This window comes from Paenibacillus swuensis, from assembly GCF_001644605.1.
In the GTDB taxonomy this organism is placed as follows: domain Bacteria; phylum Bacillota; class Bacilli; order Paenibacillales; family DY6; genus Paenibacillus_N; species Paenibacillus_N swuensis.
Map to the genome: position 1 here is coordinate 4,118,185 of NZ_CP011388.1, position 55,460 is coordinate 4,173,644.

Genomic DNA, 55,460 nt, shown 5'->3' on the forward strand with positions numbered 1-55,460 from the left:
GAGCCCACGGTTGGTACTCCGCAAGCCATCGCTTCCAGGGCAACCAGACCAAAGCTCTCCTTTTCCGAAGGCAGCAATAGAATATCTGCAAGGGAAATGACCTGCGCAACGTCATCCTGTTTCCCCAGAAAATGGACCCGGTCTTCTAGGCCGAGTTCACGGATTTTGCACTGAACCTTAGGCAAGTCGGGGCCTTCCCCTACGAGAAGAAGCTTTGCGGGCATGGCCGCGCTGACTTTAGCGAATACTTCCACGACATCACTCACCCTTTTGACAGGACGGAAGTTGGAAATGTGCATCAGTATTTTTTCGTTTGAGGAAGCAAAATCATGCCTCATCCCGGTGACATCGCGGGGATAGTACACTCTTTTGTCCACAAAGTTATAAGTTAGATCTATGGGCTTATCAATTGCTAACAAGGACCGCGTCTCGCGAATTAAATCCTCCGACACCGCCGTAACCGCGTCACTCTGATTAATGCCTAACCGAATGATGTCGCTCAACGACTCATCTTGCGCCAGTACAGTAATGTCCGTGCCGTGCAGGGTTGTAACCACCTTCAGTTGATCTCCGATCATTTGCTTCGCCAGGAAAGCGCAAATCGCGTGCGGCACGGCGTAGTGAACATGCAGAATATCTAACTGCTGCATCTTGGCTACCTGCGCCATCTTGCTCGCAAGGGACAGATCATAAGGAGGATAACGGAAAACATAATAATCATTCACTTCAACTTCGTGATAATAAATATTTTTTTGAAATTTACCCAATCGGAACGGCATGCTGTGTGTTATGAAATGTACCTGGTGGCCTTTCTCGGCCAGAAGCTTCCCGAGCTCCGTCGCCACAACACCGGAACCGCCTAAGGATGGATAACAAGTTATCCCGATTTTCAACCTGTCCGCCATCTGCTCCCATCCTTCACTCAGTATTTAATACTATATATATTCTCCAAGGACTTAAAATAGATGAACGAGATAAGGAAGCTTGCTCGCAAAACCTTCCGCATAAGCTACATTTCGCTGTTGACCGAGTAATCGGTCCCGCGCAGCGACACGCTCCAAGTAGGATTGATTGAGTGGAGTACTCACAACATCTTTTCCCTCTCCCGGCGCTTCAAACTGCGAACGGTAAGCTTCCAGCGCTGCGGTTTTGCGGTCATATACGTCACTGATATCCACCATCAGATCTATATCGTGCACATCATTAATATAATAGAAATACAATTGCCCCACGGTCCAAGGCGTCAACTCAGGCATCATTTTGCGTAACTTGGCATTGAATACAGCTTGTTCCACCAAGTGGCTGCAATGAACGTGATCGGGATGTCTGTCTTGAAAATAAGGCGCGAACACCTTCTTTGGCTTGTACGTTCGAATAACAGATGTAACGGCATCCATATGCTCCTGTGTCAAGAAAAGCCCACGATCCTTCAGACCCAGATTCATCCGCACGGTTAACCCCAATATATCTGAAGCACGCTCCGCTTCTTTCTGTCGAAGCTCGACCGTTCCGTTGGAGGACATCTCGGCATAGGTCAGATCGCAAACACCTACACGGTACCCCTGTGCCGTGTGTTTAACTATCGTCCCGCCCATTCCAATTTCCGCATCGTCCGCATGTGCGCCGAAAACAAGAATATCCAGTGCTGGTTGTTCTCCGTTCATTCTATACCTCTTCCGGCTTGTACTTATCCACAAGCTCTCGCCAAGCAAAATCACCGCGATCGAGTGCGCGTACCAACATCTCAGCTGTTGCCACATTCGTTGCAACGGGAATACCTTGCACATCGCATAACCGAAGCAAGGCGATAATATCCGGCTCATGCGGTTGGGCCATGAGCGGGTCTCTAAGGAAAATAATTAAATCCATCTCATTTTGAGCCACCAGCGCTCCGATCTGCTGATCTCCTCCGAGCGGGCCGGACATGAAACGATGAATCTTTAACTTCGTCGCTTCCATGATCCGTTTTCCAGTTGTCCCGGTAGAAAATAGGTTATGTCCCTGAAACACATGCTCATAGGCAATGACGAAATTGACAATTTCATCTTTCTTTCGGTCATGCGCGATAAATGCGATATCTAACATAGCTGTACCCCTTTTCATTAATCCATCAGATGCTCAAAGCCATAAACCATTCCTGTATAGTTCATTACTTTTTTTATTGATACGTTCACGCCCGGCATGTAACCTGCGCGGTCATAGGAATCATGACGTATTTTCAATGATTGGCCGAATGCGCCGAACACCACTTCCTGTTGTGCGAACACACCTGGTAATCTCACACTATGTATACGGAATCCGTTATAATACCCCCCGCGGGAGCCTTCAATGGTTTCTGTTTCATTGGGATTGCCCTGACGCAGTTCTTGTCTTGCTTCAGAAATCCATTCGGCTGTTTTTACCGCCGTTCCCGAAGGCGCGTCGAGTTTCTGATCCCCATGGTATTCTATAATCTCTAAATGCGGCATGTATTTAGAAGCTTCCGCCGCAAATTTCATCATTAATATGGCTCCTATAGAGAAATTAGGTGCGATTAAGCCGCCAATGCCTTGATCATTACACAGCTTGTCCAGTCTTACAATGTCCTCAGGCGTAAACCCCGTTGTGCCTATGATAGGGCGTACCTTATGCTTCAGAGCTAACTCGGTATGACTAAGGACCGTGTGAGGGGTGGTGAAATCAACGACTACATCCGGCTTTCCATTGATAAGCGCTGTTTCAAAGTCTTCCTCCACCAACACCCCCGCTGGTTCCATACCTACCAACCGTCCCGCGTCAATTCCTTTCACGGAAGGACTAACCGCCGCGACAAGCCTAAGTTCCGGATCGGACAGCACCATTCTCACAACTTCTTGGCCCATACGTCCTCTGGCCCCTGCTACGGCTACTTTAATGATTTGCGACATTCGTGTTTCTCCTCTTCATCTATGATCTGCAAGGATATCAACCGTTTTCAGTGATGATTTGAATCGTGATTCACGTTGATCCATAGTTCATATTGCAATAGCAACGCTGATGCCAATTCATTCGCCGGATCTGTCTTTAATGCTTCCTTCGCGTAATGAATGGCGGAACGTACATCGTGTTGCGCATATTTCACTTCAGCCAACAACACATAGGCTTCGACGGACAACGGATCTAGCTTAATCGCTTGCTTTAACAACCGGGCCGCCTCAGCTAAATCCGGAGTCTCCGATTGGACCAGTCTTTCGGCCAGATGAACATTGTCTTTGGCTTGCAGAAGCTGTATTTGCAGCAAATATTCATCGTGTTGTGAATCAAGCTCAATAGCTTTCATAGCATGTTCCCGGGCCTTGGCCAATTTACCGCTGCGCGAATACGTAATGGAGAGCTTATAATGATAGCTGGCATTCATAGGTTCTAGTGTAACAGCTTTCTCGAAGGCTTCTATAGCACCTTCAAAATCATGATGAAATATACGCTCATAGGCCTTACGGACATAGTCTTCCCCATTCATGCGCCCATCCTCCTCTCCTGATCCAAGTAAAGGTGATGGTACAGCATATGTTTATCCTTCGGGTTCGGTGTTGACTTTTGTCCAACGATTGGCATCACGGGTGTTAAATTTATGCATAACTTTATTGTGCGCTTCGGTCAAATCAATTCCTAACGAATTGGCAAAACATACCGTAATGAACAGAATATCGCCAAGCTCCAACTCTATGGAATTATCGGGTTCGTTCTGCTTCTTGGGTTTTTCCCCAAATTCGTGATTCACTTCTCTTGCAAGCTCGCCTACTTCCTCAGACATTCGGGCCAGCATCGCCAGCGGGCTGAAATAACCTTCTTTGAATTGCGATATGTATAGATCTACTTCCTGTTGAATTTCCTTCAATGACTTCTCCGCCATGCGCTCACATCCTGATCCTCTTGTGCTAACCCCTATGTTATCGCAAAGCAGAGTTGAAAACAAATCCTTTTTGGCTTCTAAAATGAAAACGGGTATAATAAAATTCGTAGCTTCACAACACAACCATTATACCCGAAGAGGACTGTGAAACCATGCGTCATAGCTTAGCGGACAACATCTTTAAAACTTTACTCCCGATCATGCTAGGTACCGCCCTTTATGCTTTCGGGCTCCATTACTTTATTATTCCCAATCAACTTATGGAAGGCGGAGTTACAGGGATCTCCATCCTTCTTAGTTATGCCTTTGATGTGCCAACCTCTGTATCTACACTACTATTCAATATACCCTTGTTTATCCTAGGTTGGCGCGTCTTAGGACGGAAGTCCATGATGTTTACCATCTTCGGAACGTTGTCCTTTACGTTCTTCCTGTGGCTGATGGAAACAATTATTGACAAACAATATATTCAGCCTTTCTATACAGAACATGACTATATCCTTGCATCTTTATATGCAGGGGTTTCGGTTGGCGGCGGATTGGGTATTGTATTTCGTGCAGGCGGAACCACCGGCGGTTCGGATATTATTGCTCGCATATTGCAGAAGAAACGCGGATTCAGCATGGGACAAGTCATCCTCTTCTTCGATGCTTTAATCATCGGGTTATCCTTGTTGTATATTCCGTTGGAAAGAGTGTTATATACGCTCGTCACGGTATTTATTGGATCCAAAATTATCGATTTTATTCAGGAAGGCGCTTATGCCGCCAAAGCTTTTACTATCATCACCAATCACGGCGAGAAGATTGCGGATACCATTACGAAGGATATGGATCGCGGCGTTACGATTATTCCCGCCACGGGCGCATATTCCAAACAAGCGAAGGAAGTGCTGTACTGTGTTGTAAGCCGGCAGGAAATCCGCAGAGTGAAAGAAATCGTTCATGAGATTGACCACTCTGCTTTTGTCATCATCAATGACGTTCATGATGTGCTTGGAGAAGGATTTAAAGGAAATTCAGGGCACTAAAAGAGAGGCAGGTCTTTAATAGACCTTGCCTCTCTTTTCCTTCTGAACCGGGACGTAATTTTGTTCATGTCTGTAACGTAAATAAGCGACATAAACCAGAACCGTCAAAATCGACGCTCCCAGCACCGATGACCAAATCCATGGATTCGGCGGAGCCAACGCGGGACCATATGCAGCGGCATCCTTCTTCGCGAAAAGGTCCGACAACATTAAACGAAAGTTTTCGATTCCAATCTGGACTTGCCTCTTCGAAATTTGCGGTCTTGATAATTCTTCCTCTATAAATCGCAGAGTACCTAAAACCCGTTCTTCTTCTTCCGGTGGTCTTTGAATAAGCATAGCGGGCCGGATAAACAGATAATGGGTTTTCAGTATATTGAAACTTGACAGCGCATCTGCCCACTTGGCATCTTTCACGGTTGTCTCCAGGACGTTAACTTCTTCATGGATAGTACGATAATACTGTAGCCACATAGGTTGGCTGGGATGGGTTAAGGCATCTGTTACCAATCGCACGCGCGCAATCGCCTCAGATGCTTCCTCCTGCGAATATTGGACCGCGTTGAACTCCTTCTGAGCTTCAAGTACCGTATCGTAAAAGGCCCTCGCCCCTTCCGGAGAAGTAATCCCAGTGTACTTTATTTGTGTCATGGTTTTGCTGAATTTCTGCAGCTGCTGCCGAATGGCCAGTACATCTTCAAAGCTTTCCGCCGCGTATACATTTTTGTACATTTGATCTGCTGTTGCGTTTAAGGAAGTAATTTTCTGAAATTCATCACTCTGCTCTACGGCAGCGTGTGTCATATATACGGCAGGCGCGTTGACACTGCATGCCGCGCATCCGACCAAAGCGCTAATCCCCAACATTAGCATACCGGATCTGCGCAAGACTCTCGTCCATAACATAGGACATCCCCCCTACATTGAATGTATGGGGGGATGTCCTATGTTATGCCTGGATTATTGACGTCCTTTCGAACGGTAAATAACCGCGTACCATGCAATTGCAACACTGACCAGAGTCAATGTTACCGTATAGCCCGCGATAACATTGAGATTGTCTTCCAGTTCGGCAGACAGCCAAGGATACAGTCCCTGACCGTAATCCATATAATCATTAACCAGTGTCCACAAGCCCACAAGCAGCAAACTGCCCCAGCCATACCTGTAGAACCTGGCAAAAAGCAATACTTCAGCAGCCATTCCCAGATGGGATACGGTCAGCATCCAATCCTGCCAATGCAAGGGATCGCCCTGTGCGGAACCGGCAAATATCATGGTTACGGCCCAGATCCCGTATTTAAACGAAGTAACAAGCGCAAAAGCTTCAATAAAACCTCTGAGCGGTGTGCGTATGGATTGATTAGCATATACATCCGCTACCAGATAAACTAAGGTCAAAGTGAAAAAGAGGCTGGCTGTGGGACTATCCGGAACAAATAATAGTTGCCACTCCGGCCGCATCATATTCGATACTGTATACTCCAATTGGCCGGCATACCACATATAGCCATAGATGGTGCCTGCCAGATTCGTAAGCAGTAAACTCCATAACATCAACCGGCTTTTCAAAAAAGCGGTACTCCATAAATAGGGTAAATTCAACAAAAGGAACTCCTTTACGTTCAAAAAAACCTGACCTTCTTCCGGAAGCAATTGCCTTCTAAAAGTGGGTCAGGTATTTTTTTGATTATGTTATTCTGCAGCAGGCGCTTTTTGTTTAGACAACCATTCCGCAAGAGCGTCAATATCTTGATCCGAGAAACCGGCAGCTGTCAAAGCATCTTTCTGCGCGGGCATCTTGTTATATCCGTTCGCGATGATGTCTACAATAGCGTCTTTGTCGTGAAGATCGCCTACACCGCGTAATGCTGGAATCTTGGCGTTAGGCATACCTTTCAAATCCGCACCGTGGCAGGATACGCAAGAAGCTTTCGCATAGAGTTGAGCACCCGGGTCGTCTTCTGCAACGATCGGGACTACGGCCGGCTTCTTCGTTTCTCCGCCTCCGCCGCCTTTCTTCGCTTCTTCTTCCGCCAACATTTCGCGTTCGATATGCTCAGGAACGACACCGGAAGCTTTCAGCTCATGCTGGTAGTGCGTCCAGGATACGTTCGTCAAGTAAATCGTTGCGAGAATGGAAAGAAACATGAGTGAAGAGGCAATCGGACGACGGTAGAATCTTCTTTCTTTACCCGTGTCCAGGAAAGGAGCAAGAGTTAATCCGCCGAACAGAATACCAGGCACGACGAGCGTTCCCAGCACTACATAATCTTCTGAAGTATAAGGATACTTAAGTAGTTGATACATGAATAAGAAGTACCAGTCCGGCATCGGAATGAACGATCCGTTCAGCGGATTGGCCGGATAACCTAACGGTGCAGGCTCAGCGATGGTTAAGACCAGAAAGCCTACCAACACTACCGCACCTACCATCCATTCTTTCAACAGGAAGTTAGGAATAAATGCCTCGGATTTGCCCGGGAAGGACGTGTAATCCGGAGGGATATACGTGTTCGGATTCTTCTTAACGCGGGAATCCCCGACGTAAATGACTTTCTCATTGTTGTTTCCTTGGCCGTGTGCCATGAAGGGTTATCCTCCTTTCAACTTATAGTGGACCGGCAATTCCTTGTCTGCGGATCATGAAGAAGTGACCGCCGAGCAGGGCAAGCAGAACACCCGGCAAGAAGAAGACATGCAGCGCGAAGAAACGGGTTAGTGTTTGTGCGCCTACAATTGTTCCGCCTTGCAGAAATTCTTTAATATAAGGGCCGGCAACCGGAACCGATGCCGCAATTTCAATACCGACCTTCGTTGCGAAGTATGCTTTGTTATCCCATGGCAGCAAGTACCCTGTGAAACCAAGACCCAGCATGACGAAGAAAATCAACATCCCGACAACCCAGTTCATCTCGCGAGGCGCTTTATAAGAACCTGTGAAGAACACACGCAGGGTATGTAGAAACATCATTACAATAACCAAACTTGCTCCCCAGTGGTGCATACCGCGAACGATGACGCCGAAGGCGACTTTGTGTTGAAGGTAATCGACACTGGCATAAGCATTGATAATATCCGGAACATAATACATTGTCAGGAACATTCCGGAAAGAATTTGAATGATTGTGATAAAGAACGTTAATCCGCCGAAACAATATACGAATGCAGAAAAGTGATGAGCGGGGTTAACATGCTCGGGAACTTCATGGTCCGCAACGTCTCTCCATATCGGCGTGATATCAAGACGTTCATCTATCCAATTATAGACGTTTTTAAACATCTGATGTAACGCCTCCTATCCTCTTGTATTCGGTTTCAGACCGCCCAGATAAACATATCCGTCTTTAACTTCCACTTCATATTCATCAAGTGGGGCCGGTGCAACCATTAAGTTCTTACCGTTCTTGTCATAATGCGCATTGTGGCAAGGGCACATAAACTGATTCGGCGTGGAAGGATCGTTATTCCAACCGATTGTGCAGCCTAAGTGCTTACAAATCGGAGACATGGCGTATACACTGCCCTGCTCGTCTTTGAGTATCCATGCTTCAAATTCCGGATCGCTCTCAAACCATCCGTCTACTTGATGTGCCTGAAATTTGAACGACTTCGGTTCCGTCGTAATTTTGCTCTCCTCAACAACTTTCACCATAGCCGCTTCGTCTTTCTTGCGCAACAGCGGATCCACCGCGAATCTTACCATCGGAATGGTAGGACCGGCTGCCAGAAAGGCTGTCGTGCCTCCAAGCGTGTAAGCCAGAAACTGACGTCGCGACATTTCGCGGCGTTTAGGCTTTTCGTTTACTCCAGGCAGACTCTGCTTGTTCTCGTTACTCATACGTATTCTACCCCCTTTGCTGACAACTCTCACATCTTCATTGTTCTTCTGTACTAGGACATAATAATAATAGCTTAGTGCCTATATACCGTCAAGAATTTGACACGAAAAATGAAAGGGCATTCCTTGCCCTCCCTATCAATTGTTTACGAATTTGTCACATTTCCCGAAACGTGTGTCCCGCTTGCTTTAATTGTGTCCGGATCAACTCGTTGTACACGCCAGAGCTCCTGTATTTGTTCATTAATCACGGCCTTGTGTGTCATGTCTTTGAACGAATCAAACAATAAAGGATGCACAATTAAATCGGCTTCATAGGCGTTTTCATTTTCAAGCGCGATCGAACTCACCATCACTATGTATGTAAACCCCGAACTTCTCAACTTGTTACATATCCTATTTATGTATTCCGCATAAGACGGGTGGTCCCCTTGATAATGAAGGGCCGGATAGGTAACTGTTCTACCCTTGTAGGGAATCTCTACTAACTCAAGCACATCTCTCAGTTGTTCCAGCGCTCTCGATGCTTCCCAAGGTTGTTCATCTCCGCGTAAACCGGTGACCGGCAACAGACATGTATCCAGAAAGGGTTGGAGACTCGTCCATTCCGACTCTCTGATTTCACTAAATTTCATCTTTCCACTCCTTCGGCCCAAAAGTTGCAGCCTTCATCATACCAATTTACAGAGGCAAAGTCATTTTTTATACAAAAAAGACAAACGAAGAATGTTAAGCAGATTCACTCCACATTCCCTGATTGTCTCTGGCGATCTCTATGAAAGCAAACATCTTTGTCTAAGACCTTAATTCTTTAAGCTCGCTTGTCAGTTGCAAAAATTTATGTTCGTCGCCGATAGCCAGCGCGTTATCAATCTCTAGGTACAGATGCTCTTCCTTATATTTACGAATAGCTTCATCCAACACGAATTCTGCGTAAAGCCCCAGCATCACTTCATAGTTGACCTTCATTTTATCCATGGGTGCGACCTCCAATAGCTAATTAATGGGCCATGGTGCGAAATCTGGATAGTAACGTGTAAAGTTCCTACTAAATTATATTCATCAACTTGCCTTGCCGACGTATGCCTTAGCCTCTATGACTAAGAATATACCCTTGCCTAAAGCTAGTCTCCCCGATTCCGCTTCTTTCAAACAAGTTCTGGAGCTGAGCCGGCAGGAAGTACGATCGTGTCGTCCAGCGCAACATAAACGCCCGCGATGACACTGCTGCCTAGCTTTGTTACTTGCAATACCGTCCCTGTCGCTCCGTCTTCGCCGATCCGAATCAGTCCCAGGTGCAGAAGCATCAGAAGAATTCTCTGTTCCAAAATGGATTCCGGTGTATCGTAATAATATGGTTGGATGAAACGCAACAGTACAGTGCTTATGCTTTGTACCGTTACCCAATCCTTCGCCAGAATATCAATCCAATGCACCAGAGAGAGTAAGTTATGTACCGGGCCTTTGTAGAGTCTTAACCAGAACTTGTACACATGAAGCAAGTTTTCACGCTTGTCCTGAGAAACACTCTCACGACCCTTATCCGTTAAAGCCAGACGCTGATCCTGCTCTTCAATCAGTTGTTGATAATAGCAGTAATCGTAGATGAGGGAAAGCCGGTTTGGGTATTCCTTAAACCTGCGTCCATAGCCGAAACGCCAGCCTCCCTTCCCGACAAGTTCTTCATGAACAGAGAACCTGTCTATAATCTGTTGTTGGTTCTTCTTATACATGATGCCGTCGGAGGTGAGCTGAATGTCGTTCTGATGCACATAATGCAAGAATTGATAGATATCCCGCAGGATCAGCTCTTGTTCATCCCGGTAAGCTGCCGGCTCGCCGGAGAGTACAAGCTCCGATTTAAACTGCTTGGCCAGCGTTTCGCTGAAACGTGATTTCAGATCATGGGGGACTTGAAAAAGATACTTCGTTTGTTGAGAGAAGCCGTTAAACAACCAGCCATGCTGCTTGAACTTCGTGATCATGTCCCTCGGATTCCATCGATCCCGCTCCTCTTTAGAGAAACGCGTTTGTTGTACCCTGGCCACCAACTCTTCCAGGGAGAAGGAGTTACGTTGGTCGAACAGCAAGGAATTCAGGAACCTTAAATCCTCAGTCGTAAGATTATCCATGTGCTGTTGAAACACTTCTTTACGGCAAACTCGGGAGAGGATCGATTGGATCAGCTCATTTTTGGAGTTTCCGTTACAATCGCATTCGTAGTAGTTTGCAATGCGGCTTAAATCTTGAATATCCGCATAGCTCAACATATCGGCGAGATTCATAACCAAACCTCCGTTCTCTGTACGGAATCTTTAGTACCATTATGGGATTTTTTCTGGAAAACATACCTAGATTCAAAAGAAAAACAGCCTACGAATTTCGTAAGCTGTACTTTCTACGTATTTAAATGGGCCGTGCAATTAAACAACGTCTTCGTCCATTGCGTCTGATTCAGGGTCGCTATCGTTAAAGAAGTATTAGAAAGATATTCATCTTTATGATCTGCAAATAAGGCTTTGTACAGAAGAGCTAAGTAACCGCCATGGCTTACGACCAGTACTTTTTGGTCGGCATAATGCTCTGTTGCCCATTGCATGAAGTCCAGTGCTCTTTCAATCAGATGTTCGTCTTGTTCCGTATCCAGATCCAGGCTGGACCAGCCTTCCCCCCACCTCACAATCCTTTCAGCGACGGTGGTGCCCTCCAATTGTCCAAACGCTCGTTCACGCAGTCTGGAATCCGCGGTTATGCAATTTTCAGAAATCCCAAGCTCTTTTCCTACAATCTTCGCTGTAACAGCCGCGCGTTGCAGGTCGCTGCATACGATGGCATCCCAGTGTTCACCGCTCAATCGGTTGGCCAGCGCTTTCGCCTGGAGGACCCCCTCCTCGCTTAGCTCGATGTCAATCTGGCCTTGTAATCTGCCTTCCGCATTCCATCTTGTAAGCCCGTGTCTAATAAATCCGAAAGTTGTCATCGATCTACTCCTTCATAACGTTCCTTAAATCGGCTTGTCATTGCGTCTAATAATTATTGCGATTATAACATGAAAACAGCCCCCGATGCCCTAAACCAGGCTGGAGGCTGCGATTATGTCCTTGTTCTGGAAAACCAATTTAAGATAAGCAAAATTCCGATTAAACCTAATAAGGATACGGCTACCAAATAATCAGGATAAGAGATCGCGCCGATCTTTAATACGATGGGGTCGCTGATGCTCGCTACCGGCATTTCTTGAAACATATCCGCGGTTACATCCACCATGCCCGCTGTCAAAGCGCCCTCAGGGAGCAAACCCGAAGAATCTATCGCGGATTGAAGCGTCTGGCTTCTTGATTCCGACACCAGGGAATAGATGAAACTGACACAGAAGAAGGCTAAACTCAAGGCAAGGGCCACGGATACATTCCTGCGCCACTTGTAAGTCATGTTATAGATTCTGTTGTGTACCGGAAGTCTCCATGCTTCTTCCGAATAAATTCGTTCCATCACGGATTCCGCCAGGTTTCTGGTCGGGATCGGCCGTTCGGCGATTAACGCCGAGACTTGGATTAAATCTGCCGATTCTCTCCAGATGTCGAACTCTTCCCTGCAAGATGCGCAAGTCTCAACGTGCTCCTCCACCAGGATCCGCTGGCTGTCTTCTTCAGGCATATCCCAATAAGTCACCAACAGATCTTGGATGTCTGAACATCTCATCGTTGATTCATCCCTTCGTATTCTTGAAAAATAGGTTCTGCGAAATAGGGCTCCAGTTGAGCTTTCACACTAGCCCTTGCCCGAAACAGGAGTGACTTTACCGAAGATACCGTCAAACTTAAAACATCGGCGATTTCTTGGTAATCCAATCCTTCGTATTCTCTTAAGATAATTGCAGCGCGCTGCTTCTCCGGTAAGCTGTTGATCGCTTCACGCACCATTGAAACCTTCTCGCTTTGCAGCATTCGTTGTTCAGGCATGACATCGGGTGACGCCGCCGGATTATGTATACCGTCATCCAGGGATACGGTGGTGCTCTTCTGTTTACGCAGCTCGCTCAGCACAGTGTTACGTGCGATTGTATAGAGCCAAGTGGAAAAGGAGGCGTCCGTCTCCCGGAAGGTCTGTAAACTGCGATAAGCTTTATAGAACGTTTCCGAGCATAAATCTTCTGCTACGGACTCCATCTTGGCGCCCTTAAGCATATGAAATATAAAGGCGAGGATTTTGCGCTGATAACGCTGCATCAACTCCGAATATAATTCAATATTACCGTCCTTGATTTCTCGAATTAACTGGGAATCGGTCATTCAGCGATCCTCCTTGCTCAGACCCTAACTTTCCAATCCCAGTAAAGTACGTATGACTTACTATTTGTACTTCACTAGGAATAAAAAGTTGCGCTTAATTGTAAAAAAAATGTTACAGTTTGACCAGTCAAATTTATACAATATGTAACTGAATTCTATGCAAAGCATGAAAATCCTTCTTTCTTCGACAAGATTACATAATACTGGAAATGAAAACCGTTATACACAGTGTACGAGAATAGGTAGTAAAACTTGCTTAAAGTATTTAAACAAAAAAAGAGCCACCCAAAAGGGTGGCTTGCACGAAAAGTGCTAGTATCGGATAGGAGTGGAGAGAAACCATACTGTACTTTTATTATATGTATACGTTTTCATTCTGTCAACACTTTTTTTGAAACGCTTTCTTTTCGGGAGAAATGAACGAAAAGAACGCCTTGCGGCGTTCTTTTCGTGGCAAATTTGAATTAATAATGTACCGAATACCCTAAATCGGCCAACACGCGGGCCGCCTCTTCCCAATCTTTCTCATTACGGAAAGATAATCTAAGAACACCCGGCACATCTTCGCGGCTTTCAATGATTTGAATGTTGCTTAAATTAATCTTCCGATTTCCGAGCTCGGATGTGATGCTTCCGATAATGCCCGGATGATCCGGAACATCCACGTAAAAATCATACAAAGCTGTAATCATTCCCTTGCGTCGCTCAGGCAACTGCTTACGGAACTCTCCCGCTAGCCGGAACCGTTCCACTATTCCTTCGCCGTCTTCCCGTTCAATTAAATTCGCAAAGCCGGCAATCTCCTGATTCCAGTCCGAAATTAATTTCAACATGACTTCTTTATTATTCAGAAGTATATCGCGCCAGATGTACGGATCACCGGAAGCAATGCGCGTAATGTCCCTGAAGCCTCCTGCAGCCAGATTCTGGTACAACGCATTGTCCTCATTGTATCCTGAGATCTGGTTTACTAGCGCTACGGCAATTACGTGAGGTAAATGACTGACAGCTCCGACGATATCATCGTGAAGCTGAGCATCCATCTTCATGATCTGAGCTTTCGTGTGCTTGAGCAGATCCTCGAGAGCTTTGTAAATCTCGACAGGTACACGCGGCCCCGGGGTAAGGACATAAAAAGCGTTCTCGAACAGATGCGAAGAGGCCGCCTCCACACCTGAACGCTCTGAACCTGCCATGGGATGCCCCCCGATGAAGTAACTGTTCCCGAGGGCAATCCGCTCAGCGCATGATGAGATTGAATGCTTAGTGCTCCCTACATCCGTAATAATACATCCCGGTTTCAGGTTCATCTTGCTTAACTCCTGCAGATAAGGCTCCAGATTACCTACAGGCACACACAAAAAGATGAAATCGGCCGCTTCTGCGGCTTCCTTCATCGATGTGGTACCCTGATCTACGACATTACGTTTAACATACTTGGCTACGGAGTCTGGATTGTTGGAATGTCCGATGACATGCAGGTCCGGCTTTCCTTTGAAACAAAGTGCAAGTGAGCCTCCGATTAAGCCAACACCGAATATAGAAATTGTAGTCATGTTATAAAACAACCTTTGTTTAGACGTAGTGGTTCGTACTATACCTCAATCGTTAATTCTGCTAGGGATACTTCGAGGGCATTGATAAATTTCTCATTTTGCTCTTGGCTGCCGATCGTCACCCGGATAGATGCAGGAAAATTAAGCTTATGTCCTCCGCGAACGATGATCCCTTTGCTTAGAAGTGAATTGAAAACTTTTTCGGCATCTCGACCGGTGTTAACCATAACGAAGTTACCATAAGCCGGATAAGCATCCAGACCGAGCCGTTGAAATTCCGATTGCAGAAATTGTAAACCTTTGGCATTTTCCTCCCGGCAGAACTGAATAAAGGATTGATCTTCAATCGCCGCTTTGGCCCCTGCCTGAGCAAACCGTGTTGTATTGAAAGGTTCACGAACCTGATTGATATAACGGATGACTTTGGGGTGTCCTACCCCATATCCGATTCTCAAGGAAGCTAAACCATAAATTTTGGAAAATGTGCGCAGTAACAAAATATTCGGATAACGAGAAAGGAAGGCCAAGCCGTCCGGATATTCCGAATCTGTGATGTATTCGCAATAGGCTTCATCCAACACCACAAGTACCCGCTCAGGAACTTCTTTCATAAAGCTTTCCAGCTCTTCCAGGGTAACAATGGTCCCGGTAGGGTTATTGGGATTACAGATCCAGATGACTTTTGTCCGCTCGGTAATACGTTCAAGCATACCCGGTAGATCGTGTTTTCCTTCCTTCAGAGGAATCTCGACCGAAACCGCACCTTCAATTTCCGCATTGTGCTTGTACTGAGGGAACGTGTGTGTAGCCATAATGGTTTCATCCCCGCTAACAAAAAAAGCTCTCGCGATCATCAAGATGACTTCATCCGAACCTGCTCCAAAAATAAGCTGGTCTGTGTTAACCCCAAGATGATTCGCCACCGCTGCAGCCAGTTCAACCGAAGCTCCGTCCGGATACAAGGAAGTATGTTGCAGCTCATGTACAATGGCCTCTTTGGCTTTCGGCGAACAACCGAACGGATTCTCATTGGAAGCAAGCTTCGTCACCTCGGTTAACCCCAGTTCGCGCTTCACTTCTTCCATCGGCTTGCCCGGTTCATAGACCGGCAAGTGAACTATATTGGACTTGGGCTGCATCTCGTAACCACCTTTACCATCAGTTTATAGTTTTAGTTGTCTTACAAAATCACGAATTTTCAAGAGTCCTGCATCCTGTCTCTCCGCTTCATGGTTTGTAAGTTCAGGGAGTACTTCTTCAATCTTTCTTACGATCGCGCTGCCTACAATCACACCGTCGCACAGCTCTGAGAAGCGTTCAACTTGCTCCCTGTTGGAAATCCCGAACCCTACCGCTACAGGCAGAGAAGTTGCTTCTTTCACATTCTGAATAAACTTTTCCACCTCTTGATGGAAGTCGGCACGCTCTCCGGTCACCCCTAAGGATGAGACACAATAAATGAATCCGGAGGCGGAGTTCACAATTCGCTCGATACGCTCATTGGAGGTAGGGGCGACTAAAGGGATTAAATGAATGTTATATTCACTTGTGTATTTAGCAATGACGGAGCTTTCTTCCACCGGTAAATCGGGGATAATCAACCCGCTGATATCGTTTTCCCTTAACAGGTTGAACAACGTTTCAAAACCTAGTTGTAACAAGGGATTATAATACGTAAAAAGAATGAAGGGCAGGTTAACACCGGATTTCCTGGATTCACCGGCTGCTTTAATGCAATCGATGACGGTGATTTGATGTTCCAGCGCTCTTTGCGAAGCGCGTTGGATAACAGGTCCATCCGCTAACGGATCGGAATAAGGTACCCCAAGCTCGATCAAATCAGCGCCTGCTTCCTCCATGGCTTGAATAATTCGAATGGATGTGGCAACATCCGGATCACCGACGGTGATGAAAGGAATTAAGGCGGATTGTCCGTCCCGCTTAAGCTGTTGGAACGTCTGATCAATGCGATTCATGGCCCGCACCTCCCAAGTAACGCATAATCGACTCCACGTCTTTATCCCCTCTGCCGGACAAGGATACTACTATAACCTCATCCTTCGACATCGTCGGCGCCAGCTTTAATGTCTGGGCAATCGCATGAGCGCTTTCCAGTGCCGGAATTATACCCTCCGTGCGGCTGAGTAGCTGCAAAGCGTCCAAAGCTTCCTGATCGGTGATAGGCACATATTGCGCTCTGCCGGAATCTTTCAGGTAGGCATGCTCCGGTCCTACACCCGGGTAATCCAATCCTGCGGATATGGAATGGGCCGGTTGGACCTGACCATACTCATCCTGCAGCAAATAGCTCATAGAGCCTTGAAACACACCATGGCTGCCTTTAGTCATGGTGGCCGCGTGCTCCGTCGTCTCTACACCGCGTCCCGCCGCTTCCACGCCAATTAATCGAACGGAAGCATCATTCACGAACGGATAGAAGATCCCCATCGCGTTGCTTCCCCCGCCTACGGCGGCCACAATGGCATCCGGTAATTTGCCTTCAGCCTCCAGAATCTGCTTACGGGACTCGTCACCGATAATACGCTGAAAATCTCGAACCATCATCGGATAAGGATGCGGTCCGACGACGGAGCCCAGAATATAGAAAGTGTCATGCACATGGCTGACCCAATAACGAAGCGCCTCATTACCCGCATCTTTGAGCGTACGTGTGCCTGACAATACGGGTATAACCTCAGTTCCGAGCAAATTCATGCGGAACACATTCAGCTGTTGGCGCTTCGTATCTTCTTCACCCATAAATACCTTGCATTCCAGTCCCAATAATGCAGCGACCGTCGCCGTTGCGACACCATGCTGACCGGCACCGGTTTCGGCAATGACTTTCTTCTTGCCCATTCGTTTGGCCAGAACAGCCTGACCGATAGTGTTATTTATTTTGTGAGCGCCCGTATGGTTCAAATCCTCGCGCTTTAAGTAAATTTTGGCCCCGCCCAATGATTCTGTCAGTCTTTCGGCATAATACAGCGAAGTGGGCCTTCCCGAATATTGCTTAAGTAAGTAGTTTACTTCGTTTATGAAATCGGCGTCTTGGCTGTAATGCTTGTAAGCCTCATCCAGTTCAATTAAAGCGTTCATTAGTGTCTCAGGAACGTAACGGCCACCGAATTTACCGAATCGTCCGTTCTCATCTGGTACTTGGTTCATCTCGTCTTCACCCTTTCGACAAATGCTTGAATTCTCGCTGGATCCTTCACGCCATTGGTTTCCACACCGCTTGATATATCAACGCCGTACACGTCGTATTTATAAATTAATTCGCTGACGTTCCCTTCATGCAAACCGCCCGCGATTAACAAAGGCAGATTGTGCTCCCTCGCCCATGCGGAGTAAGGAGGTATCGCTTCCCAGCCGAATACTTGGCCGGTGCCGCCTCCTGTAACAGGGTCATACGTATCGATGAGAATGCCGTCCACGTGTCCCGTGTAAGGCTGCAATCGTTCGAGAACATTCACGGGTTCTTCCTTTGCGTCTTTCACGGCAAACGCCTTGTAGACTTGAACACGAAGCTTCTCACGCACCTCGGAACAAAACTGAGGAGTTTCCTGACCATGCAGTTGTATAATGTCCAACCGAGCAACGGATAGCACCCTCTTCAATTCCGCAAAGTCCGGATTTACGAAGACACCTGCTATAAGAGGTCTTGGATCAACCTCCCATGCTTGCGATGCAAGGATAAGCTGGGCAGCTTGGTTAGCTTCCACTTGCCTCCGGCTGGGAGCAAATACGATTCCGATATAATCCACAGGTAAGTTTACGATAGATTTTAACACTTCAACGCTTTGCAGTCCACAAATTTTTACCTTGGGAACAGAACGTGTTTCAGCCTTGTCGGGTCCCTGTATATTCGTCAAATCGTCGTTAGACCTGCCTGGTTGATTACGGGTCATGCTTTAATCCCATGCCCTGAAGCGGGTCCCATCAAATCTTGAACCGCTCTCTCAATATCCTCTTGACGCATGAAGCTTTCTCCGATCAGAACGGCGTCTGCCCCGATCGAAGCAAGATATTCAATCTCATCTTTGCTGGAGATGCCGCTTTCGCTCACAATCGTCTTGTCTTTCGGGATCGCTTGCAGCAGTCTTTCCGTTGTGCGGATATCCGTTTCAAACGTATGCAGGTTCCGGTTATTGATTCCAATCATTGTTGCATCCGTTGCCAACGCGCGCTCCAGTTCCTTCTCGTCGTGCACTTCCATCAGAACATCCATCCCCAGGCCGCGGGCAATGTGATGATATCCTTTTAATTGTTCATTCGTGAGAATGGCGGCTATTAACAGGATCGCGTCCGCCCCCAACAAACGAGCTTCAAATATTTGAGTATGGTCAATGATAAAGTCTTTCCGCAGAAGGGGTACGTTTACCGTCGTACGTATATCGGTCAAATAATCATTCGAGCCTTTGAAATAAGTTTCATCCGTCAATACGGAAATACAGTCAGCTCCGGCGTTTTCATAGGATATAGCAATGTCGGTATGATAGAAGGCTCTGCGAATCAGGCCTTTCGATGGAGAAGCCTTCTTCACCTCCGCAATCAAGCCCATCGACCGGATGCGGCTGTTTTTGAGCGCGTTCTCAAAGCCAAGGCATGGCGGCAGCTCCGCAATAACAGCCTCGACTTGGGATTGGTGAAATTGTTCCGTAAGCTTCGCTACTTCTTTCTTCTTCGTTGCTACAATTTGATCAAGAAACATGGCTCAACTCTCCTGTATATTGTATTAGTTGATCTAATTTGGATTTTGCGGCTCCGGAATCAATTGCGGCTCCGGCCAGGACAACTCCCTCGCGCAAACTAGCGCATTGATCCGCTAAATAAATACACGCGCCGGCATTCGCAAGGACAATGTCGCGATAAGCGCCTTGCTCTCCGCTGAACACGTTGCGGATAATATTCGCGTTGACTTCAGGCGTTCCGCCCGCAATCGCCTCCACCGCGTACGAGCGTAAACCTAACGACTCTGGTGTCACCTCATAAGTAGTCATTATACCATGATTGAGCTCTGAAATTCGGGTAGGCGCCGAAATGGAGATTTCATCCAAACCATCGTGACTTCCGACTACCAAGGCTCTTTTCACTTGTAATTGTTCCAGCACACGGGCCACCGTCTCTGTGCGACTTCTGTCAAAAATACCCATGAGTTGACGATCTGCACCCGCCGGATTTGTCAGTGGACCCAGCAGATTAAACACGGTTCTAAACCCCAGTTCCTTGCGGGGGGCGGCAGCATGCTTCATAGAGGGATGATAGAGCTGGGCAAACAAGAAGCAAAGTCCGATTTCATTCAGGCAACCTGCCGCTTGTTCACTGTTAATCCCGATATTTACACCCAAGGCTTCCAGCACATCCGCACTACCGGTACGGCCGGACATGGCGCGGTTGCCGTGTTTAGCCACACGCACGCCTTGGGATGCGGCTATGATAGCCGAAGCGGTCGAAATATTAAACTTATGCATGCCCGATCCTCCAGTGCCGCATGTATCCAGTAACCCAGCCTGAATTGTATGCACACGGTTGGATTTCAGTCTCATCGTTTCAGCAAACCCGGTAATCTCATCAATGGTCTCGCCTTTCATACGGAGAGCGGTTAACAAACTGCCGATTTGCGTGGATGTCGCTTCTCCGTCCATGACCTCGCTCATCACGACCTGAGCTTCTTGCCTGGTTAAGTGCGCTCCGTTGATCATTTTGGCAATAGCTTGCTGGATACTAAAGGCTCTTTCCATTCTGTTCCCCTCCCCCTAAACGTTCATATAGTAATCTTGATTCACTGCCGACACGGTACGCTGCGGCTCTGACACAGCTTCCGCCATGCGAATCGCTTTCAGCAGAGCCTTGGCTTTGTTCTGTGTTTCCAAAAATTCACTCTCAGGCACCGAATCCCATACGATTCCGGCACCCGCTTGCACATAGGCCTTACCGTGCTTAAAGATGATCGTCCGAATCGTAATACACGTATCCATATTTCCCGTAAATCCTAAGTATCCGATTGCCCCGGCATAGGCTCCTCGAGATTCGTTTTCCATATCCGCAATGATTTCCATAGCTCTGAGTTTCGGAGCACCGGATACAGTACCCGCCGGAAGGCATGACAGAAAAGCATCAAAGAAATCTTTGTCGTCCCGCAGCTTACCCGACACGTTCGAAACAATATGCATCACATGCGAGTATCGTTCGATTTCCATATAAGCATCACATTTCACAGAGCCGAATTCAGAAACTCGCCCGATATCGTTGCGCCCCAGATCCACTAGCATTAAATGCTCCGCGCGCTCTTTCTCGTCCGCCAACAATTCATATTCCAGAGCAAGATCCTCCTCCGGAGTGCGTCCCCGCGGTCTGGTACCGGCAATGGGTCTTGTTTCCACTCTATCGCCGTCAACTTTAACCAGCGCTTCCGGAGAAGTCCCTACAATAACCTCTTCACCCATCTTAAGATAGTACATGTATGGCGAAGGATTCATCGTTCTTAAAATACGATAGACCAGCAGCGGAGATACTTCGGTTTCCAGATGAAACCGCTGTGACAGTACCACTTGAAAGATGTCCCCGGCGCGTATATATTCTTTGGCCTGCTCGACATTAGAAATAAACTGGTCTTTCGTAACGTTCGAACGCACTTCACCTAACTCCACATCATCAGGCACGGGACGTCCGGTACCATTAAACGAGGAAAGCGGATTTCGAATTTTGTCGATGGTGGATTCTATTTTGCCGCAGGTGTGGGCATAAGCTTCTGCGATCTCTCGGTCGGTAGCTAAATTGGGCACATGGACGTTCGCAATCACGATTAATTGCTGCTTCATATGGTCAAACACTATGATTTGGTCGCAGAACATAAATTGGATGTCGTTCATCTCCAGATCATCAATGCGGTGTGCCGGAAGCTTCTCGTAATATTGCAGCAGGTCGTACCCAAAAAATCCAATCGCTCCTCCGGTAAATGGCGGCAATTCTGAAAGGGCAGGACTTTTGTAGGAACGCAAGTAGGCTTTGAGAAGTTCAATAGGTTTCTCATCCGCTACTTCAGCAACTCCATTCTTGGTGATCTCCATGCGTCCGTTCTTGCCTTGGATCATTAAGAAAGGGTCTGTGCCTATAAAGGAATAGCGAGCCCACTGAATGCCCCCCTCAACGCTTTCAAGCAGAAAGGCATAGGGTTCTTCATGTAGATGTTGAAAAATTCGAATCGGCGTTTCCGTATCGGCCATAAATCTTCGCACAACCGGAATCAGATTGTAACTCTTGGACAACTTCAACACTTCTTGCAATTCAGGGGTATACATTGGACACACTCTCCTTCATCATCGGGGAAAATAAAAAGAACCTCTACGCCAAGTAGAGGTTCGTCATCGTTCATATGAGCGTGTTTCCGGTCCGTCAACAACCAAGGGTTGCTGTCAATGTATGCTAAATAAGCATGCATCTGCATGAATGAAGGTTACTCATCTCATCTCGGACTTACCGCTCAACTCAACTCTGCTCATCTCTGCTCGGCTCTCTAGCCTTCAAACCTGTTTATTGCTTCATCTTGCTCTCGTCTGTGGATCCTTCTCAATCTAAACTGACTATACTATACAACAGCTTCGGCTGCAGGGTCAACCCCATAACAAGAATAAGTCTTATTGAGAGGACGGAGCCAAATCAGGACGGAGAATCTGCGCACCGCGCAAATAAACATGAACCATCTGCCGCTGCGCCTTCTCCGTATTCACCGTTACCATCAGCCGAATGCACTTGGCCAAGCTTCCATGAACCGGAATTTCAACCGAGCACATCAAGGGGACTAAGTCCCAGTCCTCCATCTGACGAATGGCTCTTGCCGGGAAGGTTGCATCCAAATCCGTGGTCATTGTGACAAATACACTGCAGATGTGTTCGGGATTCACTTCGTTTTCATTCACGATCTCGGACAAGAGCTCTGTCGTCGCATCCAATATTTCTTGTTCACTGTTGGAATCAACCGTAATTGCTCCACGTATTCCTCTTACAAACATGAATTAACCCTCCTGTTTCAAAAAATCAACGGTTTCCTTCACCAGGGAAATCGGCACGTCCTTATGGATTTCAACCTTTCCTATCGCTTTAGGAAGGATAAAGACCATGGTGCCTTCTTTAAATTTCTTATCATGCATCATTGCTGACATGATTGAGTCCGTATCCAGATGTGCAGGAATGGCTGTCCGCAGACCAAATGCGTTGAAGATGCGTTCGGTAACGGTCAGCACATCCTGAGGCTGACCCATCTTCACCGAAATCCGCGCCGCTCCGATCATCCCGATGGCTATAGCCTCACCGTGCAGCAACTCACCATAACCCGCCACAGCCTCCAATGCGTGGCCGATGGTGTGTCCCAGGTTCAGAATGGCTCGCAAATCATTCTCCCGTTCATCCTGGGAAACAACAATCGATTTCACTTTGCATCCTTCATACAGCGCATAGATCAGCGCCTCCGAATCCAGTGCCAGCAGCTTCGATGCATTGGCTTCACACCAGTAAGCAAAGTCCTCGTTCCAAATTAAGCCGTGCTTAATGACCTCGGACAGTCCGGCTCGAACCTCGCGGATCGGCAAAGTCTTCAACGTGTCGATATCATATAGCACAAAATCCGGTTGATGAAACGCGCCTATGATGTTCTTTGCAAGCGGATGATTGACCGCCACCTTGCCGCCGACACTGCTGTCGTGGGCCAGAATGGTGGTCGGTATCTGCACGAAGCGGATGCCGCGCATATAGGTCGCGGCTACGAAGCCCGCCAGATCGCCAACCACCCCGCCGCCTAAGGCAATTACGGTGGAGCTGCGATCCAAACCCGCTTCAAGCGCGACCGTTACCGCGTCTTGCAACAGAGCGAGCGTCTTCGACTGCTCGCCGGCCGGCACCGAGTAAGAGGCGGTGCGGTAACCTTTCTGCTTCAAGGCGTCTTCGACTCTGCGCAGATACAAACCAGCCGTGTTCTCATCCGAGATGATGAGAACAGGCGATTTGGCGGTGATGCCATGCTTCTCGAACATCGCGCCGGTTTCGTTCAGCAAGCCTTCTCCGATATAAATCGGATAGGAGCGCTCTTCCAGTTCAACCCGCAGCTCTCTCATATTAATATTGCTCCACTTGACTAAGATAGCTATTCAAATTCGCGCGGATTTCTTCAATAGAATCACCACCGAATTTCTCAAGGAACGCCCTGGCAACTTCCCAAGCTACAACGTTCTCCAGCACTACGCTTGCGGCAGGCACGGCGCAGCTGTCGGAACGTTCCACTTGAGCCGTAAACGGTTCTTTCGTATCGATATCCACGCTTTGCAATGGCTTATATAAGGTAGGAATCGGCTTCATCACACCGCGAACCACAATCGGTTCGCCCGTTGTCATACCGCCTTCGAATCCGCCTGCCCGGTTCGATGCCCGATGATATCCTCGTTCTGCTGTGTACAAGATTTCATCGTGCACCTGGGAGCCCCGCAATTCGGCCGCTTCAAAACCAAGACCGATTTCGCAGCCTTTAAAAGCATTAATAGAAACCACAGCTCCCGCGATACGGGCATCCAACTTGCGGTCCCATTGCACATAACTTCCTAAACCTACAGGTACGCCTTCAATAATACATTCCACAATTCCGCCAATCGAATCGCCTTCAGCTTTCATCTGATCAATATGCGCAATCATTAGTGCTTCAGCTTCCTTATCCACCACACGCACGGGGGACGCTTCCGTCGCTTGAATAAGCTCATCGATCGGCAGTTCCGTCCTCTTCGCTTGGACTTCGCCGATTCGCAACACCTGACCGGCTACTTTAATGCCGAATTCAGCCAGAAGCTGGCGCGCAACCGCTCCGCAAGCTACCCTTGCCGCGGTTTCCCGAGCGCTCGAGCGTTCCAGTACGTTACGTAAATCTTTCAGATTATATTTCAAACCGCCGTTCAAATCCGCATGACCGGGTCTCGGACGGTGAACTCTGCGCTTCTCTTCATCTGAACCTTCGATCGGTTCAATATTCATCACGGTTGTCCAGTGCTTCCAATCGTTGTTAGCCACAATCAGGGCTACCGGCGCCCCTGTCGTACGACCGTGTCTTACGCCGCCCACGATGTCCGCGGTATCCTTCTCAATCTGCATTCTGCGGCCCCGGCCATAACCGAGTTGTCTGCGGTGTAGTTGAAAATTCAACTCCTCGAAATCCACTCTCATATTACTTGGCAAACCTTCAATAATTGCTGTTAATTGCGGACCGTGTGTTTCTCCTGCCGTTAAATATCTCAACATCCGTCTCGTCCCCCTGTAAAATCATTGTGCTAATTATAGTATAGTTCCGTTTGATTTGACAAGAAATAAATTTTATCGCTTTAAAGCATAACCGCCCAACTGCGCGAAATTACATGCTTTCCCTATTGATTTCCAGCCATAAAAAATACACCGGAGACAAGTTCCGGTGCATTGGCATTTAAGTGTTTACCGGCAGCTTGCGGGTCGAAGTTTCTTCCGGCTGAAGCTTGGGATCATTGACCAAACCTAGCATCTGCGCCGTATCGACACCCAGAATTTGCGAGCATTCCTGTATTGTTATAAACCCCCGCCGGTAGGCGGCTATTACTTTTCGTTTATCCACTTCGGTTAAACCTCCAGGCCATCGTAGTATGTGCCCATAGTATGGGTAACACTGGAAACGACTATACGCCATAGGCTACATTTTGCGATAAAAAAAAGTATCCGCCGACTCTAACCCGTATTGCGCAGGTGTGAAGATCTGCTCCGTGCTGCCGACAAATAGAATACCGCCAGGCTTAAGCGCCTCTGCAAATTTATGATAGAGCAGGTTCTTCGCCTCTTCCGTAAAATAAATCATCACATTTCGACAAATAATCAGGTCAAAATTACGGTCGAACGGATCCGTCAGTAAATTTCCCTTCTGAAATTGTACCGCCTTCTTCAGTTCATTCGAAACTTGGTACATCTGGCCCTCTTCGCTAAAATAGGTTTTTACGTATTCCGCAGGCACATCGCGTAACGATCTGTCCAGATAGCGTCCCGCCTTCGCCTTTTCCAAGGCGTTATCGTCCAGGTCCGTCGCCAACAAGTGTGCTTGAGCGAGCCATTGTCGTTTCGCCAATATCATAGCAAGCGAATAAGGTTCTTCTCCTGTAGAGCAGGCCGCGCTCCAGCATTTCAATTTGGCATTTTCTTTGACCATTTCAGGAAGAAACCGTTGCTGCAGTATTTCCCATCGATTGGGATTGCGCCAAAATTCCGATACATTAATCGTCATTCGATCCAAAAATTCGTGCATGAGCTTCTTGTCTTTCATGATCGCTTCATAAAAAGAAGCAAAGGTGTCATACCCGTTCTTCATTCTTAATGTCGTCAACCGTCTCTTCATCTGTGCTTCTTTATATTGTGAAAGATCGATCGTGGTGCTTTCCTTCACTTTACGCACGAAGAAGAGGAAATCCTGATCTTCCATGATGTTAACCCCCGCTACGTTTCTAACCCATAAAAATACCCCTAACTATATTTCTATAGTTAAGGGTATTCTCCTTCTTATACCAATATAAATCTATTAAATCCACTGCGCATTTGCTTTATCGTATGAGAACAGCTCATCCGGTCCGAAGAAATTGCCGATTTCGCGCTCTGCGCTTTCCGGCGCATCGGAGCCGTGAATAATATTTAAGTTTGTATGTACCGCATAATCTCCGCGAATCGTCCCTGGCTGTGCATCCAACGAATTCGTCTTGCCAATCATCGTACGGGAAAGCGCGATGACGTTATCCCCTTCCCAGACCATACCGAATACCGGACCGGAAGTGATAAATTCTACAAGGCTGTTAAAGAAAGGCTTACCTTGATGCTCTTCGTAATGAAACTCAGCCTTCTCCTTGGTGATTACCATGAACTTGGCTCCTACCAATTGAAAACCTTTTTGCTCAAAACGCTTAACAACTTCGCCAATCAGCCCGCGCTGTACACCATCGGGTTTAACCATTAAGAACGTTCTTTCCATTGCAAAGTCCTCCAATTATTACTCAAGTATGTGTAAATTATGATGTGCGGCATTAATGTAAGCCCATTCATTACAATATCATATCTGAGTTAACTCGTATAGACTTAATGTAAACGTTTCCCGATAAAGTGCGCTATATCGACAAAATTCTTCTTGGTTTTGCTTTCTGGCAGAGCATCCAATGCGGCAATCGCTTTATTAATAAACTGTGTCGCCAACTTGTCCGCTCGTTCCACACCGTCGCTTCGCCGAATGAGCTGAATCACTTTGTATGTATCCGCCTGCCCTTCCGCTTCTCGGATATGACGAATTTCCTCCAGCAATGCCGGGGCGAGATCCGGATTTTCCAATGCCAACAGAACCGGCAATGTAATATTACCTTGCCTCATATCGCTTCCTGGCGGTTTGCCCAACTGCTTCTCCGTTCCGAGCAAGTCTAGGATATCATCGCGAATCTGAAAAGCCATGCCTGCATTATAACCAAATTTATACATAATTCGGGCGGACTCCTCTGAAGCTTCAGATGCGATCGCTCCTAGTTGACAAGAGACTGCGATTAGCAAAGCCGTCTTGCGCCGAATGCGTAACAGGTAGTTTCGCACCGTTTGGGAGGTGTTGAAGAAGTCGCGGATTTGCTCCATTTCACCGATACACATATCCAGCATAGCCTTGGATAAAATGCGGTGAATCTGCGGATTGTCCAGTTGGGTTACAATGGTCAGCGCCTTGGCATAAATGTAATCCCCTGTATACATAGCCACTCGGTTGTCCCACTTTGACTTCACAGTCAATTGACCGCGACGGGTATTGGCATTGTCAATCACATCATCGTGCACCAACGAAGCCATGTGGATGAGTTCAAGCGGAACCGCCACACGCTGCAGCCGTTCCAAATCATAACGGCCGAGTTCCCCGGCCAATAAGACAAAAACAGGCCGAATCCGTTTACCGCCAGCTTTCAGAAGATGGAGAGAAGCCTCGTTCAGTACGGCATGCTCCGTATCGATGCTCCGCTCCAGTTCCTTCTCAATATATTGAATGTCACTTCTTAAACGGGCATAAATATCAATTAATTTCATGAGTTCACCTGTACCACCGTATTGTTCGACCAGATCCGCAAAGGAATCGTTCTCTGGATCAGGCCCAGTTCTTTGGCATATTCGAAGTATAATTGTAAACCATTCCATTGCGATTGTCCAAAGTCGTAGTTCAAGCCGCTGAAATACCGATTCCAGAAGTTCTCCGTACCGCCTATACGGAGACAAGCTTCCTTCGTAACAGGGCCCAAATCCGCCATGCTGCGTTGTTTAGACCGTTGGAAGGCCTCGTAAATGGCGCGGACGGTTTCCGGCCGATCTTCGGCATAAGCGCGGCGCACTGCCCATACCGCGAAAGTCATTCCCAGTCCCGTATGTTCCTTCCATGCCTGACCTAAATCCATAACTTCGTAAGGATGTTCGGACCACGCCGCTCGGATGGCGTCATCGCCGATTAATAATGCCGCATCCGCTTCTTTCAACATCGATTCCAGATCGGGTGCCGCCGTTATGTAACGAGGCTTGCCTCCGAGAAATTTCTCCATGATGATTCGAAGCAGATTAACAGACGTGGCTGATGCGGTAGTAAATGCAATGGAACCGTTACGAACTTCATTCAGGCTTTTCTTCATAAAGAGAAAGATGGAACCTACTTTACCGTTGCTGCTGACAGATAGATCGGGCAACAAAACGTATCGTTCATCATTTAAACCATAGGCAAACGATGAAATTGCGCTCACATCCAACAATCCCTCCGAAAGCGAATGATTAAGTTCGGAAGGCACTTTGGAGATCAATTCTATTCGCTCGCCGGAAGTTTCTTGTTGCAGATGATAAAAAATCGGCCAGGCATTGGTATATTGAATGCGGCCGATTCGAATCGGATCATGTTGTTTCATCTTCGGTTGCTCCCCATCTTCTGTACAGTTCATGCTCAACTCTCATTGCGTCCAACACTTTGCCCGCCATGAAATTCACCATGTCCTGAAGCGACTGCGGACCGTGGTAAAACGCAGGCATCGCCGGAATCAACCTGGCCCCGAGCTGCGTCAGCTTCAGCATGTTTTCCAGGTGAACCGCGTGCAGAGGCGTTTCCCGAGGGACGAGGAGCAACGGACGCGCTTCTTTAAGCATGACATCCGCCGCCCGCTCCAGTAGGTTATCCGACAAACCGTTCGCTACAGCGGCCAGCGTCCCCATGGAACAAGGCACAATCACCATGCCCTCGGTTCGGAAAGAACCGCTGGCAATCCCCGCACCGATATCGGACATCGGATGATGCTTCAGCTTCCCCGGATAGCCTCCGAAGTGTTCCTCCAAAGTAGCAGGTCTGCGAGTTGCATCCCAGCCCTGCTCTTCCTTGAGCACTCTCCAGCCCGCCTCTGTAACCAGCAGATGAACAGTAAATCCTTGCGATAGCAAAGACTGTACAATGGTGATTCCGTAAGGTGCCCCGCTGGCCCCGCTCATACCGACAATCCAACGCTTACCTGCTCCGGGCAAATCAACCGTCGTTGTTGCCTTTACCTGTTTCGTATAAACTTCAAATGCATTGCCGTCCATTTAAGCCACCGCCAAATCAATGAAGGTGAACACAAACATGACAATGCTAAGCGTACCGTTCAGAGTAAAGAAAGCCATATTTAGTCTGGATAAATTTCCAGGCGTAACGATCCGGTGTTCATAGAACAATAGGCCGATGGAAATGACTGCCCCCGCTAAATACCACCAACTCAAATCGGTAATGAAATAAAGTGCCAACAAACCGAATGCCGGAATCAAATGCAGACAACGCGCAATCAACAAGGCGTTAGCCACACCGAAACGGCTGGGAATCGAATGTAACTTCTCTTCCTTGTCGTAATCCGCGTCCTGACAGGCATAGATTACATCGAAGCCAGCCGTCCAGAATGCGACGGATACATACAATAGGATGGCCACACCGTTAATCTGACCTGTAACAGCCACCCAACCGCCGAGAGGAGCCAGAGCAATCGTGAAGCCAAGAACAACATGGCACCACCATGTAAATCTCTTCGTATACGAATAAATGACAAGCATAAATACGGCAATAGGCAACAACGTCACAGACAATGAATTGAGCTGAGACGCTCCGATAAAGAGCAATATGAACGATACAGCGATGAAGACAATAACTTCTTTGGATTCCAGAAGACCTGCAGGAATGGCTCTCATGGCCGTTCTCGGATTCTTCTTGTCAATCGTCCTGTCAATGAAGCGATTCAATCCCATAGCCGCGCTCCGCGCTCCGAACATCGCCATAATAATCCAACCGATCTGTGCCCAAGACGGGAGATGGCCGTTAATTACGACGGAGCCCAGCAGAGATCCCATGAAAGCAAACGGGAGCGCGAAGAGGGTATGTTCGAATTTAATCATTTCCAGGAATATTCCGATTTTGCGAATCATCGCGCCGCACTCCTCTTCGTACCGATATGAAGCGCAGCAATACCAAGAGTTAACGGATACGCCTCGACCTGGGTTAAGCCGATATCCGAAAATTGCTTCTTCAGTTGGACATGATCCGGAAACACGGCAAGGGACTCCGGTAACCAACGATATTGTTCATATCGTTTGGCGACCAGCTTGCCAAGAAGAGGCAGAACCTTCTGGAAATAGAAATAATAAGTGCTCTTGAAAGGTTCTTTCGCCGGCTTGGACAATTCCAGACAAACCACTTTGCCGCCAGGCTTTACAACCCGTTGCATTTCCTTCAATACCTGAACAAGATCAGGCACATTGCGAAGTCCGAAGCCGATGGTGACGTAGTCAAAGCTGTTGTCTTCGAAAGGCAGTTCCATCGCATTTCCTTGAACCAGAGTAATCTGTTCATCAAGATTAGCTTCCCGTACTTTCAACCGGCCGACGTTCAGCATATTGTTGCTAAAGTCGAGCCCTGTCATAGGACCGTTTCGGCTTTCCCGGGCCATCGCGATCGTCCAGTCGCAAGTGCCGCAGCACAGATCAAGCGCCGTGCTTCCGGGCTTCATCGCCATCTTGTTCATTGTAAACCTTCTCCAAGCCTTATGCCTTCTAAAGCTGATCAAATCATTCATCATATCGTACTTGGGCGCGATGCTTTCAAATACCGAATGTACGAACTGTTCCTTCTGTTTCCCTTCCAAGTTGACCTTCACCTCAAATTTCCTCCACAACCAGGGAGGCTGAATAACGTTTATATGAGTCGCCTATTTGCGCCAAGTCTCTGCGGAGTCTATCCGAATCCAATTGGCCCGCAAGCGCGGCGGCTTGCTGAAGCTGCTGATTTAACATATCCTTCAGAATACCCCGGACATTATACTTCAGGACATATGTGCTCCACTTCGTCTTGTCAACGGCTCCGTCTCTCAGCAAGCTCTTCTCTCCGTCCGTAGCCTTGTTCCATATATGCCAGAACACCCAGCTGCTCCTCGATGGCTCATGAGATTCGCTGAAATGTAATTCCTCTACAATTAACTCGCACTTCGTGACAATACTGAGGAGCTCAGGCCAGGCTTTGGCAGTCACCCCGTCCATAAATTTAGAGAAAATTAGGAACAATTGCGTCTTAATACTGACTTTCTGCTGCAGATATTCATCCGCGTTCAGCTTAAGCTGGTTCATTCTAAGGTATAAGTGCATTTTCATGCGATTAATTTCACATATTGCTCCCGAGAGCAACGTAATCATTTCAATCTGACCGGCTTTAGACAGAATGTGATAGAACCCGCTGCTGAAGTAGTCGCCCGCAAGCACTTTCAGCTGTCTCGAACGGTCCGCATTGTTCCTTGCCGCATCCGAATGTTCTTGGTTATCGATCATATCGTGGGTATCCATTCCCAGTTGAACCAGCAGCGTCGCAAGAGACAAGGCATCGCTGTCATGAGAAGTCCGGGGATGAGTCTCGAGCACGGTATGTAATAATCGAATTCGGGAATCCGGAAGTTCAGGAAGGTCCGTATGCTTCTGGATCATATCGTGTTCTGTGTATTTTCTGGCTAATTCCGGAATCCGGTACGTATTCATTAGAAGCCTCCGACCCTTTCAAGAAATTACAACATATCTAAACAATTATAACATAATCAAAACAAACAAGCACAACTTTCAGAGGATACTCCCAACCTTGTTCAGGCGGAACCGCATCATCCTTAATTGTGCCTGAAACGAAGATATGGATCACACTTACCTCACGGCAGCTTCATACCATTGGTCGGTAAACACCATTTTGAACTTCTTGATGCTTTGCGGATCCACCTTGCCTTCACTGCGTCTTAACTGAATAATATCCTCCGCTGTAATCTCGCCCCGCCGCGCATCCACTGCCAGCAATAACTGCTCCTGAGAATGCGTCCTGCTTCCAGCTTCTGCTTGTTCCATCGGAGCTTCATTGACACGCAACATGACCTCTTTCACATTCTCTGTGCCGAACAGGCTGAATTCCGCAATTTCGTACAGATCATCCAGGATTCGGGGATGCGGCGCCGGGTCATCCGCACTCATAATCAAATCAATATAAAGGACAGAGTGGTCCCAGTCCACCTTATCCATACGTAAATGCAACGGAATCCGGGAAAGATAGTCCACTAGGTTTTCATCAGCCAGTACCACTTGTCTCTCCATGCTGAACGTTGTCATAACGCGTTCCTTTAAGGTTTGGGTCAGTTCCAGCGGCGGCAACATCGAGAGTAACCACGCTACGCCTGCAGATATGATTGTGACTAAGAAGATCCGAACCAGATAGCGCATCCAGACAACTCCCCCTTTATCACATTGTACAAAATAAAAATGCAGGCTATGCCTGCATCAACAAAAAATTATTCTTCGGTGTCAATCGTACCGTATTTCGTCATAATTACGGCTTTTCCTCTAATTTTCACGGCGGAAGTATGATCTGTAAACTGAGCGATCAGCACTTCGCCTTTATCCAATTTCTCCGTATGGTGAAACCTGGTGTCCTGCCCCCTAGTCAACCCGATCACATGCACTCCGTTGTCCTTGGCTTTCACAACAAAATAGTCTCCGTTCTTTTCTTCCATGCCCCAGCCTCCTCAGGCTAATATTCTAATATTCATATCATGCTAAAAAAAGAAGTAAGTGTCAACCTGGCATCCAAGTCGGACGAACCGGTCCAATATGGACAAAATATGGCGAACCCCGAGGACTATGGTGAATTTTTTTTGAATTTTGATGATAAACCGCATGTCCCGTTACATTCTCGATTATAATTGAAGTATATAAACTATATAGGTGGTGTTTCCAATGTCCAATACATTTTCACTACGTGCTTTTCGCCAAATTGGCATTTTTGAAGGGATTTCGTTTCTGGTGCTGTTATTTATAGCCATGCCGCTTAAATATTGGGCCGAAATGCCGCTTGCCGTTACGATTGTGGGAGGACTTCACGGATTTTTGTTTGTTCTATACCTGCTCGCGCTGGCCGTGGTCACGCTTAAATTCCGATGGTCCATCCTGCGCGTGTTCGGAGCTTTTATAGCCGCTTTTCTTCCTTTCGGAACATTCGTTCTGGAGTCCAGGCTTCGTAAAGAATAAATATCAAACATCCAATGCCGTCTGATCCCGCCCCCGGGTCAGGCGGCATTTGCTTTGGTCGGCTTTGGAGACAACAAAAAAACCGCAAATGCGGTTTCCTTGAGTTAAGCCATGTATGATATGTACAATGGTTTAGTTAATTCCGTCCTTAAGCGCTTTACCTGGTTTGAAAGCAGGTACTTTGCTTGCCGGGATCTCGATTTCTTCACCCGTTTGCGGGTTGCGTCCCTTACGAGCGGAACGTTCACGAACTTCGAAGTTACCGAAACCTACGAGTTGTACTTTGTCTCCGCCTTGTAATGCTTCGGAAATTGCTTCAAACACAGCATCTACCGCTTTAGTTACGTCCTTCTTGGAGAGTTCAGTTGTTTCAGAAACTTTAGCGACCAATTCAGATTTATTCATGCCATTCACCTCCCCCCGTAATGTGATGTCGTTATCATTCTGTGTTGCCGATTTACCCGAAATTATACATTGAAACAGTATATTTTCCTTATATACCGCCATTTTTCCACTTCGGAAGGAACAGATTTATAGTATAACAGCAGAAAGACAATTTCAAGTGTCTCAGTTGATATTTTACCCTCAATTAACGAAAATGACCTTTTCTTGCCGTTTTCCCGCCATAATCACAGCCTAAACCATGGAAATATCCCTACTTTTCATTCAAAATAAGGAAACAAAAAAGACATCCAAATCCTCCATAGGATCTGGATGTCTTCATAAATTTACAGAATAATGGCGATCAAACCGCCGGAGCCTTCATTGATAATACGACCCAACGTCTCCTGAAGTTTATAACGCGCGTTGTCCGGCATAAGGGCGATTTTGCCTTGGATGCCCTCCCGAACGATGGAGTGCAGCGAGCGTCCGAAGATGTCGGATTCCCAAATCTTGATCGGATCATTCTCGAAGTCCTGCATCAGATAGCGCACTAACTCTTCACTTTGCTTCTCGGTTCCGATAATCGGCGCGAACTCCGACTCCACATCAACGCGTATCATGTGAATGGAAGGCGCTGTGGCCTTCAGCCGCACACCGAACCGGGATCCTTGACGAATCAGTTCCGGCTCGTCTAGAGCCATTTCAGCAAGCGAAGGAGCAGCGATTCCGTAGCCGGTCGTCTTGACCATCTCCAACGCCTCTGCGAAGCGGTCGTATTCGCGCTTCGCGTGACTGAATTCCTGCATGAGCTGCAGCAGGTGATCTTTGCCGCGAATTTCAACGCCAACGACTTCCATTAGAATTTGGTCGTAAAGTTCGTCCGGCGCGTACAGGTCGATTTCAGCGACGCCCTGGCCCATGTTCATGCCGCTCAAGCCGGCTCGTGAAATAAATTCATATTCCGCGAACTGCTCGACGACATGATCCACATCACGCAGACGGCGAATATCTTTCACCGTATCACGTACTGAATCTTCAAAGTGTGTGCGCAGCCAGTGATTCTCATCCAGCACCATCACCCAGCTAGGCAGATTCACATTGACTTCATGTACCGGGAACTCGTAAAGCACCTCGCGCAGTACGGATAACCCTTCTTCCTCCGTCATTTGCGCCGCGCTCATCGTCATAACCGGAATATCGTATTTCTCCGCAAGCTCGTTACGTAATTGCAGCGCTTCTTCGCTGCGAGGTTTGGTAGAGTTGATAATGAGTACGAACGGTTTGCCGACTTCCTTCAACTCGGCAATGACCCTCTCCTCGGATTCAACGTAAGAGTACCGAGGAATTTCCGCAATAGTCCCGTCCGTTGTAACGACTACACCCAATGTGGAGTGTTCTTGAATGACTTTGCGCGTGCCGATTTCAGCAGCTTCTTGAAACGGAATCGCCTCGTCGAACCACGGCGTGGATATCATCCGGGGACCATTCTCGTCTTCGTACCCTTTAGCGCCATCTACAGCATAACCAACACAATCCACAAGGCGCACATTCACTTCCAAGCCTTCAGCTACACGGATTTGCACCGCATTGTTCGGAACGAATTTCGGCTCCGTTGTCATAATCGTACGGCCTGCGGCACTTTGCGGAAGCTCGTCGATGGCTCTTACCCGATCCGCCTCGCTTTGTATGCTGGGCAGAACGACCGTTTCCATGAATCTTTTGATAAAGGTCGATTTCCCTGTACGCACGGCGCCGACGACTCCCAGATATATATCCCCACCAGTGCGTTCTGCGATGTCCTTAAAAATATCCACTTTTTCCAATGAGATTCCCTCCTAAAAGGATTTTGAAATGATGCAGGTGTCGCCATGCTCCCTATGTACAGGGGCAATCGCCATTGACGTTAACCGTCAGTAACGGAACTCGTACATTCATTTGGACTAGTAAAAGCATATGTATAAAGCCCATGAATATGACTAGTATTTTCTCTCCCTCTCCTAAATTATTGTTTTTGACAAAAGTAGAGATAGAGAACTTACCCAAAATGAGTTATATGCCTCCGAAAGGAAGGATATACCCTAAAATAAAAAAATCCCCGCCTGCCCGAAGGCAAGCAAGGATGGTTTAGGTTTATTTTGACGCCACTTTAGGCTCGTTATCCTGCCAATAATAGGGATATGACTTCAGAGGGACGAAAGGGGTCGTCGAAGCAAGTTGCGCACGTAAATCTTCCCCCGCTGACGGTTTCAAGTTCCCCTTGGTAATAAGTTGCATCAAGTCGGGGGCGTAATCAATAACGACTCTACCGCTCTCATGCATCATTAAGTTTAAAGTTTGACCTGTGTACATACTGACGATTTCAGGTGGTTTCCGATCCAGTTTTTTATAATCGATCCAGAAAAAAGAGTTTGCCGCCGCAGCACCTTGGGGGAGCACGCCGCCATGTTCACCGCGATAAGAATCCACCGCTTTCTGCACCTCGTTGACTTTCTGGAACGAAATCAGATCCATCAATTTTACTTCGGGCTTGGTTTCTTCGTTAATAATTAAATAATAATAAGTGCCGCCACTCTCAAATGCATTCCCGGGAATGAAGCTGATGTAGCCTCTTTTTTGCAACTGTTTAAAGTCAACCAAGTATTTCTCATACAGCGGAGTTTCCATTGTACTGTTCTGTAAAGGCAGCAGTCCCGTTTCCTTCTGATAGGTGTCTACCGCGCTCTGTACGACCGTCAAGAACTCTTTGGCTGCAGCGGGGTTCCGCTCGGCGCGGCGTTCATCAGGGTACATACAGCCTGACAGAAGTAACGTCAGAATGATTACCATCATCCCCAAGGCTGTTTTGGACATTTTCTGTGTCATCCACATAAGAACAATTATCACTTCCTTTATTCAATGGCGAATCATAGGTGCCTTACCATTCATCCTCTTGTTGTTGGCGCAACAGTTGCGCTCGGACTGCCGCTTTCAGAGGATCTTCAGGCACGTTGGCCACGCAAGCACCGGTTACTTTGGCCTGACAAGCCAGTCTCTGACCCGTCTCGGCTAAAGTACCCAGCTTCAGTGCTTCGTTGTGGTTCATACCCGCCACCCCTATACCGTCTTCCACGGTAACTTTACACATCAGACAACCCGCTTTTCCTCCGCACCGGGTACGAATATTCACCCTGGCTTTGCGGGCCGCATCCAGCAGGGTTGTGCCCGGCCGAACCTGAGCCTTGCGTCCTTCGGGCAGGAAGGTCACTTCAACAAGCATGACGTACACCCTCTCCTAATCAGGTTGAAGGCCAAGCATGGCATTCAGTTGTTGCACAACCTCCGCGTCAAGTTGGCAGAATTCCTTGATAAGTCTTAAAGATTGCAGATGTCGGGACAGATCCTCCTTCATCCGGTTAGCAATAGCAATATAGCGGTCCGGTCGATTCCGCAGTAAATTGAAAATCAGCTCATGGGAAAGAGGCATCAATGAAACTGGGTAAGCGAATATGCCCGTCTCCACGCCAATCATAGCATGCAGTAAATGCAAATTTACTGTGTATATGGAACTGCGGGACCGAACTTCAAAGTCGCCGACCAACTCGACCGTAACCCCTCCCACTATGTAATGACTAAGCTTGGAATAATACATCTCCGTACGATCCCAGACGGGAATATCCGTTGCAAAAGGGCTTAATCTATCGTAAGCGATATCCAGTTGTTTCGCATCCATATAGATATCCAGATCCCTGGGCGCCCGTCCGATGTCCACACCCTGCAACATCAAGTTAGAACTGCCACCAACAAGCCAGGGTACGTCGGCTTCGTGCATTAGTTCCGCAATTCGTTGTAGCGCCTGAAAAGCGCCCGTCTGTTGAATATCGGAATTAGAATTTTTCATGGTTGCCTCTTTAAAAGTAGGTTTTATTTACGGCTTGAATAATTCCGCTCGCTTTAACAACAGCTTGGCAACCCAAACGGTAGCCTTCATTCAGCTCATCTTCGTCCAATCGGTTCCATTCCTCATCGGTGACCTCATTTAGAAGCTCCATTCCTTCCGAGACGCGGCACCGGCATCGTGCACAGGTTCCTCGGGTACAGGAGAACCCCCAATCGATGTCATGTTTCATCGCCAAATCCAGCAGGCTTAAGCCCAGCTCTTCTTCAACATCTTTAGTAACCGTCTTGCCTGTTAAGGTAATCATCGTTATGCCTTCCTCCTACAAAATCGCGAGTATACCGTAGAAAAATCCAAATAATAACATCACGAAGGCGATCACTGACAAAATAAGCTTAATTAAACCTTTCGTTTTCACTCTGGCGAAAGTGACAATGACCGAGGCCAGTAACATCAGTCCTATCCCTAGAAAGGACATGATTTCTTTATCTGCGGAGCTCATTTCCATGTGAGGCAGCCATCCATTCCTAAAAAAGATTATAAAAAAGCCTAATCTTGATTATAGCATCCCCAAATAAAAAGAACAAAAGCCAATGGCCTTTGTTCTTGAAATTGTTACTTTTTCATCATCATCTTCATTAACGTTTCCATATTGTTCGGGTTCATCCCGCTGCTTTTCACCGCTTTGACGATTTCATTGATTGTGCTTTCCGAAACAGGCACTTTAGCCATAGCGGATACTTGCTTAATCAATTGACGCAACTGAGCTTCGTTGGATACGGTTGAAGGGCTGACACCGCTAGCCAATTTATTCACTTGGTTCGGGGAAATCGTCTTGCCGGTTTTATTTTTAATGGAATTCAGGACGTCTTTGGACATATCTTTTTTGGACAAACTACATCCCTCCTCATTAGCGTACTCCGATATCTTATGAGGGAGGGACAAATTTGGTGTAGGCTAACGCAGCCAGTTTTCTTTCGTCGCTCTGGCAATTTCTTCGATTTCATGGGTACGACCGCGGCCCATCAGGTCTTCAACCGCTAACTTGGGTGACTTACCCTTGAACAATACTTGGTAAAGCTGTTCTGTAATCGGCATCTCCACATCGTATTGCTCAGCAAGGGTATGCGCTGATTGGGTGGTTCGAACACCTTCTACAACCATCCCCATCGTCTTTAATACCTCTGCCACAGGCATGCCTTGCGCAAGCATCGAACCCGCTCTCCAGTTGCGGCTGTGTGTGCTGGTGCACGTGACAACCAGATCTCCGACTCCGGCAAGCCCCGCAAACGTTAGCGGATTGGCGCCCATAGCGGCGCCAAGACGGGCAATTTCAGCCAATCCCCGTGTAATCAACGCCGCCTTCGCATTATCGCCGAACTTCAATCCATCTGACAGACCGGCGCCTAAAGCGATAATATTTTTAAGAGCGCCGCTGACCTCCACTCCTGTAGCATCGGGATTTGTATACACCCTGAAATAAGGAGAAATAAACAAATCCTGCGCACGTTCGGCCGCTTCTTCGTTCCTGCAAGCGACCACTACGGTGGTCGGACGTTTGTTTACTACTTCTTCCGCGTGGCTGGGTCCGGACAGAACGACGATATCCTCTTCATTCCGGTTAAGTTCTTCAGCGATCACGGTACTCATCCGTTTCAGAGTATCGGTCTCAAACCCCTTGGTCGCATGAATGATTAACGTATCCTCACTCACATAGGGTTTAGCTTGGGCCGCAACTTCACGAATAACGGAAGAAGGGGCTACCAGCAGCACTGCCGTCGCTCCGGTCACGGCTTCCTCCATCGAAGTTGTGGCTCGCAAGTTCACGGGCAGCTGTGCATCCGGCAGATACTTATGATTGGTGTGTCTGGTATTAATTTCATTCACTTGTTCCGCATTCCGTGACCAGAGCGATACGTTCATGCTGTTATCAGCCAACACGGATGCAAGGGCTGTGCCCCAGCTGCCCGCAACCAATACGGCTACTTTGTGAGGTGTTGTCGTCATCATCATCTTATGTACCTCCTGTATTACTTGTTGGAAGCGCCAAGCTTATTTTCTTTGCCCTGCAACAGCTTTGAGATATTGGTCCGGTGTTTATAGAATGCGAACACACCGATAACGATACTTGCAATCAAGATTTCCATCGGCCGGCCTAATAAAATAATAAATAATGGAAGAAGGGCGGCGAACACGAGCGAGCCTAAGGAAACGTAACGAGTAAGAGCAATAAGCGACAAAGCAATAATACCGGCGAATAAGCTTGGCATAAAGCATAATGTAGCCATGACACCAATCGTCGTGGCTATCCCTTTACCTCCGCGAAATCCGAAAAAAACCGGCCAGTTATGGCCGATAATGACTGCTAGACCGCAAAGAACGTGAATCGAGATGACATCAGGCTCTACAGCCCTCGCTATCCAAATCGCGCCGATCCCTTTCAGAATATCCAGGGCCAATACGAGAATCGCAGGCCCTTTTCCCAGAACCCGCAACGTATTGGTAGCACCGGCGTTACCGCTGCCGTGCTGTCTGATGTCAATTCCCTTAAACGCTTTGGCAAAAATAAAACTAAAACTTACCGAACCCAGCAAATAGCATGCAACGATCAAAAGCAAGTTCAGCAATTCCTTCTCCCCTATTCACTCTCGGATTTCCGGCGTGTAAGCAGACGCACCGGGGTTCCTTCAAAGTCGAATGCCGCGCGGATCTTGTTCTCCAGATAACGTTCATATGAGAAGTGCATGAGCTCCGGCTCATTGACGAAGAAGATAAATGTCGGCGGCTTAACGGATACTTGGGTCGCGTAGCTGATTTTTAGACGCTTACCTTTATCCGACGGCGGCGGATTAATCGCTACAGCGTCCAGTATAACGTCATTAAGCACATGGGTTTGAATGCGAAGCGCGTGTTGTTCCGATACATGATTAACGACCGGAAGCAACTTCTGCAGACGATGTTTGGTCAGGGCAGACAAGAACACAATCGGTGCGTAGGTCATATACAAGAAATGATCCCGAATCTTCTGTGTGAAGTTCTGCATCGTCTTCTCGTCCTTCTCAACCGCATCCCATTTGTTAATGACAAATACGGAAGCTTTACCCGCTTCATGCGCGTACCCCGCAATATGCTTATCCTGCTCGATGATTCCTTCTTCCCCATTGATGAGGACCAGTACCACATCCGCTCGCTCAATCGCTTTCATGGAACGCATAACGCTGTACTTCTCCGTGGTTTCATATACTTTGCCGCGTTTACGTATTCCCGCCGTATCAATCAACACATACTTCTGACCGTCTTTCTCAAAAGGGGTGTCAATCGCATCACGAGTAGTACCCGCAACATCGCTGACGATTACGCGTTCCTCACCCAGAATCGCATTGACTAATGATGATTTGCCCACATTCGGACGCCCGATCAAGGCGACGCGAATAACGTCTTCTCCATAATCATCGTCTTCCTTCTCGGGAAGGAGCTCCACGGCGGTATCCAATAGATCACCTATGCCGAGTCCGTGAGATCCGGAAATGCCCATCGGCGTACCGAATCCTAAGGAATAAAACTCATAAATATCTTCCTGCCGCTGAATGTTATCTACTTTATTAACAGCGACAACTACAGGTTTGCGAGAACGGAAAAGAATTTCAGCGACTTCCTGATCCGCAGGAGTTAAGCCTGCTTTGGCATCAACCATAAAGATGATAACGTCAGACTCTTCAATAGCCAGCTCTGCTTGTACACGAATCGATTTGAGAATGAAATCCTCTTCATCTATTTCAATACCGCCTGTATCTATAATACTGAACGGAGTCCCGTTCCATTCCGCTGTTCCGTAGATGCGGTCACGGGTTATTCCTGGTTTATCCTCTACGATAGCCATGCGGTCACCGATGACACGGTTGAAAATCGTTGATTTCCCCACGTTCGGACGGCCGACAATCGCGATAATCGGTCTTGCCATAATTTCACTCCTCTTCTTGGTTCACGTTTACCATCATAGCAAAAATCAGCGTCCTTGGCTAATTGTTTGTTACCGTTGCACCAGAATCATCGTGCCGTTTTTTAGATCATGCGCCATCGCATCCAATATTTTCTCTAACAAATGACTGGTTTGTTGAAATTCCTCTTCATCCCGGGCATAGAATATCGGAACGCCGCCGCCTGCCTTCTTTTCTTCCTTCGTGACAATGGCCAAAATCTCACTCATTTGCATCCCTCCGCATTTTTTGTTTGGCTTTCGACGGTAACCGTACCGCGCTCTCAAGCATCGGGACCTTCTTCGCGACTTCCAGAACCGTGTCGGGATCGTTATCCAGCGGAAGAATTAACACCCCTAAACGGCCATCCTTCTTATCTAACTTAATCATAGGAATAAGTGAAGGCTCGCCGGAGTCCCGAAATACGCCAAGCATGGTCGACAAATCATGCAGAATGGCTTGTCTTTGCCCAAGATGAGCAAGAGTCACTCTGGCGTTTCTGGTCTTCGGCCGGATGATGATTCCGAGACCATGTTCTCTGAACATACGCTGACTTTCGGCCAAGCCTACATTCATAATATAAATATCATCCACATAGAGATCCGGCCCATCCACAGTAACTGTTGAGATTGAAATGTCCGAAATATCGTTGATGGATTTTCCTGATTTATAATATTCAACAACAAACCAAGTCAGCATTCCTGCGGCTATACCAAAATACCACTGTGCAAGAATGGTGGTTAACGTCGTGATAAAGGCACAAAAAATAACCAGATAGTTTCGACCCTCAAATACCATCGCAATGCCTTCGATGTATGAATCCCCTCGTTTAACGAGTTCACTGCTATCCACTTTGGATAAAGTTTGACGTTCCATATTCCGAACATCCCGAAATTGCTGGGCGGCAAGAGTTAGAAAAGTAACCGCCGTGTAATCCTTGTTTAAAAAAGACGGTACCGCTACAGCACCCAAGCTTGCGGCAATCAAACCCAGAGAGAGATGAATAATACGCCCGTGGGGATAGGTCGGATACTGCCGATAATCCGTGCGCATCATCATCATCCTTGAAGCGAAGCCAAACAGAATTCCTATCGTTATCCCCATCGTGTATCTTGTTTCATAGAAATAATCCAGATGTATCATTTCTTCCAACCTTTCCACCGGCCAGGCAGAGCGGGCAAGCGTTTAAACCATTTCTCCACACCCTCGGTAGTTACTGACAACACTCGTGCGCTCACGATCAACACCCACCATGCGTCATAAAATTCAGGCTTACCCATATATATGGTTTCATTACCGGGCAGCCCCCAACCGTGCGCGGAAGCGGCAAAAAGGAGGGCGAACGTAATAACAGTTACCTGCTCCCCGGGCTTGCGCACCGTGATGCCTACAATGCTCCCAAGGATCAAAATTTGTTCCCAACGCGGCATGTAAATCGTCAGCACAGGACTTACATCATCCAGCCGATTCATAAATAAATAGATCGACCCTACCAATAAAGCGACCGAGAGACATTGAAGCACAAGAAGTTTGTCTTTCTGTCTGTACATAGGTCTGATCGATGCCAACAATAGAACAAGTGCGCCCCCGTTCAACTTCACACCCGGAGTAAGGGGGATCCAAAACCATGTGGCTGTAAACACAGCAATAAAAAAAAGAAGCACCGCCCTGTGGGATATTCCCGGGAGCAGCACCTCCTTCCATCCGCTTGCCAAAAGGATCAACGCGCTGCTGCTTAACAATAATGACAAGTAACCGGCATTCATTAGATCACCTCGTTACTTCATATTATTGCTAATGAATGCAGGAATTAACCAAATGAACGGGACAGACTCGTCGACCGAAAAATAAAAAGAACGGCAGTCCAGATGGACTGCCGTTCTTTAAAAAGTGCTATTATTTCTTGAATTTATCCAACTTGTCCCCGAAACGCTCTGCAAGGGTAAAGCTTAGTCCTTCGTTGCTTAGAGAAACGTTAGGGTTATCAATCTTGTCGACTTTAGGACCTCTGTCGAACTTATCTCTGGATCTAGCCGGTCTAGGCGCTTTATCTTCAGAAGCCGATTGTGCCGGAGCTTCTTCCGTCTCCTTGATGCTTAAAGAAATGCGCTTCTCGTCCAAGTTCTTGTCCAGAATCTTCACCTGAACTTCTTGACCTTCTTTAAGCACTTCTTGCGGTGTGCCGATATGCTTGTGGGAAATCTGTGAAATATGCACAAGACCTTCTACGCCAGGAGCTACTTCAACGAATGCTCCGAATCCTGCAAGACGCTTCACAGTACCTGTAACGATATCGCCAATGTTGAAATCGTTCGCGGACGTTTCCCATGGTCCCGGCTGGGCAGCCTTGATGCTTAGGGAAATTTTGCCTGCGGAAGGATCAACTTTAAGTACTTTCACGTTGACTTTGTCGCCTTCTTTAACCACGTCGGAAGCCTTCTCCACATGGGTCCAGGAAAGCTCGGAAATATGAACAAGACCGTCTACGCCGCCGATATCAACGAAAGCGCCGAATTGCGTCAGGCGTTGAATTGTACCTTCCAGCACTTGACCCACTTGAAGGTTCTCCATTGCTTGTTTCTTGTTCGTTTCGAATTCGCGATCCAGTACATCTTTCTGGGAAAGAATAACCTTCTTATTCTCGCGATCCAGCTCTTTCACAACGACACGCAATGTGCGTCCCTTGTAATCGCTGAAATCTTCGACGAAACGACGTTCAACCATGGAAGCCGGTACGAATGCACGTGTACCCAAGTCCACAACCAATCCGCCCTTAACAACGTCAGCTACAGTGACTTCAAGAACCTCTTGAGAATCGAGCTTCGCTTGCAAGTCTTCCCATGCGTTCTCGCTGTCTACAGCGCGCTTGGAAAGTATCAATTGTTCTTTGTTGTCGTTGATGCTGACAACTCTGCACTCTACTTCCTGACCGATTTCCACGTGGTCAGCAGCGTTATCGCCACCAAGGGAAGTCAGTTCTTTCACAGGGATAACACCGTCGTATTTGTAGCTTATATCAACATACGCCTGATTATCCTCGATTTTAACGATCGTCCCTTTAACGGTGTCACCCTTCTTCAGGGAAACCATATCCGTCATTTGTTGCTCTGTCATTTCCGTAGCTTCCTCGGTTGTGTTTTCAACCGCTTGAGTTTCGGTTTCTGCCCCGGTTTCTGGCACTTTTGTTTCTTCTGTCATTTGTAAATTACCTCCTTCAATTCGCTACCCATAACATATATAAGGGCTTCATGTGTTTAACTATAATGTATTTAACCCGCGCCTACAAGGACGCAGAGGGTAAATCAGATCTAAAAGTAGTATCTTTCCAAGAATTGTTTTCCATACATCTGCATGCCAAAAGCTTTATTGGTGTTCCTTCACCATCTCACGAATACGATTCATGATGGCGTCCGTTGCCTCTTCCAGCACCTCGGAGCCTCCGGACTTAAAGCTGGAGAGATCCATAGGTTCGCCATAGACGATCTTCATCTTCTCGAAAAGTTTGTATCGACCTACGATTGCAACCGGTACAACTGCCGCTTCTGTTCGCAATGCGAACATTGCCGCACCCTTCTTCGCCGCCGAGCTGTCGGAATTGCGGGTCCCTTCAGGAAAGATCCCCATGACTTTGCCGTCCTTGAACAATTGAAACCCTGCGCGAATCGCATCTTTACTTACGCCGCCCCGTTTTACGGGAATAGCGCCGAGCTTGGGTATAGCCCAGCCGATTACGGGTTTGTTGAACAATTCCTCTTTGGCAAGATAATGAACCTTGCGCCGAAGCGCTGTGCCGACAAGAGGCGGATCCATGTTACTGATATGATTGGCGCACAGAATGACAGGTCCTTCCGCAGGCACATGGTGCTTACCTACGACTTCCAAACGGTAGAATAGTTTAAAAAGAAAGTAAAATATGTTCTTCAACACCGTATATAACATCTATACAATCTCCTTACCGAATCGCGCTTGGCACAAGTCAATAATATACTCCACAACCTGGGGGATCGTCAAAGATGTACTGTCAATCAGCGTAGCGTCAACTGCTTGTTTCAACGGTGAAATTTCACGTTCCGCATCCATTCGGTCTCTGCGTTCGATATCTGCTTCCAGCTCATCCAATGTCATGGAATCCTCGTCCATCTCATTAAACCTGCGCTCCGCGCGTTTGCGAGCGCTGGCGGTGAGAAACACCTTGACCTCGGCCTCAGGCAAGACGTGAGTTCCGATATCCCGTCCGTCCATCACCACGCCCTTGGCGGAAGCCAGCTGTTGTTGCTTCAGAACCAACAATGAGCGAACCTCTTCAATCCGAGCAACCATCGAGACATGACGGTTTACTTCCAAGGTCCTGATATATTCCGTTACATCTTCACCGTTCACGGAAATTCTCTGGCCTTCCGGAGACAACTTGAGTTGCAATGAAAGTTTGTGTGCCAATGCGGCAATCGACGCCGGATTGTTCCCGTCGGTTAAGCCGGCTTCAATGACTTTCAGCGTAACAGCTCGGTACATGGCGCCTGTATCTACATAAATATATCCCATCTTCTCGGCGACCAGTCGAGCAACGGTGCTCTTACCCGCTCCTGCCGGTCCATCAATGGCGATGTTAATTTTGGGAATTCCTTGTTGCGTTTCCAAGCCTTCGTTTCCTCCCAATACTCACTTATGAATGAAGTAATCATGAAAAAAGCAGGCGCCGCCTGCAAGCGAAGAAAATTATACCACACCTGCGACCTGTTGCATAGTTTACGGCAACCGGATTTGTTCCGCAGTCCCAGGCAGGTACGGCTCTCCTTCCAATTGTTCCACTTCGGATAGCAACTTGCGAATGGATGGAACCTGCAATAATCCTTGAGACAGAATTAACAGCGTCAGAAAGAGGAAAAGCACTCGTTTAAGCCACTTCTCCACTTGAACTGAAAACTCAACAAACACGTGTTCATATGTACTTAATTGTTGCTTTCGGTGACCCAAGAATATCCCTCCTGCCAATGATTGTCAGGTAGTATTCCCAGCTTCCGGATGTTCATTCATTTATTTTTTGCGAAAATCAATCTGCCTTTCGAAGCAATAACGGATAATTCGCTGTCTGTCCATTTCAGCAATCTCTATAAACTTCAACATCACCAGTTGACGTCCTGTTTCAAGGGTCTTAATCCGGACCACTTCAGATATAAAATTAGCGTGTTCCGCCGTGTTGCTCTTATATGGCACAAGAAGCCAGCATTGAAGCCGATCTCCGAACTTAAGGGGCCATTGGGGATCACATATAAATGAAATGCCTCCGCCTCCCACATCATCCGTTAGTGCAACAAAACGAACCTGCTCGGATAAGCGCACCGCTATTTCAAGCTGAGCTGTAATTCGCAGGAATGTCCTGCGTTGAATTTGGGTAATAGATTCCAATTCAGGCTTCTTAATGATGACCTGACGTATCGTATCTTCACGGAAACCCAGCACATAAGAATTAAAGTAATGCTTGATTCCGCCGTCAGTAATAAATACGATCGACAATTCATCCCCGACATAAAGCTTCTTCAACCGGCCTGTGCCCTCGTGGATCGGGACTTCAATGGAAATATGATGTTCTTGCAAATCTGAAACCCGAGTTTTATATTCCTGCCTGGCCTCGTCTTCATCCACAGAAGCGACCTGAATATGCAGAATTTGATTAATTTTGGGCAACACCCGATTCACCGCCTGGTTCTTAAGTCTCATTAGCATGGAAAGCACATTTTTGATTATACCATGGACACCTGATTTCGTAAGCAAAATATTCCTGCGGAACTACATCATTCAACGCAAAAAACAGGCACGAATAATAACTCGTACCTGCTTTAACCATAAACTATTCGGTTACATCGATATCCTTATCCGAAATTAAATCAACCTTCTCTTCGTTCCCGCTGTCGGCATTAATATAAATCCGATAAGTGTGTCCGTTAATCCGACCGGTAAATTCGTAAGTCAACACTTCCTGATCCAGTTCATTTTCAATTAAGGCCAGATCCGTGTTACTTACTTTAAAGTCACGGTTTAAAGCTTTACGGGCTTCACTTTCTGAAATGTTGGCTTTAGGGAGCTTCCGTTCCTTATGATTGTAAATGTAATCTGTTGCTTGCAATCCCATAATTTCACCATTATCCATAGCTGTCATAACAGACAGTTTCTCGGGGAAAAGGAGTACTTTTCCTTGCTTACCGACAAACGTGAAATGGGCTACATTATCGTAAATATCGTAGGATACGGGCACCATTTCCTTATATTCGTGCTTCTTCAGAAAGGCTGCGGAAGCATCCACGGCTTGATCCATTGTCAGGTTCTTCTTATTAACTTCACGGGTGTTCATGAAATATACAAGATGTCCGCCTTTCTTGGTAAAATCCGCCTGAAGTCGATGGCCGCCTTGCGGATTCGTGGCTGAGACGCTGTAAGAGCTGTATTCCGTACCGTTACCGTTCTCCACAACCTTGAGTTCCGCATTGTTCGTTAACCCGAAGTATTTGCGTGCCTTGGCTTTAACCGCATCACCGCTGATCTGTTTACCGCCTAAAGCGCTTAAAGTGCGTTTATTATCAATTCCGGCAGCCGTAGGTCCCCAATTGATTTCATCATATTCGCTGACTTTCTTATCTACCGTTTTGAAGCCGTCGATAATCGTATTGTCATATGTAGTATCCTCTGTAGCCAGCGCAAGCTCGACGTCCATCCACCTTAAATTATCCTGTATGGTCTTCGTCTGTACCGTGCGCAGTTCCTTGGAAATATCCTCAGACCTTGCGTATAAGGTCTTCAGGGTTTTGTATTCACCCTCGGATAGCGGTTCTTTGGTAAGGTCCCTGACAGCCGTACGATATGAGAAATTAGCAATGTTCGCTAAAAACTCCTCTGTTTTATTAAAAGGTAATAAGCTTAGCGGCAATTGATTAATTTCACTTTGGGCTTGAGAGGTAATTCTCCAGGCATTGACTAAGCCCTTGCGCTGAAACCCCTGAGAACTTGGATTGACGGCAAGCGTATTGCCAAGCTCGGTGTGGAGCTTATCTACATGGTAGGATAGATCGTGGAAGGCTCTCTGATACTGATTCTCGGCCTTAATTAAAATGGAGTTCTTCTCTTGATTTTCATTATAGCCCCATAGGACTGCCCCGATCAACAGAACGGCTAATACAGGAAACATAACAGCGCTCAATCTCTTATACATAACGTGCTCCCTTCTGAAACAAACTTAGGCGTAGTTTGCTTAGCAGAAAGGAGAATTATGCACATGACCCTTGAATTCAGAACAATTCTTCCTCAATATCAAAGTCTCTGGCGTTGTTACACAAGCATTGCTTGAACCCCGTGTCAATCCGGCCTTTATCCCGTCGTCCGCGCAGCGTAAATTTCTCGCCGCATTGCTTACAACGAATCGTTACCTTCACTCGCTCATTTAACATGGAAACCTCCGCCGGGCCGGATGGTATCTGATGTGCTCCTGCCCTCTATAGCCATATTATGAACGGATTTCTTCCAATTTAATCTCTTCTTCCCGCTTCAGCCAGCGAAACGGGGAGCGCGCGTTGGCCGTATTCACATTGCGCATACTTCGAATCCATAGGATCAACATGAACGGAAAGATGAACCAAGCCCAATATTGCTCAGAGGAAAGGAGGATATAATCGAATAAACCGTGCCATATCACTGGCAATAGCAAAGAATAAGCTATAAATTTGTTGCGCTGTCCCGTAAATTTGGCTTTACCCAAGTAGTAGCCCATGACCACACCAAAGAGGGCATGGCCGGATACAGGCAGGAACGCACGATACAATAAGGCCGAAAATGAATTAGGTGAAAACCACGCGTACATAATATTCTCAACAGTCGCGAATCCCAGAGAAACCGCAACCGCATAAACAATGCCGTCATAAGGTTCATCAAACACTTTATGGTTAAAGATGACCAGCATTAGGACCAGCCACTTCAATGATTCTTCCAAGCCTGCCGTTACCACGAAGGAATAAATAAACGGATGTCCGCCCGCGAGTGGTTCTATGCCATGTTGCAGTATAATTGCAGGAATCACGGTAAACACGCCTAACATGAACATAAGGACCACTTTAGGAAAGGGTTCCGCGTCATACCGGTCTTTCAAATAGAAATAGGCTAACAACGTTAATCCAGGTGCAATGGCAGCGCTCAGCAATGAAATTACGGCCACTCGGCTCCCCCCTTTCCAAGTAAGTATAGCACAAATCTCATCAGCCGAACACGATAAATGAGGCCTCCGGTGCAGTGGAGAACACAACAAAAAAAGCATTCAACAAAAACTTACGTTCTTGAGATGCTTTCTTCAATAAATCCATTATGAGAAATGAGAGCTGAGTACCTGAACAGCGTCCTCCTTGATGATGACTTTGCCGTATTCCTCAAGCACGGCGGCCGTAACTGAGGTCGCATCGCCAAATTCGGAAAGAACGGCAATGAGCGAGTTGTAAGCCTTATCTTCCATTTCGGAATTTTCGATATGAAGAATCCACTTTCCTTTGTAGGAAAACAGCGTTCCTTCGTTAACCCCTTGGGCATGTACCAGTTTAATGACTCTTACGAGATGTTCGAAATCGTGAAACGCATAGGAAATCAAATCGCTTTGTTCCAATGTTACTTCCATTTCGTACATATCTTCGTCTTCATCTTCTTCATCTATTAAACTTCCATGTTTAGCGGAATCGACTTTGCCACGGGTAACGATAACGACCATCCCTTGGGCGGGCATGGAGAATACTTCAACAGCAAGAGGTCCGGTAGCGTCAAAACCGAGTTCGGAATACGCCTGATCCATCATCTCGCTAAACAGCTCATGAACCTTCGGAATCTCTCTCCACATGTCTTCTTTCTGTATGCCTCGCTCTATAAGATCGTCGAATGTCAGGAAAATCCTTATCTTGTCTTGGCTTAAGCGTTCTATCTTCATGAAAGGATCCTCCTTTGCAACATCTGTTATAACAGAGTATGAATAAAACCCTGATGTGTGATCATAAAACGGGTATTAATATCATGTTATCACTAAATTCAAGCGAATGCACTACTAAATAATAGTTATAAACCATCTAATCTTCTAGTTGAATCACCTATTTTATCCAACTCGATAAACGCAAAAAAGAGAGCCCGGAGGCTCTCCTTTTCAAAAGCGGCAGATGAGGTTAATTATGCTTGGTAACGGTCTTCTTCCATGATTTCGTCTACTTCTTTTTGCAGGTGCGGTTCATTGTTGACGATGGCTTCCACTCGATCCAATCCGCCCGCATGGTTGTGCGAATTGTTTCCCGCACCCATACCCATGCCGAACTGTGAACTCATTGCCGCATCCATGACTTTATCCTTGGCATCATGCATTACATTGCCTACGGAGTGGCCGAAAGAGTTGGCAGAAGAGTACACCACTTGTTTATTGTTCAGAAAGTATACGGTTGCCGCTGCGCCCACTGCTGCACCAATTAAAAATCCGCCTGATTTCATCGCTGACCTACCTCCATTCGCTTTTGAAATTGGTGTTACCGTAATGTATGTTTCTCTAAAGTGGCCTTTTACATTCTAAATAAATTCAGGAAATTGCCGCCGTGCACCGTGTTTCCACATATGGTACAATGTATGCCGTATCATTATACATAAATACGAACAACAGGAGAACAATATAATGACAATGACAATATACCGCTGGACCGGCCTGGCAGCCGCAGCTTTGCTGACAATTACCGTAGGGTGTTCTTCAAACGCAAACATTCAGGCCGTTAAAACTGAAGAAACGCCTCAACAAACGGCGAAGCCGCCCACGACAACCAAACCGGCTCCCGTAACAACCGTTAACCCGACACCGCAGCCAAAACCCGACACAAAGCCTTCTAAACCCGTTCCAGAGCCTGTGCAGGAGCCGAAACAACCTGTTATGAAACAATATTATATGAACAAGAACTACTTTTTTAAACCTATATCCCCTGATATTAACAAGAAAGCCGTTCTGCTCACATTCGACGACGGACCCAAAGATAAAGCCATTATTGAGAGCATGCTGAATACACTTGATAAGCATAAAGCTAAAGCGATCTTTTTCGTTAACGGCTACCGCGTCAAACAACATCCTGAATTACTGAAATTGATTGCGGACCGTAAACAAACCATAGGTAACCATTCCTGGGATCATATCGACTTGAAAAAACAAAGCGCGGCCGAGGTCAGTAAACAGCTCGGAGATGTCCAGGCGATTGTTAAGAAAATTACCGGAATATCACCTAAGTATTTCAGGCCTCCATTCGGCTCAGGCGGGGATGCCGTGAAGAAAGAAGCTTTACGTCAAGGCATGCTCTTTATGACATGGTCGAACGGTTCGGAGGATTGGCTCGGCAAAAACAAGAATAAGCCGGATCAAGTCATCAATAATGTGATGAAGCAATTGGCACCCGGAAGCAATATTCTGATGCATGAGTTGCCTTGGACCGCTGAAGCGCTGGATATTTTGCTAACAAAGATGACTAGTCAAGGGTACGTATTTATAAATCCCGACACCATCGACATAACTAAAAAATAAAAAACACCCCTTAACCCAAGATGCAGAAATGAAATGCATCTGGGTAATAAGGGGTGTTTCTATTATCGGCTATATTCCCAAAAAATCAGACCGCCGGTCAAAATAATGAACAATACGATAAGCGTATTATAGTATAGATTAGCCATCCTGACCTTGTTCGACGGATGTTTCTTGTGCCGGGGCTCAATGCTGTGTTCGTCTTGATCCCGCTTCCGTTCCGTTTCGGAACGATTCTGACTGTGTTTGATGCTGCGAGGTTCAAAGCTCATGATTCCCTCCGATAACGTATAATTAAACCCATCACCAAATCGATTATAAAATGAGCAATAATAGGTGTCCATAGGGACCCGGTCTGAATATATACCCACCCCATCGCATAACTGATGCTGAAAACCAATCCAGTCGGGATCCAGTGCTTCAGGTACCTCACGTGAATCGCCGCAAACAGAATACTCGTCCAATAAGGACCAAATGCATGTTGAATCGCGCCTCTGAACAGAATCTCTTCGCAAACGGCCACGACAAATGAAATGACAACAATGTGCCACACGGGCCGGTTTTTGAAAATGCGCTCATTAATGCCTCCGTCATCCGATGCCTCTTCGGGAATCCAGCGTGAAATCAACACATCAACGCCAATGACCGCCGCCGCAAGACCTAAGCCCCAAAGTACCGCTGTATACTCTTTTGGGAAAAATAATAACGAAATAGGACTTTGGTTCTGAAAAAACAGGATGACCAAACCGATAATAAGAGAAAGGGCCTGTGTCAGATATAAATTAGCCAGTAACATCTTATCGTTCAGGTCATGTACGGATACTTTGCGGAATTTAAGTTTGAACTTGAAATTTTTCATGAGTTACCTGCCTGTCTACGTTGTTGTTCCCGCTTGTAATGATAAGCGCTTTTCATTCTATGATAACAAGGAGTTTTCGTTATGAACAAAAGATTAACCCGTTCCGAGTACATATTTTCTCTATTCTTCATCTTCATGCTGATTTGCGCGCTGGCCGCATTCTTCTACGGCGTACAGATCGGCACGCAGAGAGCGGAAGCAAAGCACGCTTTATCGGTGAAGAAGCCGGACCAGACGAAAGTGACCGCTTATAATCAACAGTACCTGGTTTCATTCTATCATACCATTTTCTCGCCTTATCGTGAGTTCCAAAATACCTGGTTCGAGCAGATTGAAGCTATTGAAAACCGGCATCACTCCGCGGCCCCAGCCTCCCAGTTGGAAGAATTAGAGATTATGGCCAAAGAACAATACTCCAAAATCAGCCGAACCGGTATGCCTGCCGCTTCGCCTCTGTTACAGGATGCACAAACGAATTACTTGAAGAGTTTAAAATTATTCACATCGGCTGCCGCCCGGCTAAAGAACAGCAGGGATCACGTAGTGGGAGAGGCATTGGCTGAGCGTATATACGCAGATCCCTATGTTCAGGAAGCTGTCAATTTCGCGTTGCAGGCCCAATCTCAATTCTACGACTCTATCGTGAAATGGAATGTGACTGTGGATCCCGCATTCAAGCCGCTCAAGCATTCATCCGGTGGATTGAAGCTCGCTGAATGGAACAAGCTGAATTTAAATCAGAAAAATGCTTATATTGCAGCCATGCTAAGTAAGGAGGGCCGCTTTGAAGCCTTTGCTCCCCAAGATTTGACCTTACGGATTGATCAAATGCAAAGCTCAGGCAACCTCAAGAGACTTAAACTTGCGAATATCGGACAAGCGGCTTCCGTCTTAATCGACACCGGCGCTGTGCGTCCAGGTGACTATATGAAGAACAAGAACAGATTCTACAAGAACGAACGGTTACCGCTTATTCCTTTGCTAACCAGTTGACGCATGCGTTAATCGTATTGAAACCCTTTAAGTTCCGCTACAGCAGCCATCCCGCCGTCGACATTAACAAGACGGTTAAAACCTGCTCGGCTTAAATACTGACATACATGTCTGGAACGGACGCCGTGCGCGCAGATGACGTACAGCGTCTTTTCTTTGGGCAGATTCTCCAGATTCTCGGGTATGGTATTCATAGGCAGTAACTCCGATCGCTCCAAATGATAATAATCCCATTCCGCCGGTTCCCGCACATCAATAACTAATTCTGTTTCCGTGGCGCCTTTCTCGTAAATCTTCAAAAAATCGGCAGGTTGTATGGAATTATATATATCCATTGAAATCATCTCCATTAACGTTTATGTATTGCATGATAACCATTTTTTTAAGCTCGTTCAACCCGAAGCCATTGCCAATCAATGCGTTTATCCTTTAAAATGATAAAGTATAGCAAGTTTTATTCTATACGATTCCGTTGAATGAAAAGTTACAATATCGTGCTGGATGAGCACCCTATGTGAAATATGTAAGTTTGGTGAACGTTCGTAAATAGTCGCCTGCCATATTGACACCTCTTCCACCTCATGTTACATTATGAAAAAAACAGAACGTTAAACACAATGAAGGAAAGAAACATACGGATGTCCTCAGAGAGTCGGTGGGTGGTGCGAACCGATGGTCTAAACTGTGTTTCAGCATTCCTGAGTCATTGCATTGAAGCGCAAGCCGTAGGTGCAATCGGTGGAAACCGTTATTTTTCCGGTCTGCAGACCAATGAGGCTGTCCGTGCGAGCGGGCGGTGAATTAGGGTGGTACCACGAAGCTAAACTCTCGTCCCTTATATACGCTAGTCGTATGTATGTATGGATTCGAAGAGTTTTTTTTGTATCGTTTTATGATGTGAGTTTGCTTAGCAAATTTGCAATAATTCCATAAATGATTCACCACATTCACGGGAGGTATGATGATGTACAAAGTATTAGTTTCCGATCCAATCAGCGATATGGGTATCCAGCTTCTATATGATGCCGAGGACGTTCTTGTAGACAAGAAGCCGGGCCTTACCGAAGATGAGTTAGTGGCCATCATCGGCGACTACGACGCCCTGCTTGTTCGCAGCCAGACACGGGTGACCGACCGTGTGATGGAAGCGGGCAAGAAACTTAAAGTTGTCGGACGCGCCGGTGTCGGCGTCGACAATATTGATTTGCCCTCGGCCACGAAACGCGGCATCATCGTCATCAACGCGCCGGATGGCAACACCATCACCACTTGCGAACATACGTTTGCCATGATGATGGCGTTGGCCCGCCATATTCCGCAAGCTTACATGAAGACGGTCGGCGGCGAATGGGACCGTAAATCGTTCCTTGGCGTTGAACTCCGGAACAAAGTGCTCGGCGTGCTCGGCATGGGTCGCATCGGCAGCGAAGTGGCGGCGCGCGCGAAAGCGTTCGGCATGAAAATTCATGCCTACGACCCGTTCCTCACGGAAGAGCGCGCGGAGAAGCTTGGCGTACAGCTGGGCACCGTGAATGAAATCGTCGCGAATGCGGATTTCATTACAGTGCACACCCCGCTGACGCCGGAAACCCGCCACATGATCTCGAGCCACCAGTTC

Annotated in this window: 71 protein-coding genes and 1 other annotated feature (2 of these 72 only partly in view); of the genes, 5 read left to right on the forward strand and 66 right to left on the reverse strand. The window is 47.1% G+C overall.

Annotated elements, in window-relative coordinates; genetic code table 11:
- The 6 genes in view from bshA to SY83_RS18415 are tightly spaced (at most 51 nt apart) and all read right to left on the reverse strand, a layout consistent with a single transcriptional unit that may run on beyond the window.
- Positions 1-905 carry the 5' portion of an N-acetyl-alpha-D-glucosaminyl L-malate synthase BshA gene (gene bshA / locus SY83_RS18390; RefSeq protein ID WP_068609185.1) on the reverse strand. It extends 256 nt beyond the left edge of the window, so only the first 905 of its 1,161 coding nucleotides appear in the window; it begins with the start codon at positions 903-905; its stop codon lies off the left edge, out of view.
- 51 nt (positions 906-956) lie between these two features.
- Positions 957-1,664 carry a bacillithiol biosynthesis deacetylase BshB1 gene (gene bshB1, locus SY83_RS18395; protein WP_068609188.1) on the reverse strand — a complete coding sequence of 236 codons (708 nt, stop codon included), beginning with the start codon at positions 1,662-1,664 and terminating at the stop codon, positions 957-959.
- A 1-nt stretch (position 1,665) separates the two neighbouring features.
- Positions 1,666-2,085: a methylglyoxal synthase gene (locus tag SY83_RS18400; protein ID WP_068609190.1), complete on the reverse strand. Its 420-nt coding sequence runs from the start codon at positions 2,083-2,085 to the stop codon at positions 1,666-1,668.
- Between the two features lie 17 nt (positions 2,086-2,102).
- Positions 2,103-2,906 carry a 4-hydroxy-tetrahydrodipicolinate reductase gene (dapB, locus tag SY83_RS18405; protein ID WP_068609191.1) on the reverse strand — a complete coding sequence of 268 codons (804 nt, stop codon included), beginning with the start codon at positions 2,904-2,906 and terminating at the stop codon, positions 2,103-2,105.
- A gap of 47 nt (positions 2,907-2,953) precedes the next feature.
- A complete protein-coding gene (locus SY83_RS18410) occupies positions 2,954-3,478 on the reverse strand; it encodes a tetratricopeptide repeat protein (RefSeq protein ID WP_068609193.1) in 525 nt (174 codons plus the stop codon).
- Between the two features lie 51 nt (positions 3,479-3,529).
- Positions 3,530-3,871 (reverse strand): nucleotide pyrophosphohydrolase, encoded by a 342-nt coding sequence (locus tag SY83_RS18415; protein ID WP_068609195.1) that lies wholly within the window; start codon positions 3,869-3,871, stop codon positions 3,530-3,532.
- A gap of 152 nt (positions 3,872-4,023) precedes the next feature.
- Between SY83_RS18415 and SY83_RS18420 the strand changes: the two genes are divergently transcribed.
- Entirely contained in the window at positions 4,024-4,902 is an 879-nt protein-coding gene (locus tag SY83_RS18420) for a YitT family protein (protein ID WP_068609196.1), read from the forward strand.
- A gap of 15 nt (positions 4,903-4,917) precedes the next feature.
- Here SY83_RS18420 and SY83_RS18425 read toward each other — a convergent pair whose 3' ends face one another.
- The 33 genes from SY83_RS18425 to mtrB all read right to left on the reverse strand — a co-directional run bounded on the left by SY83_RS18425 (position 4,918) and on the right by mtrB (position 32,680).
- Positions 4,918-5,808 (reverse strand): sporulation protein YpjB, encoded by an 891-nt coding sequence (locus tag SY83_RS18425; protein WP_068609197.1) that lies wholly within the window; start codon positions 5,806-5,808, stop codon positions 4,918-4,920.
- 54 nt (positions 5,809-5,862) lie between these two features.
- The gene (locus SY83_RS18430; RefSeq protein ID WP_068611189.1) at positions 5,863-6,507 is read right to left on the reverse strand and encodes a DUF1405 domain-containing protein; all 645 of its coding nucleotides are present in this window, start codon (positions 6,505-6,507) and stop codon (positions 5,863-5,865) included.
- A 90-nt stretch (positions 6,508-6,597) separates the two neighbouring features.
- Positions 6,598-7,491, reverse strand: a complete 894-nt coding sequence (locus tag SY83_RS18435) for a menaquinol-cytochrome c reductase cytochrome b/c subunit (protein WP_068609198.1) — start codon at positions 7,489-7,491, stop codon at positions 6,598-6,600.
- A gap of 22 nt (positions 7,492-7,513) precedes the next feature.
- Positions 7,514-8,185, reverse strand: coding sequence for a menaquinol-cytochrome c reductase cytochrome b subunit (gene qcrB, locus SY83_RS18440; RefSeq protein ID WP_068609199.1), 672 nt, complete (start codon positions 8,183-8,185; stop codon positions 7,514-7,516).
- A 15-nt stretch (positions 8,186-8,200) separates the two neighbouring features.
- Positions 8,201-8,743, reverse strand: a complete 543-nt coding sequence (locus tag SY83_RS18445; protein ID WP_068609200.1) for a Rieske (2Fe-2S) protein — start codon at positions 8,741-8,743, stop codon at positions 8,201-8,203.
- A gap of 146 nt (positions 8,744-8,889) precedes the next feature.
- Positions 8,890-9,378 (reverse strand): DUF2487 family protein, encoded by a 489-nt coding sequence (locus SY83_RS18450; RefSeq protein ID WP_068609202.1) that lies wholly within the window; start codon positions 9,376-9,378, stop codon positions 8,890-8,892.
- A gap of 160 nt (positions 9,379-9,538) precedes the next feature.
- A complete protein-coding gene (locus SY83_RS18455; RefSeq protein WP_068609204.1) occupies positions 9,539-9,721 on the reverse strand; it encodes an IDEAL domain-containing protein in 183 nt (60 codons plus the stop codon).
- Positions 9,722-9,891: 170 nt separating this feature from the next.
- Entirely contained in the window at positions 9,892-11,028 is a 1,137-nt protein-coding gene (locus tag SY83_RS18460; protein WP_068609205.1) for a hypothetical protein, read from the reverse strand.
- Positions 11,029-11,141: 113 nt separating this feature from the next.
- Entirely contained in the window at positions 11,142-11,723 is a 582-nt protein-coding gene (locus tag SY83_RS18465; protein ID WP_068609207.1) for a histidine phosphatase family protein, read from the reverse strand.
- 113 nt (positions 11,724-11,836) lie between these two features.
- Complete coding sequence (locus SY83_RS18470) at positions 11,837-12,445, reverse strand: anti-sigma factor family protein (protein WP_068609209.1); 609 nt, start codon at positions 12,443-12,445, stop codon at positions 11,837-11,839.
- Entirely contained in the window at positions 12,442-13,035 is a 594-nt protein-coding gene (locus SY83_RS18475; RefSeq protein ID WP_068609211.1) for an RNA polymerase sigma factor, read from the reverse strand. The genes SY83_RS18470 and SY83_RS18475 overlap by 4 nt, the downstream gene beginning before the upstream one ends.
- Positions 13,036-13,499: 464 nt before the next feature.
- The gene (locus SY83_RS18480; protein ID WP_068609213.1) at positions 13,500-14,591 is read right to left on the reverse strand and encodes a prephenate dehydrogenase; all 1,092 of its coding nucleotides are present in this window, start codon (positions 14,589-14,591) and stop codon (positions 13,500-13,502) included.
- Between the two features lie 38 nt (positions 14,592-14,629).
- Positions 14,630-15,730, reverse strand: a complete 1,101-nt coding sequence (hisC, locus tag SY83_RS18485; protein ID WP_068609215.1) for a histidinol-phosphate transaminase — start codon at positions 15,728-15,730, stop codon at positions 14,630-14,632.
- A gap of 24 nt (positions 15,731-15,754) precedes the next feature.
- Positions 15,755-16,567, reverse strand: a complete 813-nt coding sequence (trpA, locus tag SY83_RS18490) for a tryptophan synthase subunit alpha (RefSeq protein ID WP_068609216.1) — start codon at positions 16,565-16,567, stop codon at positions 15,755-15,757.
- On the reverse strand, positions 16,554-17,759 hold the full coding sequence (gene trpB, locus SY83_RS18495) for a tryptophan synthase subunit beta (protein ID WP_068609218.1): 1,206 nt from the start codon (positions 17,757-17,759) through the stop codon (positions 16,554-16,556). The genes trpA and trpB overlap by 14 nt, the downstream gene beginning before the upstream one ends.
- On the reverse strand, positions 17,756-18,502 hold the full coding sequence (locus SY83_RS18500; protein ID WP_082882611.1) for a phosphoribosylanthranilate isomerase: 747 nt from the start codon (positions 18,500-18,502) through the stop codon (positions 17,756-17,758). The genes trpB and SY83_RS18500 overlap by 4 nt, the downstream gene beginning before the upstream one ends.
- Entirely contained in the window at positions 18,499-19,305 is an 807-nt protein-coding gene (gene trpC / locus SY83_RS18505) for an indole-3-glycerol phosphate synthase TrpC (protein WP_068609220.1), read from the reverse strand. Before trpC ends, SY83_RS18500 begins: the two co-directional genes overlap by 4 nt.
- Positions 19,295-20,335 (reverse strand): anthranilate phosphoribosyltransferase, encoded by a 1,041-nt coding sequence (gene trpD, locus SY83_RS18510; RefSeq protein WP_068609222.1) that lies wholly within the window; start codon positions 20,333-20,335, stop codon positions 19,295-19,297. Before trpD ends, trpC begins: the two co-directional genes overlap by 11 nt.
- Positions 20,336-20,350: 15 nt before the next feature.
- Positions 20,351-21,895, reverse strand: coding sequence for an anthranilate synthase component I (gene trpE, locus SY83_RS18515; protein WP_068609223.1), 1,545 nt, complete (start codon positions 21,893-21,895; stop codon positions 20,351-20,353).
- Between the two features lie 336 nt (positions 21,896-22,231).
- Entirely contained in the window at positions 22,232-22,606 is a 375-nt protein-coding gene (gene aroH / locus SY83_RS18520) for a chorismate mutase (protein ID WP_068609225.1), read from the reverse strand.
- A 3-nt stretch (positions 22,607-22,609) separates the two neighbouring features.
- Positions 22,610-23,704: a 3-dehydroquinate synthase gene (gene aroB / locus SY83_RS18525; RefSeq protein WP_068609227.1), complete on the reverse strand. Its 1,095-nt coding sequence runs from the start codon at positions 23,702-23,704 to the stop codon at positions 22,610-22,612.
- Between the two features lies 1 nt (position 23,705).
- Entirely contained in the window at positions 23,706-24,872 is a 1,167-nt protein-coding gene (aroC, locus tag SY83_RS18530; RefSeq protein ID WP_068609229.1) for a chorismate synthase, read from the reverse strand.
- Between the two features lie 178 nt (positions 24,873-25,050).
- A complete protein-coding gene (locus tag SY83_RS23365; protein WP_197479889.1) occupies positions 25,051-25,215 on the reverse strand; it encodes a hypothetical protein in 165 nt (54 codons plus the stop codon).
- 75 nt (positions 25,216-25,290) lie between these two features.
- On the reverse strand, positions 25,291-26,067 hold the full coding sequence (locus SY83_RS18535; protein WP_068609231.1) for a CheR family methyltransferase: 777 nt from the start codon (positions 26,065-26,067) through the stop codon (positions 25,291-25,293).
- A 96-nt stretch (positions 26,068-26,163) separates the two neighbouring features.
- The gene (gene ndk, locus SY83_RS18540) at positions 26,164-26,607 is read right to left on the reverse strand and encodes a nucleoside-diphosphate kinase (RefSeq protein WP_068609234.1); all 444 of its coding nucleotides are present in this window, start codon (positions 26,605-26,607) and stop codon (positions 26,164-26,166) included.
- Between the two features lie 104 nt (positions 26,608-26,711).
- Entirely contained in the window at positions 26,712-27,686 is a 975-nt protein-coding gene (hepT, locus tag SY83_RS18545; RefSeq protein ID WP_068609236.1) for a heptaprenyl diphosphate synthase component II, read from the reverse strand.
- Positions 27,683-28,543 carry a menaquinone biosynthetic enzyme MqnA/MqnD family protein gene (locus tag SY83_RS18550; RefSeq protein ID WP_068609237.1) on the reverse strand — a complete coding sequence of 287 codons (861 nt, stop codon included), beginning with the start codon at positions 28,541-28,543 and terminating at the stop codon, positions 27,683-27,685. Before SY83_RS18550 ends, hepT begins: the two co-directional genes overlap by 4 nt.
- Complete coding sequence (locus SY83_RS18555) at positions 28,530-29,114, reverse strand: UbiX family flavin prenyltransferase (RefSeq protein ID WP_068611191.1); 585 nt, start codon at positions 29,112-29,114, stop codon at positions 28,530-28,532. Before SY83_RS18555 ends, SY83_RS18550 begins: the two co-directional genes overlap by 14 nt.
- 93 nt (positions 29,115-29,207) lie before the next feature.
- On the reverse strand, positions 29,208-30,074 hold the full coding sequence (locus tag SY83_RS18560) for a UbiA-like polyprenyltransferase (RefSeq protein ID WP_068609239.1): 867 nt from the start codon (positions 30,072-30,074) through the stop codon (positions 29,208-29,210).
- Positions 30,071-30,802, reverse strand: a complete 732-nt coding sequence (locus SY83_RS18565; RefSeq protein WP_231891295.1) for a demethylmenaquinone methyltransferase — start codon at positions 30,800-30,802, stop codon at positions 30,071-30,073. Before SY83_RS18565 ends, SY83_RS18560 begins: the two co-directional genes overlap by 4 nt.
- A gap of 1 nt (position 30,803) precedes the next feature.
- Positions 30,804-31,670 carry a heptaprenyl diphosphate synthase component 1 gene (locus SY83_RS18570; protein WP_068609241.1) on the reverse strand — a complete coding sequence of 289 codons (867 nt, stop codon included), beginning with the start codon at positions 31,668-31,670 and terminating at the stop codon, positions 30,804-30,806.
- Between the two features lie 156 nt (positions 31,671-31,826).
- Complete coding sequence (locus tag SY83_RS18575) at positions 31,827-32,390, reverse strand: hypothetical protein (RefSeq protein WP_068609243.1); 564 nt, start codon at positions 32,388-32,390, stop codon at positions 31,827-31,829.
- 68 nt (positions 32,391-32,458) lie between these two features.
- A complete protein-coding gene (mtrB, locus tag SY83_RS18580) occupies positions 32,459-32,680 on the reverse strand; it encodes a trp RNA-binding attenuation protein MtrB (protein ID WP_068609245.1) in 222 nt (73 codons plus the stop codon).
- A 223-nt stretch (positions 32,681-32,903) separates the two neighbouring features.
- On the opposite strand from mtrB, the gene SY83_RS18585 reads away from it, so the two are divergent.
- Positions 32,904-33,194, forward strand: a complete 291-nt coding sequence (locus SY83_RS18585; RefSeq protein ID WP_068609247.1) for a DUF3817 domain-containing protein — start codon at positions 32,904-32,906, stop codon at positions 33,192-33,194.
- A gap of 132 nt (positions 33,195-33,326) precedes the next feature.
- Here the strand turns inward: SY83_RS18585 and SY83_RS18590 are convergent, their stop codons facing one another.
- The 24 genes from SY83_RS18590 to SY83_RS18695 all read right to left on the reverse strand — a co-directional run bounded on the left by SY83_RS18590 (position 33,327) and on the right by SY83_RS18695 (position 50,927).
- Positions 33,327-33,599: an HU family DNA-binding protein gene (locus SY83_RS18590; RefSeq protein WP_068609249.1), complete on the reverse strand. Its 273-nt coding sequence runs from the start codon at positions 33,597-33,599 to the stop codon at positions 33,327-33,329.
- Between the two features lie 323 nt (positions 33,600-33,922).
- Complete coding sequence (gene spoIVA, locus SY83_RS18595) at positions 33,923-35,401, reverse strand: stage IV sporulation protein A (protein WP_068609251.1); 1,479 nt, start codon at positions 35,399-35,401, stop codon at positions 33,923-33,925.
- 307 nt (positions 35,402-35,708) lie between these two features.
- Positions 35,709-36,440: a hypothetical protein gene (locus SY83_RS18600; RefSeq protein ID WP_231891296.1), complete on the reverse strand. Its 732-nt coding sequence runs from the start codon at positions 36,438-36,440 to the stop codon at positions 35,709-35,711.
- 52 nt (positions 36,441-36,492) lie between these two features.
- Positions 36,493-36,834, reverse strand: coding sequence for a 2Fe-2S iron-sulfur cluster-binding protein (locus SY83_RS18605; RefSeq protein WP_068609253.1), 342 nt, complete (start codon positions 36,832-36,834; stop codon positions 36,493-36,495).
- Positions 36,835-36,849: 15 nt separating this feature from the next.
- Entirely contained in the window at positions 36,850-37,455 is a 606-nt protein-coding gene (locus tag SY83_RS18610) for a nucleotidyltransferase family protein (protein ID WP_068609255.1), read from the reverse strand.
- A gap of 10 nt (positions 37,456-37,465) precedes the next feature.
- Positions 37,466-37,759: a 2Fe-2S iron-sulfur cluster-binding protein gene (locus tag SY83_RS18615; RefSeq protein WP_068609257.1), complete on the reverse strand. Its 294-nt coding sequence runs from the start codon at positions 37,757-37,759 to the stop codon at positions 37,466-37,468.
- Positions 37,760-37,774: 15 nt separating this feature from the next.
- Complete coding sequence (locus SY83_RS18620) at positions 37,775-37,960, reverse strand: DUF2768 family protein (protein ID WP_231891297.1); 186 nt, start codon at positions 37,958-37,960, stop codon at positions 37,775-37,777.
- A gap of 107 nt (positions 37,961-38,067) precedes the next feature.
- The gene (locus tag SY83_RS18625) at positions 38,068-38,331 is read right to left on the reverse strand and encodes a stage VI sporulation protein F (RefSeq protein ID WP_068611195.1); all 264 of its coding nucleotides are present in this window, start codon (positions 38,329-38,331) and stop codon (positions 38,068-38,070) included.
- A 78-nt stretch (positions 38,332-38,409) separates the two neighbouring features.
- On the reverse strand, positions 38,410-39,465 hold the full coding sequence (locus SY83_RS18630) for an NAD(P)H-dependent glycerol-3-phosphate dehydrogenase (RefSeq protein ID WP_407944598.1): 1,056 nt from the start codon (positions 39,463-39,465) through the stop codon (positions 38,410-38,412).
- Between the two features lie 17 nt (positions 39,466-39,482).
- Complete coding sequence (plsY, locus tag SY83_RS18635) at positions 39,483-40,079, reverse strand: glycerol-3-phosphate 1-O-acyltransferase PlsY (RefSeq protein WP_068609259.1); 597 nt, start codon at positions 40,077-40,079, stop codon at positions 39,483-39,485.
- A gap of 11 nt (positions 40,080-40,090) precedes the next feature.
- Positions 40,091-41,413: a ribosome biogenesis GTPase Der gene (gene der, locus SY83_RS18640; protein WP_068609261.1), complete on the reverse strand. Its 1,323-nt coding sequence runs from the start codon at positions 41,411-41,413 to the stop codon at positions 40,091-40,093.
- 69 nt (positions 41,414-41,482) lie between these two features.
- Positions 41,483-41,659, reverse strand: coding sequence for a capping complex subunit for YIEGIA (locus tag SY83_RS23370; RefSeq protein ID WP_197479890.1), 177 nt, complete (start codon positions 41,657-41,659; stop codon positions 41,483-41,485).
- Positions 41,652-42,572 carry a YIEGIA family protein gene (locus tag SY83_RS18645; protein ID WP_068611197.1) on the reverse strand — a complete coding sequence of 307 codons (921 nt, stop codon included), beginning with the start codon at positions 42,570-42,572 and terminating at the stop codon, positions 41,652-41,654. The genes SY83_RS23370 and SY83_RS18645 overlap by 8 nt, the downstream gene beginning before the upstream one ends.
- Positions 42,569-43,195, reverse strand: coding sequence for a hypothetical protein (locus tag SY83_RS18650; protein ID WP_068609263.1), 627 nt, complete (start codon positions 43,193-43,195; stop codon positions 42,569-42,571). The genes SY83_RS18645 and SY83_RS18650 overlap by 4 nt, the downstream gene beginning before the upstream one ends.
- 130 nt (positions 43,196-43,325) lie before the next feature.
- Positions 43,326-44,627: a 30S ribosomal protein S1 gene (gene rpsA / locus SY83_RS18655; protein WP_082882613.1), complete on the reverse strand. Its 1,302-nt coding sequence runs from the start codon at positions 44,625-44,627 to the stop codon at positions 43,326-43,328.
- Between the two features lie 165 nt (positions 44,628-44,792).
- On the reverse strand, positions 44,793-45,368 hold the full coding sequence (locus tag SY83_RS18660; protein WP_068609265.1) for a lysophospholipid acyltransferase family protein: 576 nt from the start codon (positions 45,366-45,368) through the stop codon (positions 44,793-44,795).
- Positions 45,369-46,049: a (d)CMP kinase gene (gene cmk / locus SY83_RS18665; RefSeq protein ID WP_068611199.1), complete on the reverse strand. Its 681-nt coding sequence runs from the start codon at positions 46,047-46,049 to the stop codon at positions 45,369-45,371.
- Between the two features lie 126 nt (positions 46,050-46,175).
- On the reverse strand, positions 46,176-46,403 hold the full coding sequence (locus SY83_RS18670; RefSeq protein ID WP_082882614.1) for a hypothetical protein: 228 nt from the start codon (positions 46,401-46,403) through the stop codon (positions 46,176-46,178).
- 60 nt (positions 46,404-46,463) lie between these two features.
- Positions 46,464-47,147 carry a flagellar brake protein gene (locus SY83_RS18675; RefSeq protein WP_231891298.1) on the reverse strand — a complete coding sequence of 228 codons (684 nt, stop codon included), beginning with the start codon at positions 47,145-47,147 and terminating at the stop codon, positions 46,464-46,466.
- 130 nt (positions 47,148-47,277) lie between these two features.
- Positions 47,278-48,633 carry a germination protein YpeB gene (gene ypeB, locus SY83_RS18680; RefSeq protein WP_068609268.1) on the reverse strand — a complete coding sequence of 452 codons (1,356 nt, stop codon included), beginning with the start codon at positions 48,631-48,633 and terminating at the stop codon, positions 47,278-47,280.
- 76 nt (positions 48,634-48,709) lie between these two features.
- Positions 48,710-48,868: a hypothetical protein gene (locus tag SY83_RS23375; protein WP_197479891.1), complete on the reverse strand. Its 159-nt coding sequence runs from the start codon at positions 48,866-48,868 to the stop codon at positions 48,710-48,712.
- A gap of 56 nt (positions 48,869-48,924) precedes the next feature.
- Positions 48,925-49,629, reverse strand: a complete 705-nt coding sequence (prsW, locus tag SY83_RS18685; protein ID WP_068609270.1) for a glutamic-type intramembrane protease PrsW — start codon at positions 49,627-49,629, stop codon at positions 48,925-48,927.
- 144 nt (positions 49,630-49,773) lie between these two features.
- Positions 49,774-50,382, reverse strand: coding sequence for a genetic competence negative regulator (locus SY83_RS18690; protein ID WP_068609272.1), 609 nt, complete (start codon positions 50,380-50,382; stop codon positions 49,774-49,776).
- 233 nt (positions 50,383-50,615) lie between these two features.
- Complete coding sequence (locus tag SY83_RS18695) at positions 50,616-50,927, reverse strand: hypothetical protein (protein ID WP_068609274.1); 312 nt, start codon at positions 50,925-50,927, stop codon at positions 50,616-50,618.
- Positions 50,928-51,105: 178 nt separating this feature from the next.
- On the opposite strand from SY83_RS18695, the gene SY83_RS18700 reads away from it, so the two are divergent.
- Positions 51,106-51,993, forward strand: coding sequence for a polysaccharide deacetylase family protein (locus SY83_RS18700; RefSeq protein WP_082882615.1), 888 nt, complete (start codon positions 51,106-51,108; stop codon positions 51,991-51,993).
- 62 nt (positions 51,994-52,055) lie between these two features.
- Here the strand turns inward: SY83_RS18700 and SY83_RS18705 are convergent, their stop codons facing one another.
- Positions 52,056-52,262, reverse strand: a complete 207-nt coding sequence (locus SY83_RS18705; protein ID WP_068609276.1) for a hypothetical protein — start codon at positions 52,260-52,262, stop codon at positions 52,056-52,058.
- Positions 52,259-52,849, reverse strand: a complete 591-nt coding sequence (locus SY83_RS18710) for a CPBP family intramembrane glutamic endopeptidase (protein WP_068609278.1) — start codon at positions 52,847-52,849, stop codon at positions 52,259-52,261. The genes SY83_RS18705 and SY83_RS18710 overlap by 4 nt, the downstream gene beginning before the upstream one ends.
- An 81-nt stretch (positions 52,850-52,930) precedes the next feature.
- Here SY83_RS18710 and SY83_RS18715 point away from each other — a divergent pair, with 81 nt between their 5' ends.
- Positions 52,931-53,842, forward strand: coding sequence for a hypothetical protein (locus SY83_RS18715; protein WP_068609280.1), 912 nt, complete (start codon positions 52,931-52,933; stop codon positions 53,840-53,842).
- Positions 53,843-53,850: 8 nt separating this feature from the next.
- Here the strand turns inward: SY83_RS18715 and SY83_RS18720 are convergent, their stop codons facing one another.
- A complete protein-coding gene (locus SY83_RS18720) occupies positions 53,851-54,177 on the reverse strand; it encodes a rhodanese-like domain-containing protein (protein WP_068609282.1) in 327 nt (108 codons plus the stop codon).
- A gap of 273 nt (positions 54,178-54,450) precedes the next feature.
- Positions 54,451-54,681 (forward strand) — a binding site (T-box leader).
- A gap of 125 nt (positions 54,682-54,806) precedes the next feature.
- Here SY83_RS18720 and serA point away from each other — a divergent pair.
- Positions 54,807-55,460, forward strand: the 5' end (the start) of a protein-coding gene (gene serA / locus SY83_RS18725) for a phosphoglycerate dehydrogenase (protein WP_068609284.1). 936 nt of this gene lie beyond the right edge of the window; 654 of the gene's 1,590 nt are visible here — the first part of the coding sequence; it begins with the start codon at positions 54,807-54,809; the stop codon falls past the right edge of the window.

Excerpts from the sequence above, each read along its gene's own strand:
- SY83_RS18480 (WP_068609213.1), bottom strand. The coding sequence starts at position 14,591 with ATGACTACAATTTCTATATTCGGTGTTGGCTTAATCGGAGGCTCACTT.
- SY83_RS18605 (WP_068609253.1), bottom strand. The coding sequence starts at position 36,834 with ATGCTTGTTGAAGTGACCTTCCTGCCCGAAGGACGCAAGGCTCAGGTT.
- SY83_RS18630 (WP_407944598.1), bottom strand. The coding sequence starts at position 39,465 with ATGATGATGACGACAACACCTCACAAAGTAGCCGTATTGGTTGCGGGC.
- aroH (WP_068609225.1), bottom strand. The coding sequence starts at position 22,606 with ATGTTTGTAAGAGGAATACGTGGAGCAATTACGGTTGATTCCAACAGT.
- trpC (WP_068609220.1), bottom strand. The coding sequence starts at position 19,305 with ATGTTTCTTGATCAAATTGTAGCAACGAAGAAGAAAGAAGTAGCGAAG.
- SY83_RS18590 (WP_068609249.1), bottom strand. The coding sequence starts at position 33,599 with ATGAATAAATCTGAATTGGTCGCTAAAGTTTCTGAAACAACTGAACTC.
- SY83_RS18425 (WP_068609197.1), bottom strand. The coding sequence starts at position 5,808 with ATGTTATGGACGAGAGTCTTGCGCAGATCCGGTATGCTAATGTTGGGG.
- SY83_RS18450 (WP_068609202.1), bottom strand. The coding sequence starts at position 9,378 with ATGAAATTTAGTGAAATCAGAGAGTCGGAATGGACGAGTCTCCAACCC.
- SY83_RS18500 (WP_082882611.1), bottom strand. The coding sequence starts at position 18,502 with ATGACCCGTAATCAACCAGGCAGGTCTAACGACGATTTGACGAATATA.
- SY83_RS18575 (WP_068609243.1), bottom strand. The coding sequence starts at position 32,390 with ATGCGCTATCTGGTTCGGATCTTCTTAGTCACAATCATATCTGCAGGC.
- mtrB (WP_068609245.1), bottom strand. The coding sequence starts at position 32,680 with ATGGAAGAAAAGAACGGAGACTATTTTGTTGTGAAAGCCAAGGACAAC.
- SY83_RS18400 (WP_068609190.1), bottom strand. The coding sequence starts at position 2,085 with ATGTTAGATATCGCATTTATCGCGCATGACCGAAAGAAAGATGAAATT.
- der (WP_068609261.1), bottom strand. The coding sequence starts at position 41,413 with ATGGCAAGACCGATTATCGCGATTGTCGGCCGTCCGAACGTGGGGAAA.
- SY83_RS18610 (WP_068609255.1), bottom strand. The coding sequence starts at position 37,455 with ATGAAAAATTCTAATTCCGATATTCAACAGACGGGCGCTTTTCAGGCG.
- SY83_RS18460 (WP_068609205.1), bottom strand. The coding sequence starts at position 11,028 with ATGAATCTCGCCGATATGTTGAGCTATGCGGATATTCAAGATTTAAGC.
- SY83_RS18555 (WP_068611191.1), bottom strand. The coding sequence starts at position 29,114 with ATGAGCGGGGCCAGCGGGGCACCTTACGGAATCACCATTGTACAGTCT.
- SY83_RS18415 (WP_068609195.1), bottom strand. The coding sequence starts at position 3,871 with ATGGCGGAGAAGTCATTGAAGGAAATTCAACAGGAAGTAGATCTATAC.
- dapB (WP_068609191.1), bottom strand. The coding sequence starts at position 2,906 with ATGTCGCAAATCATTAAAGTAGCCGTAGCAGGGGCCAGAGGACGTATG.
- SY83_RS18455 (WP_068609204.1), bottom strand. The coding sequence starts at position 9,721 with ATGGATAAAATGAAGGTCAACTATGAAGTGATGCTGGGGCTTTACGCA.
- SY83_RS18475 (WP_068609211.1), bottom strand. The coding sequence starts at position 13,035 with ATGACCGATTCCCAGTTAATTCGAGAAATCAAGGACGGTAATATTGAA.
- SY83_RS18585 (WP_068609247.1), top strand. The coding sequence starts at position 32,904 with ATGTCCAATACATTTTCACTACGTGCTTTTCGCCAAATTGGCATTTTT.
- SY83_RS18560 (WP_068609239.1), bottom strand. The coding sequence starts at position 30,074 with ATGATTCGCAAAATCGGAATATTCCTGGAAATGATTAAATTCGAACAT.
- rpsA (WP_082882613.1), bottom strand. The coding sequence starts at position 44,627 with ATGACAGAAGAAACAAAAGTGCCAGAAACCGGGGCAGAAACCGAAACT.
- SY83_RS18710 (WP_068609278.1), bottom strand. The coding sequence starts at position 52,849 with ATGAAAAATTTCAAGTTCAAACTTAAATTCCGCAAAGTATCCGTACAT.
- SY83_RS18675 (WP_231891298.1), bottom strand. The coding sequence starts at position 47,147 with ATGAGACTTAAGAACCAGGCGGTGAATCGGGTGTTGCCCAAAATTAAT.
- SY83_RS18435 (WP_068609198.1), bottom strand. The coding sequence starts at position 7,491 with ATGGCACACGGCCAAGGAAACAACAATGAGAAAGTCATTTACGTCGGG.
- ypeB (WP_068609268.1), bottom strand. The coding sequence starts at position 48,633 with ATGTATAAGAGATTGAGCGCTGTTATGTTTCCTGTATTAGCCGTTCTG.
- SY83_RS18620 (WP_231891297.1), bottom strand. The coding sequence starts at position 37,960 with ATGGAAATGAGCTCCGCAGATAAAGAAATCATGTCCTTTCTAGGGATA.
- SY83_RS18465 (WP_068609207.1), bottom strand. The coding sequence starts at position 11,723 with ATGACAACTTTCGGATTTATTAGACACGGGCTTACAAGATGGAATGCG.
- SY83_RS18690 (WP_068609272.1), bottom strand. The coding sequence starts at position 50,382 with ATGAAGATAGAACGCTTAAGCCAAGACAAGATAAGGATTTTCCTGACA.
- SY83_RS18645 (WP_068611197.1), bottom strand. The coding sequence starts at position 42,572 with ATGATACATCTGGATTATTTCTATGAAACAAGATACACGATGGGGATA.
- SY83_RS18570 (WP_068609241.1), bottom strand. The coding sequence starts at position 31,670 with ATGAATACGTACCGGATTCCGGAATTAGCCAGAAAATACACAGAACAC.
- trpB (WP_068609218.1), bottom strand. The coding sequence starts at position 17,759 with ATGAACCAAGTACCAGATGAGAACGGACGATTCGGTAAATTCGGTGGC.
- aroC (WP_068609229.1), bottom strand. The coding sequence starts at position 24,872 with ATGTTGAGATATTTAACGGCAGGAGAAACACACGGTCCGCAATTAACA.
- SY83_RS18550 (WP_068609237.1), bottom strand. The coding sequence starts at position 28,543 with ATGAAACAACATGATCCGATTCGAATCGGCCGCATTCAATATACCAAT.
- SY83_RS18470 (WP_068609209.1), bottom strand. The coding sequence starts at position 12,445 with ATGAGATGTTCAGACATCCAAGATCTGTTGGTGACTTATTGGGATATG.
- SY83_RS18535 (WP_068609231.1), bottom strand. The coding sequence starts at position 26,067 with ATGGAAGATCAGGATTTCCTCTTCTTCGTGCGTAAAGTGAAGGAAAGC.
- qcrB (WP_068609199.1), bottom strand. The coding sequence starts at position 8,185 with ATGTTTAAAAACGTCTATAATTGGATAGATGAACGTCTTGATATCACG.
- ndk (WP_068609234.1), bottom strand. The coding sequence starts at position 26,607 with ATGGAAAGAACGTTCTTAATGGTTAAACCCGATGGTGTACAGCGCGGG.
- hisC (WP_068609215.1), bottom strand. The coding sequence starts at position 15,730 with ATGCAGCCCAAGTCCAATATAGTTCACTTGCCGGTCTATGAACCGGGC.
- SY83_RS18695 (WP_068609274.1), bottom strand. The coding sequence starts at position 50,927 with ATGAAATCAGGCGGATTTTTAATTGGTGCAGCAGTGGGCGCAGCGGCA.
- SY83_RS18720 (WP_068609282.1), bottom strand. The coding sequence starts at position 54,177 with ATGGATATATATAATTCCATACAACCTGCCGATTTTTTGAAGATTTAC.
- SY83_RS18445 (WP_068609200.1), bottom strand. The coding sequence starts at position 8,743 with ATGAGTAACGAGAACAAGCAGAGTCTGCCTGGAGTAAACGAAAAGCCT.
- trpE (WP_068609223.1), bottom strand. The coding sequence starts at position 21,895 with ATGTATACCCCTGAATTGCAAGAAGTGTTGAAGTTGTCCAAGAGTTAC.
- SY83_RS18660 (WP_068609265.1), bottom strand. The coding sequence starts at position 45,368 with ATGTTATATACGGTGTTGAAGAACATATTTTACTTTCTTTTTAAACTA.
- SY83_RS18600 (WP_231891296.1), bottom strand. The coding sequence starts at position 36,440 with ATGACACAGAAAATGTCCAAAACAGCCTTGGGGATGATGGTAATCATT.
- SY83_RS18410 (WP_068609193.1), bottom strand. The coding sequence starts at position 3,478 with ATGAATGGGGAAGACTATGTCCGTAAGGCCTATGAGCGTATATTTCAT.
- SY83_RS18715 (WP_068609280.1), top strand. The coding sequence starts at position 52,931 with ATGAACAAAAGATTAACCCGTTCCGAGTACATATTTTCTCTATTCTTC.
- SY83_RS18625 (WP_068611195.1), bottom strand. The coding sequence starts at position 38,331 with ATGTCCAAAGACGTCCTGAATTCCATTAAAAATAAAACCGGCAAGACG.
- SY83_RS23375 (WP_197479891.1), bottom strand. The coding sequence starts at position 48,868 with ATGTTAAATGAGCGAGTGAAGGTAACGATTCGTTGTAAGCAATGCGGC.
- SY83_RS23370 (WP_197479890.1), bottom strand. The coding sequence starts at position 41,659 with ATGAGTGAGATTTTGGCCATTGTCACGAAGGAAGAAAAGAAGGCAGGC.
- bshB1 (WP_068609188.1), bottom strand. The coding sequence starts at position 1,664 with ATGAACGGAGAACAACCAGCACTGGATATTCTTGTTTTCGGCGCACAT.
- SY83_RS18650 (WP_068609263.1), bottom strand. The coding sequence starts at position 43,195 with ATGAATGCCGGTTACTTGTCATTATTGTTAAGCAGCAGCGCGTTGATC.
- hepT (WP_068609236.1), bottom strand. The coding sequence starts at position 27,686 with ATGAAATTAATTGATATTTATGCCCGTTTAAGAAGTGACATTCAATAT.
- trpD (WP_068609222.1), bottom strand. The coding sequence starts at position 20,335 with ATGGAAAGAGCCTTTAGTATCCAGCAAGCTATTGCCAAAATGATCAAC.
- SY83_RS18700 (WP_082882615.1), top strand. The coding sequence starts at position 51,106 with ATGACAATGACAATATACCGCTGGACCGGCCTGGCAGCCGCAGCTTTG.
- SY83_RS18705 (WP_068609276.1), bottom strand. The coding sequence starts at position 52,262 with ATGAGCTTTGAACCTCGCAGCATCAAACACAGTCAGAATCGTTCCGAA.
- SY83_RS18420 (WP_068609196.1), top strand. The coding sequence starts at position 4,024 with ATGCGTCATAGCTTAGCGGACAACATCTTTAAAACTTTACTCCCGATC.
- trpA (WP_068609216.1), bottom strand. The coding sequence starts at position 16,567 with ATGAATCGCATTGATCAGACGTTCCAACAGCTTAAGCGGGACGGACAA.
- SY83_RS18615 (WP_068609257.1), bottom strand. The coding sequence starts at position 37,759 with ATGATTACCTTAACAGGCAAGACGGTTACTAAAGATGTTGAAGAAGAG.
- aroB (WP_068609227.1), bottom strand. The coding sequence starts at position 23,704 with ATGAGAGAGCTGCGGGTTGAACTGGAAGAGCGCTCCTATCCGATTTAT.